The 57,671-nt window shown below is 60.7% G+C and carries 40 protein-coding genes (2 of these 40 cut by a window edge); 26 read left to right on the top strand and 14 right to left on the bottom strand.

Annotated features, from left to right (window positions below):
• Positions 1–297 carry the final stretch of an MATE family efflux transporter gene (locus tag CLU80_RS16825; protein WP_099757893.1) on the top strand. 1,053 nt of this gene lie to the left of the window's left edge, so the window shows 297 of its 1,350 coding nt (coding positions 1,054–1,350); the start codon falls outside the window, past its left edge; it ends in the stop codon at positions 295–297.
• On the opposite strand, the gene CLU80_RS16820 is transcribed toward CLU80_RS16825, so the two are convergent.
• From CLU80_RS16820 to CLU80_RS16790, 7 genes are all read right to left on the bottom strand, one after another.
• The gene (locus CLU80_RS16820) at positions 291–1,154 is read right to left on the bottom strand and encodes an alpha/beta hydrolase (protein ID WP_099757892.1); all 864 of its coding nucleotides are present in this window, start codon (positions 1,152–1,154) and stop codon (positions 291–293) included. The two genes, CLU80_RS16825 and CLU80_RS16820, sit on opposite strands and share 7 nt — an antisense overlap.
• Before the next feature lie 17 nt (positions 1,155–1,171).
• Complete coding sequence (locus tag CLU80_RS16815) at positions 1,172–1,966, bottom strand: DUF4123 domain-containing protein (protein WP_093430255.1); 795 nt, start codon at positions 1,964–1,966, stop codon at positions 1,172–1,174.
• Positions 1,963–3,306 carry a type VI secretion system Vgr family protein gene (locus tag CLU80_RS16810; protein WP_099757891.1) on the bottom strand — a complete coding sequence of 448 codons (1,344 nt, stop codon included), beginning with the start codon at positions 3,304–3,306 and terminating at the stop codon, positions 1,963–1,965. Before CLU80_RS16810 ends, CLU80_RS16815 begins: the two co-directional genes overlap by 4 nt.
• Before the next feature lie 233 nt (positions 3,307–3,539).
• Positions 3,540–5,453 carry an arginine decarboxylase gene (speA, locus tag CLU80_RS16805; RefSeq protein ID WP_093430253.1) on the bottom strand — a complete coding sequence of 638 codons (1,914 nt, stop codon included), beginning with the start codon at positions 5,451–5,453 and terminating at the stop codon, positions 3,540–3,542.
• A gap of 219 nt (positions 5,454–5,672) precedes the next feature.
• Positions 5,673–6,044, bottom strand: coding sequence for a translation initiation factor Sui1 (locus CLU80_RS16800; RefSeq protein ID WP_007914613.1), 372 nt, complete (start codon positions 6,042–6,044; stop codon positions 5,673–5,675).
• A 284-nt stretch (positions 6,045–6,328) separates the two neighbouring features.
• Positions 6,329–6,886 carry an NUDIX hydrolase gene (locus tag CLU80_RS16795; protein WP_093430252.1) on the bottom strand — a complete coding sequence of 186 codons (558 nt, stop codon included), beginning with the start codon at positions 6,884–6,886 and terminating at the stop codon, positions 6,329–6,331.
• A gap of 3 nt (positions 6,887–6,889) precedes the next feature.
• Positions 6,890–7,957 (bottom strand): DUF2333 family protein, encoded by a 1,068-nt coding sequence (locus tag CLU80_RS16790; RefSeq protein WP_016984927.1) that lies wholly within the window; start codon positions 7,955–7,957, stop codon positions 6,890–6,892.
• Positions 7,958–8,382: 425 nt separating this feature from the next.
• On the opposite strand from CLU80_RS16790, the gene gcbA reads away from it, so the two are divergent.
• The 5 genes from gcbA (at position 8,383) to accC (ending at position 14,631) form a co-directional block, all read left to right on the top strand.
• On the top strand, positions 8,383–10,053 hold the full coding sequence (gcbA, locus tag CLU80_RS16785) for a diguanylate cyclase GcbA (RefSeq protein ID WP_093430251.1): 1,671 nt from the start codon (positions 8,383–8,385) through the stop codon (positions 10,051–10,053).
• A gap of 51 nt (positions 10,054–10,104) precedes the next feature.
• Positions 10,105–12,051 (top strand): methyl-accepting chemotaxis protein, encoded by a 1,947-nt coding sequence (locus CLU80_RS16780; RefSeq protein ID WP_099757890.1) that lies wholly within the window; start codon positions 10,105–10,107, stop codon positions 12,049–12,051.
• A 241-nt stretch (positions 12,052–12,292) separates the two neighbouring features.
• Entirely contained in the window at positions 12,293–12,745 is a 453-nt protein-coding gene (aroQ, locus tag CLU80_RS16775) for a type II 3-dehydroquinate dehydratase (protein WP_093430249.1), read from the top strand.
• A 48-nt stretch (positions 12,746–12,793) separates the two neighbouring features.
• Positions 12,794–13,258: an acetyl-CoA carboxylase biotin carboxyl carrier protein gene (gene accB / locus CLU80_RS16770; RefSeq protein WP_093430248.1), complete on the top strand. Its 465-nt coding sequence runs from the start codon at positions 12,794–12,796 to the stop codon at positions 13,256–13,258.
• A 17-nt stretch (positions 13,259–13,275) separates the two neighbouring features.
• The gene (accC, locus tag CLU80_RS16765) at positions 13,276–14,631 is read left to right on the top strand and encodes an acetyl-CoA carboxylase biotin carboxylase subunit (RefSeq protein WP_093430247.1); all 1,356 of its coding nucleotides are present in this window, start codon (positions 13,276–13,278) and stop codon (positions 14,629–14,631) included.
• 66 nt (positions 14,632–14,697) lie between these two features.
• Here the strand turns inward: accC and CLU80_RS16760 are convergent, their stop codons facing one another.
• Positions 14,698–18,657, bottom strand: a complete 3,960-nt coding sequence (locus CLU80_RS16760; RefSeq protein ID WP_099757889.1) for a type III effector 1 — start codon at positions 18,655–18,657, stop codon at positions 14,698–14,700.
• Between the two features lie 192 nt (positions 18,658–18,849).
• Here CLU80_RS16760 and prmA point away from each other — a divergent pair, with 192 nt between their 5' ends.
• From prmA to tspR, 8 genes are all read left to right on the top strand, one after another.
• A complete protein-coding gene (gene prmA / locus CLU80_RS16755; protein WP_093430245.1) occupies positions 18,850–19,728 on the top strand; it encodes a 50S ribosomal protein L11 methyltransferase in 879 nt (292 codons plus the stop codon).
• A gap of 30 nt (positions 19,729–19,758) precedes the next feature.
• Complete coding sequence (locus tag CLU80_RS16750) at positions 19,759–21,054, top strand: DUF3426 domain-containing protein (RefSeq protein ID WP_099757888.1); 1,296 nt, start codon at positions 19,759–19,761, stop codon at positions 21,052–21,054.
• 185 nt (positions 21,055–21,239) lie between these two features.
• A complete protein-coding gene (gene dusB, locus CLU80_RS16745; protein ID WP_093430243.1) occupies positions 21,240–22,250 on the top strand; it encodes a tRNA dihydrouridine synthase DusB in 1,011 nt (336 codons plus the stop codon).
• Complete coding sequence (gene fis, locus CLU80_RS16740; protein WP_003221275.1) at positions 22,247–22,567, top strand: DNA-binding transcriptional regulator Fis; 321 nt, start codon at positions 22,247–22,249, stop codon at positions 22,565–22,567. Before dusB ends, fis begins: the two co-directional genes overlap by 4 nt.
• An 83-nt stretch (positions 22,568–22,650) precedes the next feature.
• Positions 22,651–24,258 carry a bifunctional phosphoribosylaminoimidazolecarboxamide formyltransferase/IMP cyclohydrolase gene (gene purH, locus CLU80_RS16735; RefSeq protein WP_099757887.1) on the top strand — a complete coding sequence of 536 codons (1,608 nt, stop codon included), beginning with the start codon at positions 22,651–22,653 and terminating at the stop codon, positions 24,256–24,258.
• A gap of 147 nt (positions 24,259–24,405) precedes the next feature.
• Positions 24,406–25,701, top strand: a complete 1,296-nt coding sequence (gene purD, locus CLU80_RS16730) for a phosphoribosylamine--glycine ligase (RefSeq protein ID WP_099757886.1) — start codon at positions 24,406–24,408, stop codon at positions 25,699–25,701.
• A gap of 99 nt (positions 25,702–25,800) precedes the next feature.
• Positions 25,801–28,578, top strand: a complete 2,778-nt coding sequence (locus CLU80_RS16725; RefSeq protein ID WP_099757885.1) for a hybrid sensor histidine kinase/response regulator — start codon at positions 25,801–25,803, stop codon at positions 28,576–28,578.
• Positions 28,579–28,642: 64 nt separating this feature from the next.
• Positions 28,643–29,239: a type III secretion system genes modulator TspR gene (gene tspR, locus CLU80_RS16720; RefSeq protein WP_025111770.1), complete on the top strand. Its 597-nt coding sequence runs from the start codon at positions 28,643–28,645 to the stop codon at positions 29,237–29,239.
• A gap of 90 nt (positions 29,240–29,329) precedes the next feature.
• Here tspR and CLU80_RS16715 read toward each other — a convergent pair whose 3' ends face one another.
• From CLU80_RS16715 to cobG, 5 genes are all read right to left on the bottom strand, one after another.
• Positions 29,330–36,388 carry a TcdA/TcdB catalytic glycosyltransferase domain-containing protein gene (locus CLU80_RS16715; protein WP_099757884.1) on the bottom strand — a complete coding sequence of 2,353 codons (7,059 nt, stop codon included), beginning with the start codon at positions 36,386–36,388 and terminating at the stop codon, positions 29,330–29,332.
• Positions 36,389–36,688: 300 nt separating this feature from the next.
• Positions 36,689–38,389: a precorrin-3B C(17)-methyltransferase gene (gene cobJ / locus CLU80_RS16710; protein ID WP_099757883.1), complete on the bottom strand. Its 1,701-nt coding sequence runs from the start codon at positions 38,387–38,389 to the stop codon at positions 36,689–36,691.
• Positions 38,389–39,123, bottom strand: a complete 735-nt coding sequence (locus CLU80_RS16705; protein WP_371857758.1) for a precorrin-2 C(20)-methyltransferase — start codon at positions 39,121–39,123, stop codon at positions 38,389–38,391. The genes cobJ and CLU80_RS16705 overlap by 1 nt, the downstream gene beginning before the upstream one ends.
• Positions 39,120–39,746 (bottom strand): precorrin-8X methylmutase, encoded by a 627-nt coding sequence (locus CLU80_RS16700; RefSeq protein ID WP_093430238.1) that lies wholly within the window; start codon positions 39,744–39,746, stop codon positions 39,120–39,122. The genes CLU80_RS16705 and CLU80_RS16700 overlap by 4 nt, the downstream gene beginning before the upstream one ends.
• The gene (gene cobG / locus CLU80_RS16695; RefSeq protein ID WP_286079746.1) at positions 39,739–41,034 is read right to left on the bottom strand and encodes a precorrin-3B synthase; all 1,296 of its coding nucleotides are present in this window, start codon (positions 41,032–41,034) and stop codon (positions 39,739–39,741) included. The genes CLU80_RS16700 and cobG overlap by 8 nt, the downstream gene beginning before the upstream one ends.
• 132 nt (positions 41,035–41,166) lie before the next feature.
• Between cobG and cbiE the strand changes: the two genes are divergently transcribed.
• The 10 genes from cbiE (at position 41,167) to CLU80_RS16645 (ending at position 50,130) form a co-directional block, all read left to right on the top strand.
• Positions 41,167–42,378, top strand: a complete 1,212-nt coding sequence (cbiE, locus tag CLU80_RS16690) for a precorrin-6y C5,15-methyltransferase (decarboxylating) subunit CbiE (RefSeq protein WP_099757881.1) — start codon at positions 41,167–41,169, stop codon at positions 42,376–42,378.
• A complete protein-coding gene (locus tag CLU80_RS16685; RefSeq protein ID WP_099757880.1) occupies positions 42,371–43,468 on the top strand; it encodes a cobalt-precorrin-5B (C(1))-methyltransferase in 1,098 nt (365 codons plus the stop codon). The genes cbiE and CLU80_RS16685 overlap by 8 nt, the downstream gene beginning before the upstream one ends.
• Complete coding sequence (locus CLU80_RS16680) at positions 43,465–44,181, top strand: cobalt-precorrin-6A reductase (RefSeq protein WP_099757879.1); 717 nt, start codon at positions 43,465–43,467, stop codon at positions 44,179–44,181. The genes CLU80_RS16685 and CLU80_RS16680 overlap by 4 nt, the downstream gene beginning before the upstream one ends.
• Positions 44,182–44,352: 171 nt before the next feature.
• Positions 44,353–44,655, top strand: coding sequence for a type II toxin-antitoxin system RelE/ParE family toxin (locus CLU80_RS16675; protein ID WP_099757878.1), 303 nt, complete (start codon positions 44,353–44,355; stop codon positions 44,653–44,655).
• A gap of 3 nt (positions 44,656–44,658) precedes the next feature.
• The gene (locus tag CLU80_RS16670; protein WP_093430232.1) at positions 44,659–44,949 is read left to right on the top strand and encodes an addiction module antidote protein; all 291 of its coding nucleotides are present in this window, start codon (positions 44,659–44,661) and stop codon (positions 44,947–44,949) included.
• Positions 44,950–45,046: 97 nt separating this feature from the next.
• On the top strand, positions 45,047–45,445 hold the full coding sequence (locus CLU80_RS16665) for a DUF2946 domain-containing protein (RefSeq protein WP_099757877.1): 399 nt from the start codon (positions 45,047–45,049) through the stop codon (positions 45,443–45,445).
• A 48-nt stretch (positions 45,446–45,493) separates the two neighbouring features.
• Positions 45,494–45,973, top strand: a complete 480-nt coding sequence (locus CLU80_RS16660; protein ID WP_099757876.1) for a copper chaperone PCu(A)C — start codon at positions 45,494–45,496, stop codon at positions 45,971–45,973.
• A gap of 21 nt (positions 45,974–45,994) precedes the next feature.
• Complete coding sequence (locus CLU80_RS16655; RefSeq protein WP_093430229.1) at positions 45,995–46,441, top strand: DUF2946 domain-containing protein; 447 nt, start codon at positions 45,995–45,997, stop codon at positions 46,439–46,441.
• An 84-nt stretch (positions 46,442–46,525) separates the two neighbouring features.
• On the top strand, positions 46,526–48,646 hold the full coding sequence (locus CLU80_RS16650) for a TonB-dependent copper receptor (protein ID WP_093430228.1): 2,121 nt from the start codon (positions 46,526–46,528) through the stop codon (positions 48,644–48,646).
• Between the two features lie 110 nt (positions 48,647–48,756).
• The gene (locus CLU80_RS16645) at positions 48,757–50,130 is read left to right on the top strand and encodes a PepSY-associated TM helix domain-containing protein (protein ID WP_099757875.1); all 1,374 of its coding nucleotides are present in this window, start codon (positions 48,757–48,759) and stop codon (positions 50,128–50,130) included.
• Between the two features lie 67 nt (positions 50,131–50,197).
• On the opposite strand, the gene CLU80_RS16640 is transcribed toward CLU80_RS16645, so the two are convergent.
• Complete coding sequence (locus CLU80_RS16640) at positions 50,198–54,871, bottom strand: DUF4329 domain-containing protein (RefSeq protein WP_353616988.1); 4,674 nt, start codon at positions 54,869–54,871, stop codon at positions 50,198–50,200.
• 447 nt (positions 54,872–55,318) lie between these two features.
• Here CLU80_RS16640 and urtA point away from each other — a divergent pair, with 447 nt between their 5' ends.
• Complete coding sequence (gene urtA / locus CLU80_RS16635) at positions 55,319–56,584, top strand: urea ABC transporter substrate-binding protein (protein WP_093430225.1); 1,266 nt, start codon at positions 55,319–55,321, stop codon at positions 56,582–56,584.
• 255 nt (positions 56,585–56,839) lie between these two features.
• Positions 56,840–57,671, top strand: the 5' portion of a protein-coding gene (gene urtB / locus CLU80_RS16630) for an urea ABC transporter permease subunit UrtB (RefSeq protein WP_099757873.1). It continues 671 nt past the right edge of the window; only the first 832 of its 1,503 coding nucleotides appear in the window; its start codon is at positions 56,840–56,842; its stop codon lies beyond the right edge, outside the window.

Raw genomic sequence — 57,671 nt, 5'->3', positions numbered from 1 at the left:
GTGCGCGACACTGCGTTCGTCTACCTGCCCTACCTCGCCGTGCTGCCGCTGATTGCAGTCTGGAGCTACCTGCTCGACGGTTTGTTCATCGGCGCCACCCGCGCGCGGGAAATGCGCAACGGCATGCTGATCACCGTGGTGCTGTTATTGCCGTTCGCTTGGGCGCTGCAAGGTCTGGGCAATCACGGGCTGTGGATATCTTTTCTGCTGTTCATGGTGTTGCGCAGCCTGACCCTCGGTGCGCAAGCCTGGTGGCTCAAGCGCAACGATGGCTGGTTCAGTGGCGGCGTTCACTGACTCGGCGTGTGGGCGATAAACCCGACCACCTGATCGAGCACCGGCGCCAGACGCCGCAACGGCCGCGACAGGGTCGCCACCAAGGTTATGTGGCTGGGCCGCGAGTAATACAAATCCTGCGCCGGCACACCGGCCTCGCGCAGCTTGCTCGCAAGGCCACCGGTGTTGCGCGTCGGGTTGACCAGATCATCCCGGCTTGCCGCAATCAACAGCGCAGGCGGTGCGCCGCGACTGACATGGTTGATCGGCTGCGACTGCGGCGGTGAATCCGGCCAGAAGAACACCGGGCGCACCTCGGGATTCTTGATCGGCAGAAAATCATACGGCCCGGCCAGACCGATCCAGCCTCGTACATCCTTGGGCGACATGCCCACCGCCGCGAGCCATTCGCTGTCCAGCGCGAGCATCGCCGCGTTGTACCCGCCCGAGCTGTGGCCCATCAGATACAAGCGCTGCGGGTTGCCGGAAAACTCGTGGATATGCGCTTTGGTCCATGCCACCGCACGCGCCCCGTCTTGCAGGAACAGCGGATAGCGCACCTGTGGATACAAACGGTAATCCGCCACCACGGCAACAATCCCTCGGGACGCCAGCGCTTCGCCGACAAAGCGGTAGTCGACGCGCGAACCGCTGTTCCAGCTGCCGCCATAGAAAAACACCACCACCGGCGCGCCGGGCATCGGCTGATGCGGCACATACACGTCGAGCTTCTGCCGCGGATCGTCGCCATAGGCGATGCCCACGGTTTTGGCGTACGTGCTGTCCGGAGTCAACGCATTGAGCAACTGCACCGGCGAACAACCGCCCAGCACCAGCAGCAACACGACCCCCAACCCTTGCCGGAATAAACCTGCCATACGCGCCGAACCTCGCCTCAGGACTGATCGCTGCGCCACTGGCGCCGCACATGGTCAAGCCGCTGCTGTTGGGTCAGACCCACCGGCGGTGGCACCAGCACGGCTCGCGGATGCAGCAAGCGTAGCCATAACCAGCCATCGAGCACGGTGCGGTCACTGAATCCCAGCGTCAGGCCTTGATGCACATGGGAGGCCATCGTCGCGTAATCGGTTCCCAGCGATTGGCACCAGCGCCAGATATGCTGCTCCAGCAAGCAGGTTTGCAGGCGTTCGCGCTGTCGCCGGGTCAGGCTTTCTTCGATACTCAGCGGCTCGACGGCTAGCCCCGGGTTGCGCAACTGCTGCCAGCCCAGACTGCCAATGGCCCGGTCGGCCCAAGTGCCACCGAACCAGCGCAGCTGACGAATCGGCCCGAGCCAGCGGCTCAGCTCAGCGGCATCGCAGGCATCGAAAAAATAGCTCGCGGTCTGCCGGTTGTAATAGCTGAGCAAAGCCCGGTGGTTCAATCCAAACGACACCGTGAGCATGCGCTGCAAGTGACTCAGCAGTTGTTGCGCCGCAACCTCACTGCTCAGCAACAGCCCGCGCCAGGTGTTCGGGTCGCTGTGACACAACGCGGCCAATGCCGGGCAGTCGCGCAGCTCGATCAACACCGGGCCGTGCTCGCTGACCGGTTCGAACTCAGTGCCTTCGAACAGGCTGAAACACTGCACACCGGCAAAAGCCCGGTGCAGGGTCAGCAAGGCCTGCGGTGCATCCGGGCCATCGAGCAACAGCCACTGCGCCATGGGCTCAAGCGCCGCGCCATTCATGTTGCGCCGCTCTGTTCAAGCGCGGTGACCAGTCGGCAACTGCACACCGATTGAGCGCAATGGTTGAAACTGCCGCCGCCGGGGATCAGGCACAACAGCAGCAACGGTTCACCGCAAGTCAGCAGTTGCTGCAAGCCGTCACTCACCAGGCTGTCGGGCAGAGGCAACGGCAGGTCATCATCGGTGTCGGCAACGGCGGATGGCGGCTGCAGCACGCCGCTGATCATCGGCTGATCCGGATCCCCCTCGAAGAAACTCACCACCACCTCGACACCCTCGCTCAGCGCCGCCATGGACACCTGCGTCAGGGACGGCGCAAGCGGTAGCCAACAATGACTCGGGGCGGCCCCTTCGCCCTGATAGAGCCAGTCGAATTGCACCGCCACCGGACGCATCCGGTCAGGCTGCGGCTCATCGACCGCCACCACCCAGGCCCGTTGCAGGCTGTGCATGCGCAGGCGCGATGACGCTGTAGCCGATGTGTACGGCACTTGCACCGTGCCGAACAGGCGGTTGACGTAGGGAGGTTCACGGGATGGATCGGCGCGATGTTCAATGCGTGTGAGCAACCACGGCCGATTGCATTCAGCGAAGGGATGACCGGCCAACCGCAGCCAGTGACCGCTGCGCAACGCTGGCAGTTCACTCTGGCCTTCAGCCCGTTGCACACCCGATAAACTGCTCCCAATTGCACTTTGCAATTGCCATTGCCGCAACGCGGGTGACCTATCTTGCCCGTCGTCCCCGCGCGGATACTGCGCGGCACCGGCCACGGGTAACTGCGCCGGATCATCGGCGAACACCAGGCAATGCCGGTCGCGATCGTGTTCAAAGTAATAGTGAATCCGCGCCTGCGCACACAAGCGCTGGAGCAGTTGCAAATCGGACTCGCGGTACTGCGTGCAGAACGTCCGGGCCGGGTAGCCGCCGGACAGATCGAAGCGGCGCTGGGCACCAACAATCCCGTGCTCCCTGAGCACTTGTTCGATGATCTGCGGCACCGAACGGCCACTGAAGATGCGCTGGCTGAAGCGCAGCGCGAGGCAACCGAGTTTCGGCCCCAGACGGATCCGGCTCAATCTCGAACCCTCTGCGTGTTCATGCTGGACAAGGCTCTGCAATTGCCCGTGCACGCCCTCCCCCGACGGCCCGAAACAGAGGAACGCCGAACGGTATAGCAGGCCGGCGAGATCCAGGTGCGGATCGTCGATCAACACATCGATCTCGAACGCAAAGGATTCGCTGAGGGCTTCGCTACCGGTAAAGGCCAGGACTTCGAAAGGGTCGGACAGGCCCGCTACATCGAGACGAAAGGACGACTCGTTGACTGGTTCGAACATGGGCGGATCTCTACAGGAGGGGCGGTCGGGGATTCTCGCCGAGAGCCATGGCCGAGTAGAGAGCTGAAGTACAACTTAGGAAATGACCTACGCGAAAAGCAGACCGGATGACTTTGCTGGCCGGGAATGCCATGGATTTCGCGAAGATTTTGGGAGATATCCCACCGGATCATCCGAATTTTCCGCCACGCTCAGGAAAAATTCAGACAACCCGGCAAGATCGCCACCTGGCCTCAGGAAGACAGGTAGGAGGAGCGGGTCAGGCCCAGACGCAAGGCATCGAGAAATTGCGTGCGCTCGCTGGCACTGATGCGGGCACTGGCGCACTTGTCGCGGTAGTGAGTCATCAGTTCTTCCGGCGACAAGTGCACGTAACGCAGCATGTCTTCGATGGTGTCGTGGGTCTCGATACCGGCGTGGTACACGCTGCCATCGGCGTTCTGGTAGATGTTCACCGAGTCGGTGTCACCGAACAGGTTGTGCATGTCGCCGAGGATTTCCTGATAGGCGCCAACCAGGAACACGCCCAGCAGGTAGTCTTCGCCTTCATTCAAACCGTGTACCGGCAGGCTGGTCTCGATGCTCTGCTCGTCGACGTACTGGTTGATCTTGCCGTCGGAGTCGCAGGTCAGATCCTGCAGCACCGCACGGCGCAGCGGCTCTTCGTCGAGACGGTGCAACGGGATGATCGGCAGGACCTGATCGATTGCCCAGGTGTCCGGCAGGCTCTGGAATACCGAGAAGTTGCAGATGTACTTGTCGGCCAGCTTGTCGTTGAGTTCGTCGAGCACTTGGCGGTGCGAACGCTGACGGGCTTTCAGCGAGTTGTGCAGGCGACGGCACACGGCGAAGTAGCACTGCTCGGCCAGGGCTTTTTCCGCCAGGGTCAGTTTGCCGTCGGCGTACTGCGCGGCTACATCGCTCATGTAGTGGGTGGCGCGCCAGTAGGTTTCGGTGACCATTTCGATGTCGGTCGGGCCGAGCAGGTCAACCAGCCACTGCACGGTTTCCGGCAGGTTTTCCTTGTTTTCGATCAGCGGGATTTCGTCGTTGTGCTTCTCGACGTCGGTTACCTGCACCACCAGCATGGCGTGGTGCGCGGTCAGCGAGCGGCCGCTTTCGGAGAAAATGTGCGGATGCGGCAGGCTCTGCGCGTCGCAGAATTCCTTGAGCATGCCAACCACGACACCGGCGTAATCGTCCATGTCGTAGTTGATCGAGCTGGCGTTGCGCGAGTGCGTGCCGTCGTAGTCGACGCCCAGACCGCCGCCGACGTCGATGTGATCGACCGGCAGACCGAGATTGCGCAGCTCGCCGTAGTAACGGATCGCTTCCTTGAAGCCGTGCTGGTAATCAGCGAGGTTGGCGATCTGCGAGCCCATGTGGAAGTGCAGCAGGCGAATGCCCTGATCCAGGCCTGCCGCGCGGAAACGCTCGACCACCGACAGCAGTTGTGCTGCCGACAGACCGAATTTGGATTTCTCGCCACCGGTGTCCGCCCACTTCGACGACGCCAGCGACGACAGACGCACGCGCAGGCCGACCTGTGGCTTGACCTTGAGCGAGGCGGCTTCTTCGATCACCAGACCGACTTCGGATTCTTTCTCGATGACGATGAAGACGTTGTGGCCGAGCTTCTGGCCCATCAGCGCCAGACGGATGAACTCGCGGTCCTTGTAACCGTTGCAGACGATGGTGCCGCCCTTCGGCGCCAGCGCCAGCACGGCCAGCAGCTCAGGCTTGGAGCCGGCTTCCAGACCGATGGAGACGTCCTGGGTGGCGATGATGTTCTCGATCACCGCTTCTTGCTGGTTGACCTTGATCGGGTACAGCGCGGTGTATTTGCTCTGGTACTCCAGGCGCTCGATGTTCGAATCGAAGGCACCGGTCAGTTGGCGAACACGGTCTTGCAGAATGTCGGGGAAGCGAACCAGCAACGGCAAGGACAAACCGCTTTTGCGCAGTTGGTCGACTTGTTCGAACAGGTCGATAGGCGAGCTGCTCGGACCGTTCGGACGAACTTCGACGCGACCGGCGTCATTGATCGCGAAATACCCGGCCCCCCAATGGCGAATCCCGTAAACACTGCGGCTGTCCGCAACTGTCCATTGGCTGCCATCGTCTTTGCGTGTGCGTCGTACGGACATCGAAGTCCCCTATAAAGAAGTCATAGTGCGTCGCCTGATCTCAGGCCGGCGCATTCTAAAGAATGAAAATGACGGTTTGTCAGCGCGGCGGTAGACCGCACTGACTGCGTGGAGTTTAGAAACCGGTCATGAACAGGCTCTGTGAAAACCATGGAGACGACGCCGGATCTGAAGTGTTTCAGCGCCGGATCAAGCCGCAGGTGGTTTTCACAGAGGCTGCTAGCCGCCGGACTTCTTCGCTTTGAAACCGTGCTTGATCAGCTCAGCCAAGAGTAGCTCGACATGATCGCCCTGGATTTCGATGATTCCGTCTTTCAACGCGCCGCCGGTGCCGCAACGTTTCTTCAACGTTGTCGCCAGCTCCTTGAGCGCGTCTTCGGCCAGTGGCACGCCGGTGATGGTAGTCACCGTTTTGCCGCCACGGCCCTTGCTCTCGCGTCGCACGCGGGCAATGCCGTCGCCAGCCGGGATCACGGTTTGTTTGCAGATACAGGCGTCCACCGGCTTACTGCATTCCGGGCAATGACGACCTGCGTCGGTGGAAAATACCAGGCCGCCCAAGGCGGCGAAGGATGCGGCTTTTTTGGCCACCGGCAATCCTCTCGGGAGGACAAAGACTGATCGCGACCTTGGGCAAGGTCATCGACCGCGAAGCCCCACTCAGGCAGGGGCAGCGCTACTGCACCGATAAAGCGCCAAATGCAGGAGCTGTCGAGTGAAACGAGGCTGCGATCTTTTGATTTCGACGCCAAAACAAAAAATCAAAAGATCGCAGCCTGCGGCAGCTTCTACAAAAAGCACTCGCGGTGCAGCTTGAAAAGGTCGCGCAGTGTAACGGCAAAAATCCCGATTGCTAAGTGCCAATCGGCGCCAATTTATGTGTTCTTTGCGACGTCGCTTTGCTGCGCCTTCAGATAGCGCTTCAATGCGGCCAGAGAGTCCGGGCAATAAGGCTTCTGCTGGATTTCCTGCAGCACCTGCTCGACCGGAATAAAGCGCGCTTCCAGCACCTCTTCCGGTTGCAGTTTCAATGGGCCGTCCCACACAGCAGAAAACGCCGAACACCACAAGCGATTGCCGGTGTCCTCAAAATAGAAATGGTCATGAGCCGTCAGCTCGACGCCGCTGACGCCCAATTCCTCTTCCAGTTCACGGGCCGCCGACTCGGCGTAGGTCTCGTCTGCCTGGACCATGCCGCCCGCCGCGACGTCCCAGTAGCCGGGATAAATCGCCTTGCTCAAGGTGCGCCGGTGCACGCACAGCTCACCGGCGGAATTGAACAACATGATGTAGGTGCCACGGCCAATCAGCCCGCGCTCGCGCAAATCGGCGCGCACGAGCGCGCCGAGCAGGTTGTCCTGCTCGTCGACCCAAGCGATCTGTTCGGCATCCGAGGCGGCGCGATGGGCCGCCTCTTTGGCGTTCTGGCTCATGAATCAGCCCTGATTGAGCAGTTGACGCAAATCGATCACCGCGGCGTTGGCCCGGGAAATATAGTTGGCCATGACCAGCGAGTGGTTGGCCAGCACGCCGAAGCCGCTGCCGTTAAGAATCATAGGACTCCAGACCGGCTCCTGCGAGGCTTCCAGTTCACGGATGATCTGACGCACGCTGACCGTGGCGTTCTTCTTCGCCAGCACATCGGCGAAATCGACTTCAATGGCGCGCAGCAGGTGCGACAGCGCCCAGGCCTGACCGCGCGCTTCGTAGAACACGTTGTCGATCTGCATCCACGGGGTCTCGACGACTTCTTCGTCAACCTGCGGTACTTCGCCGATCGCCGGCACTTCGGTTTTCAGCGCGGTATTGAGTTTGACCCGGCCTACGCTGGCCGACAGGCGTTGCGACAGCGAACCGAGACGGGTGCCGACATCGCCCAGCCAGTTGTTCAGGTTGTCGGCGCGAGCATAGAACAGCGCGTTTTTCTGGGTTGGATCGGACAGGCGCGCCTGATAACGACTCAGCGAGTTGATGCCCTCCTGATATTCCGACTCACTCGACGGCAGGATCCAGCTTTTGTTGTCGAAGTTGAAACGCGGCTCGGCCTTGGCCAGATCGGCATCCTCCGCCGACTGCGACTGCGAACGGGCAAAGTCTTTACGCAGGGCACGGGTCAGGTCACGCACCTGCACCAGCACGCCGTATTCCCAGCTTGGCGTGTTGTCCATCCACAGGCCTGGCGGGAAGCGGTCGTTGGAAATGTAGCCGCCCGGCTTGTTGAGCAAGGTGCCGGCAACGGTCTTCAGGGTTTCGACGGTGGTGTAGCCGATCACCATCTGCTTGCCTTCTTTCTCGGCCGCCACTTGCGCGTTTTGTGCGACCGGAAACAGCGCCGGCTCTTGGCTCCAGTACCAGCCAAGGCCAATGGTCACCAGCAGGTAGATGCCGATCAGCGTGGCCAATGCACGGCTGAACAGCAATCCGCCAACATAGCTGCGGGTGGCCGACTTGGGTTCGGCGGCACGTTCAGGCGCGCTGCCCGCGCGGTTTTTCCAGTCCAGCATGGCGATATCCTTTCAATCACTTGGGTTCAACGGTTCGACCACAACCATACAACAACGTGCCGGGGCCGGGCACCCGCGCGTAAAGATAAGCCGCAATTCGTGTGGGCGAATGACGCTTCGACGATGACTAAGGGAATCCCCGATGCCCATGCTTCAGCCCATCGGATTGAAAACCATCGCAAAGGTCATTCACTGCACGGATAAAAGCACGACTGCCCCGTCATCCTGATCACCCAGCTTAGTCAGGGAGTGCCCGGCCTACGGGGACTTGTCAGACACTCAGGTCAAAAACAAAACCGCCCGGTCAGAAACTGAATGGTGACGCACTGCAGATTATTGACGTACGACACTCGTGTAAGGGAAAAGAGGTGCTAGCATAGAGCCACCAGTCGATCTCAGCATGCAGCCTAACTAGTAGTCAGGATATGACCGAGCCAGAAGACCCCAGCCGTGAGCGTCTCAAGCACCACTTTGCCCAGCGGGTAATTCATCAGGCACGTCAGATTCTTGAGATATGGCAGCGCCTGCAACGCACTGAGTGGTCCAATGTCGATCTCGCCGAACTGAGCGAGGCCAACCTGCGCCTGCTGCGTTTTGCCGAGCGCTTCGAACAGCCCGAACACACGCAGCTTGCGCGCCATATCAGCCAATCGCTGGAAGCGGTGGACGCCAATCGCGGTCGCCTGAGCAGTGGCTTGATCACCGACCTCAATCGCTTGATGCAGCGCTTGTCACGCACCGGCCTGCGCCATGGCGATCAACTCGACCAGACTTTCCTGCCACCGCTGCGCAAACCGATCTATGTGATGCTGCAAGATCACGACCGCGCCGAACGCCTGGCCAAACAACTGGAATTCTTCGGTCTGAGCGCGCAGGCGCTGGACAGTGTGTCGGCGTTTCGCTCCTCGATGGTCGAGCGCCTGCCCGCGGCGATCGTCATGGACGTCGATTTCAGCGGCGCCGGCATCGGCCTGAAACTCGCCGCGGAGGCCCAGGTCGGTTTGGAAGAACCGCTGCCGCTGCTGTTCTTCAGCCTGCACGAAACCGACACGCCAACCCGTCTCGCCGCCGTGCGCGCCGGCGGCCAGGAGTTCCTCACCGGCACCCTCGAAGCGTCGAGCCTGCTGGAAAAGATAGAAGTCCTCACCTGCGTCGCCCAGTACGAACCTTATAAAGTGCTGATCATCGACGATTCGCGTGCGCAGGCCCTGCACACCGAGCGCCTGCTCAACAGCGCCGGCATCGTCACGCGTACCTTGATCGAACCGATTCAGGCGATGGCGGAACTGGCCGATTTCCAGCCCGACCTGATCATCCTCGACATGTACATGCCAGCCTGCACTGGCACCGAACTGGCCAAAGTGATTCGCCACAACGATCGCTATGTCAGCGTGCCGATCATTTACCTGTCTGCCGAGGACGATCTGGACAAGCAGCTCGACGCCATGAGCGAGGGCGGCGATGACTTCCTGACCAAACCGATCAAGCCGCGCCACCTGATCACCACCGTGCGCAACCGCGCCGCCCGCGCACGCAACCTCAAAGCACGGATGGTCCGCGACAGCCTCACCGGTCTGTACAACCACACGCACATTCTGCAATTGCTCGAAGACTGCTCGTTCCGCGCCCGCCGCGAGAACAAGCCATTGAGCTTTGCGATGCTCGACATCGACCATTTCAAACGGGTCAACGACAGCCACGGCCACCCGATGGGCGACCGGGTGATCAAGAGCCTCGCGCTGTTTCTCAAGCAGCGTTTGCGCAAGACCGATTTCATCGGCCGATACGGCGGCGAAGAATTCGCCATCGTCATGCCCGACACCGATATAGAGGCCGCGCACAAAGTGCTCGACGAGATCCGCCAGCGCTTCGCTGAAATCCACTACCCGGCGCAGCCGCAGGATTTGTGGTGCACCTTCAGCGCCGGCGTGGTGGAAATGCACGACGACTGCGACAGCCTGATGATGGCCAGTCAGGCCGATGAGGCGCTGTACCGCGCCAAGGGCGCCGGACGCAATCGCGTGCAGACCGCGCGCGACTCAAAGCAAAGTGCCACTTTTTCATCGGATTCCACTGATTCGGTCATAACCCTGTAACAGAACCGCAATAAATTCAGGCGCTTACCATTTCTGCCGTTGGTAGCCGTCATGCGCCTGAAGTTGCTCACCAATCTCAATACCCTGCTGTTGGTCGCCGTGTGTCTCGCACTCGGCGCGACGCTGTGGTGGTCGCAAAAAGCCCTTGAGCGCCCGTATCTGTTGATGGAGCGTTATCTGGGGCTGTCGCAGCAATTTCAGAACGAGGTGGCACGCAACGTCGAGGATTACCTCGCCAGCGGCGACGCCTTGCGCCTGAGCAGTGCCAGTCAGGCCATCGACAATTTGCAGAAAGAACTCGGCGAATTGCCGCCAGCGCTGGCCGACACCCTGCGCCCGAGCCTGTCGGGCCTTGATGAATTCAGCAAGACCGACCTGCTCGCTGCCGGCAAACTGGCGGGCGACCCGCAGGCCTTGCTGTTGCAGGCAGAGCGCGAACTGAGCGCCAGCCTCGATCAGCTCAGCACTTACGCCAACGGCAATGCGGCTTATCTGACGCCGTTGCTCGTCGCTTCGCAGCACTTGGGCAAGCTGTCACTGGCGCGGGACAAACTGGTCAGCAGCGGGCGCAGTGAACTGGCCGCCGATGTTGAGCGCGAAGTCACCAATATCCGCTCGCAAGCTCAAGTGATTGATGCCCTGCCCTTGCTCGGCGTCGTCGCCAACAATGAATCGGGCAGCGACGATTTCGCCGCGCTGATGGGCATCGAGAGCAGCGAAAAAGCCGTTGCCGAAGACGCCGGTGTCGGGCTCAAACGTGAGCTCAACAGCTTGCTCGGACGCTATCCGGCGGAGCTTGCACGCACACGGGATCAGATCCAGAAACGCACCGACCTCAGCACCGCCACCCACCAGAAAATCGCCGCCGTGCAGCAGGCCATCGCCGGACTTGAGCCGGTCGTGCGCGCGCAGCACGGGCAAATTCAAGGCGAAGTGCGGCTGATGCAAGGCGTGATGATCGGCTTGATTCTGCTGATTGCGTTGCTCATCGACACCTTGCAGCGGCGGCTGGCCCGCACGCTGACCAATCTCGCTCCGGCGCTGTCGAACTGGGCCGAAGGCGATTTCAGCCGCGACATTCATTTGGGCAAAACCAACCGTGAACTGCACGACATCGAGGCCTCGCTCAATCGCTTGCGTGCCTACCTGGTGGACTTGGTCGGGACAATTCGCGGCAATGCCGAACAAGTCGCAGGCAGCAGTCGCACACTCGCCGAACTAAGCAACGACTTGCACAGCGGCGCCGAACATCAGGCCGGTGACACCGCGCTGATCCGCGATTCACTCGGCGAGTTGGAGGCGACGATTCAGCAGGTCGCTGGCGATGCGCAGCAGGCGGCGGATGCCAGCCGTCATGCCGGACTGGCGGTCGAGCATGGCCAGACCGTGATTGGCCAAAGCCTGACCGGCCTGCACGCGCTGGTCGGTGAGGTTCAGGGCAACGCGCAAATGATCGAGCATCTGGCCGAGGAGTCAGCGACCATTGGTGGCGTATTGACGGTGATTCGCTCGATTGCCGATCAAACCAACCTGCTGGCGCTTAACGCGGCGATCGAAGCGGCGCGTGCCGGGGAAATGGGTCGAGGATTTGCCGTGGTGGCTGAAGAAGTGCGCTCGCTGGCACAACGTACAGCCGGCGCAACTGCCGAGATTCAAACCCTGATCGCCGGCCTGCAAACCGCTGCTCGTCAATCGGTTGAAGGCATGCGCGCGCAGGTCGAGCACGCCGAAGCCACGGCCAATCAGGCGCAAGCGGCGGATGGTGCGCTGGATAAAATCGTCGGCGCGATCCAGACCATTTCCGACACGGCGATCCGCATTGCCGACGTCACGGCGCAGCAGAGCGGCGCGGTCAGCGAGATTCGCGATCACAGTGAGCGGATTCATCAGTTGGGTGGGGATAATCTGGTGCGGATCGGCCGCGGGCGTGAGCAGGGTGAGAATCTGCTGGTATTGGGCGGGCAACTGCATACGGCCGTTCAGGCATTTCGCGTCTGATGAACCGCCTTCGCGAGCAGGCTCGCTCCCACATTGGAATATGTACCCCTGTGGGAGCGAGCCTGCTCGCGAAGGCGTCAGCACAATCACTACAAGTGACCGGATCAAACCACTTGGTCACATATTTCGCGCAAACATCGGCCATCGTGCTGGCTATTGCATAGAACTGGACAGTCACAAAGTCTTTGCGGCATAGTCGCCGGGTTCTGACGATTGCTCATTCATAACAAGGACTACGCAGATGGCGACCCTCCTGGTGCTGCACGGCCCCAACCTGAACCTGCTCGGCACCCGCGAACCCGGCACTTACGGTTCAACGACCCTGGCGCAGATCAATCAGGATCTGGAGCGCCGCGCCCGTGAAGCCGGCCATCATCTGCTGTATCTGCAAAGCAATGCCGAGTACGAATTGATCGACCGTATCCACGCCGCGCGTGGCGAAGGGGTCGATTTCATTCTGATCAATCCAGCAGCTTTTACGCACACAAGTGTCGCATTACGTGACGCGTTGCTGGGAGTGAGCATCCCATTCATCGAAGTGCATTTGTCCAACGTGCACAAACGCGAACCTTTCCGCCATCACTCTTACTTCTCCGACGTAGCGGTGGGAGTGATCTGCGGCCTTGGCGCCAGCGGTTACCGACTGGCCCTGGAGGCTGCGCTAGAACAGCTTGAAACACAGGCAACGGCTTGAACTACAAGCGTTAAACGCCCCTGACCGACCCTTGGGAGTTGATGATTCATGGATATCCGTAAAGTTAAGAAACTGATCGAATTGCTGGAAGAGTCCGGCATCGACGAGCTCGAGATCAAGGAAGGCGAAGAGTCCGTACGCATCAGCCGTCACAGCAAGACCCCGGCTCAGCAGTACTACGCGCCGGCTCCGATGCACGCTCCGGCTGCCGCACCTGCCGCCGCCGCTGCTCCGGTTGCTGCCGCAGCCCCGGCTGCCGCTGCTGCACCAGCGCTGAACGGCACTGTGGCCCGTTCGCCGATGGTCGGCACCTTCTATCGCAAATCTTCGCCAACCTCGCCGTCCTTCGTTGAAGTCGGCCAGACCGTGAAGAAAGGCGACACTCTGTGCATCGTCGAAGCCATGAAGATGATGAACCACATCGAAGCTGAAACCAGCGGTGTGATCGAGTCCATCCTCGTCGAAGACGGCCAGCCGGTTGAGTACGACCAACCGCTGTTCACCATCGTTTGAACTGCGGAGAGCCTTTGATGACTGCGAAGTTGGAAAAAGTTCTGATCGCTAACCGCGGTGAGATCGCCCTGCGGATTCTGCGTGCCTGCAAAGAGATGGGCATCAAGACCGTCGCCGTTTACTCCAAGGCCGACAAAGAGCTGATGCACTTGGGTCTGGCAGACGAATCCGTCTGCATCGGCCCGGCTTCTGCCGCTCAGTCCTACCTGCACATCCCGGCCATCATCGCTGCCGCTGAAGTGACTGGCGCTACCGCCATTCACCCAGGCTACGGTTTCCTCGCGGAAAACGCCGATTTTGCCGAGCAGGTCGAGAACTCCGGCTTCGCGTTCATCGGCCCGAAAGCCGACACCATTCGCCTGATGGGTGACAAGGTCTCGGCCAAGCACGCGATGATCGAAGCAGGCGTGCCAACCGTTCCAGGTTCCGACGGCCCGCTGCCGGAAGACGAAGAAACGGCATTGCGCATCGGTCGTGAAGTCGGCTACCCGGTGATCATCAAAGCCGCTGGCGGCGGTGGTGGTCGCGGCATGCGCGTGGTGCACAAGGAAGAAGACCTGATCGCCTCGGCGAAACTGACCCGCTCCGAAGCAGGCGCGGCGTTCGGCAACCCGATGGTCTATCTGGAAAAATTCCTGACCAATCCGCGTCACGTCGAAGTGCAGGTTCTGTCCGACGGCCAGGGCCACGCCATCCATCTGGGCGACCGCGATTGCTCGCTGCAACGCCGCCACCAGAAGGTTCTCGAAGAAGCGCCGGCACCGGGCATCGACGAGAAGGCTCGCGAAGAAGTGTTGGCTCGTTGCGTCAAGGCGTGCATCGACATCGGTTACCGTGGCGCCGGCACCTTCGAGTTCCTCTACGAAAACGGTCGCTTCTACTTCATCGAAATGAACACCCGTGTTCAGGTGGAGCACCCGGTTTCGGAAATGGTTACCGGTATCGACATCGTCAAGGAGATGCTCAGCATCGCCGCTGGCAACAAGCTGTCGTTCACTCAGGATGACGTGGTTATTCGTGGCCACTCGCTGGAATGCCGGATCAACGCTGAAGACCCGAAAACCTTCATGCCGAGCCCGGGCACGGTCAAGCATTTCCACGCACCAGGCGGCAACGGCGTTCGCGTCGATTCGCACCTGTACAGCGGTTATGCGGTTCCACCGAACTACGACTCGCTGATCGGCAAGCTGATCACTTACGGCGCGACCCGCGACGAAGCCATGGCCCGCATGCGCAATGCCCTGGACGAAATCGTGGTTGACGGGATCAAGACCAACATCCCGCTGCACCGTGACCTGGTTCGTGACGAAGGCTTCTGCAAAGGTGGTGTGAACATTCACTACCTCGAGCACAAGCTGGCCAAGCAGTCGTAAGACTGACCTGGCGTGGAAAAACCCGATCCCTGTGGATCGGGTTTTTTTATGCCTGCAACCAGCGCATCAGTACATCGACACCAAGGTAAAAGCCTGCCCCTGAATCATTTCAGGGGTTGCCCGGCGCCCGTTCTGGTCGACTACAGCGCCAGAGGCATCTTGGTGCAATGGCTTTCGACGAAACCGCTCCATGAATACCTGTGCACGTTTCGACACCGGATCGCTGGCATATCTGGCCCGCTGCAAAACCGGTGAATACAAGCGTTCAACCTGGCTGGCAGAAGTCTTGAACACCGTCGAAACACCGTTGTTCAGATTCAACGAAACAGCATAGGTATTACCCAGACAGGAAGAATACGACCAGTAATCCCATGTCGGCCTCAGCCCCTGTTGACGCAATACACTCCTGACCGGTCCACCGATGTCGGTGCCGGTCAGCCAGTCACCGCCCACCAGCGTGACCCGAACATCTTTGGGCAAGCCTCCCAGACGCGTCATCGCATCCTTGACGGTGTGGTTGATCAGCGAGCGAATGTTGTGATCGAAATGAATGACTGCGCCGACCTTTGTCGCCGGGTTGTACATCGAGGCAATCACGCAGGTCTGCGCATTCAGCGAAAACAGATAATTGTCCATAGACCCGGCGACAAACTTCGCCACCACAGCCTCGCCCTGCAACGCACCACGGTTCAGCACTGGCTCGACCCGGCCGGGAAACGCATTGCGCAGATTGTTCACTCGACCAAGATTACGTACCTGATCATTGCCGCCGCGCAGCCCGACCCGGTCATGCGTCCATTTGCCACTCGCGGTCAGACGTACGGGGCGCTGATAAATGGCTTCGGGGCGCCGGGCATCGATCAGGCTGAGCCCGCCGAAATGCGGGTTTTCCCTGACCTGGAAGTACTTGCCTCTGTTGCGGATGTAATAGGTCGGCTGGGGCTGTGCAGCACTGGGCGGACTGCGCCATGTGCCAAAAAAGACACCTTCTTCAGTGACCTGCTGCAAATTATCCGGCTTGTTGCTGACGGCCTGTCTGGCGTGAAAACGCACCTTGCGAACCGCCGGCAGCGCTTCCTTGCGAATCGGAGCCACGGTGCTCAAGCGTTCGGTGAGCAATGAGACCGGCCGCGTCGTGTGCTTCAGATTTCTGACCGTGCGCCCGAGTAGCTTGACCGTACTGCCGGCGCCAACCATGGCAAACAACGCGCCCCACGACGCCTCAAGCCAATGGCCGAGCGCGCCATCGACATCGCCCTCCAGATGCGCCGCGACGGCATCACCGGCACTGACGGCGATGAACACCACGTCCAGCAGCAAGGCGAAGGGCGGAAACACCATGCAGAACGGCGCGGCGGCGAACATCAGTCCCTTGACTACCTGTCTTTCGATCATTTCCGCGCGGCTGGTCGTGATGTCGTGCACATCCGTAACCGTGCGCTCGATGTAAGCGTTGAACTCAACCCGCGCGTCGCTCACTCGCTGCGCTTCGTACAACGTATCGACGCGCTGATTTTTTACCGCTATCGCATGCAAGGAGAGCGAAACGGTTTTGCGTGCAGCAACCGCCGTGCGCGCCATCAAGTAGTCATGCAGCTCGCCGGCGATGTCGCCAAACAGTGAATGGTACGGGCGCACCGCAAGGCCGTCAGGAGCATCCGGGGTATACAACCACCAAGACGGCTCGGGATCGAAAGCAGTAAAAACATAAACCCCGAGTACGACATGACCACGCACAGTAAACCTGAATACGCCGTCAGTCGTGACCCTGCTGGCGCCCGGCAAATGGCCCCCTGACGTTGGCAATTGACTCAACAGCGAGACCTGGCGGACGAGCGCTGTATACACCGTGTCGCTTAGCCGTGCCTGACTTCGCGCAACCCGCAAGTCACGATCCATTGTCGACAGCAGCACATTGCGCCAGGCAAACCGGCGCGGCTCGTAGTCCGCATGGCGAGCGTCGAGATATTTGCCTCGGATCTCGCCGGCGTACTTCTCACCCAGCCAGGCCCCGCGCAGATACAACGCCAGATCGGCGCTGCGCACCTCGCTCAGATCCTGGCCAACGGATGAGCGCACGCTCTTTTTCGGATTGTCGATACCAGCGTTGTCGTCGTAGCCGTAGATCGCCAGATCGAGCAGGCTGGCTACCGACTGTTTCCTGCGATCGGCGATGCCGGCGTTGTAATCGATCAACACGGTGGCCGGATCAACCGGTTCCAGCACCTGTTTGCTGCGCATATAAGGTGCGATCTCTGCGGCCACCGTGCGTCTGGCAAAGTCGACAAAGACTTCGAAACCGCCCAGCAACTCATTGAAGACCTGCTGATGAACAACCAGCTCCTGATTCAGGCTGCTGAGGCGTCGACGCGCATCCAGGGTCAGCGTTGAGTTCCAGCGCAGTAAATTGTCCTCTTCGACCTGCTGCAGGTTTTTGGCCAGGCCCATTTTTACAGCCGCTTCGACGCACTGAGCGAACGGCAGGGGCGCACGCCGAATATCACTGCTCATACCCCAACGGCCAGGGTCGGCAGCCACGGCGACAAGATACTCCCGCGCTCGGCGATGGGCAGTGGGAGAAAGCTGCTGCAAAAGATATTCGCGACCGGACTCGCTCTGCGTCCAGCCCCAGACCTCTCCGGTCAATGCCGCCAGCGAAGGCAGGCGCACCCACTCCTGGCCGTCTGGTTTGTTTGGCGCGTACAGCAGCAGATCGCTCACCGCTGGTGCAGGCTCTTGCCGGTAAAACACCAGAAAGTCGGCACACTGCATGCCGTTGGGTAAAGCCAGTGCGGCGACGCGCAAAGATTCGCCCATGGCTTCCCCTGCCCACATCGATTCGAGACGATCATGATCGTCCACCGCCAGATGCCCCGCACAACGCGCAACGAACGCGCTTTGCTTGAGTCGCGCGACAAACCAGTCGATCAAGGCCTTTTGTACGTCCTCGCGCTCATACTGCCCGGCGAGGGCTCGCAGGTACCCGACCGGATAATCCTGGTCGGCCAGCATGTCGGCGATGAATGCCGGCTCCAGCGGCTGATTGCGTCGCGAAGGACCACTGGTGACTTCCAGAACGGCAGCGAAATCCGTACCGATCGGCCCCGCCGCGAGCAACTGGCTCAAACTGCGGTTCTGCGTCGGCTCGCCGACCGCTGAAAGCCACCTCAGGCGGACATCGATCCGGTCCGGTTCCACCTCCATGTCGAGTTTGAGCTGGATATAGTCAATCGCCTGTTGCCGGGCATAGGCGCGCAACGAGCCGTAGCCTTCCAGCAGATCATCGAGCGCTGCCTGGGCCTGCGACGTCTGTTCTTGATAACGGCGCAGCCTGGCACGCTCCGGTTCGTTCAGCACCCGCAGCCAATGCGGCAATTGCGCGTATGACTGCGCTTCGAGCCTCTTCTTTTCCGCACCCGTTGCCAGTGCGGTCAACCGATAGCGGCGAGCGCCTCGTTCCTGAACCTTTTCGATTTGCCTGCGCAATCGATCCGGCGTCAGTCGCACGAGCCGGTCAGTCTGGAACAGCGCGTCGATGTCATCGATATAACGCTGCAATTTGCGCAAAACCAACTGATCGAACGCAGGCTCCTGCCCTTTGGTTTCCCAATGTGTTCGCAGGTAGTTTTTGTATTGATCAAGGAAATGCTCAGAAACGCTCTCCACAGTCTGGATGACCGCTTGACGATGGCCGAGCGGAAATCCCCGGTCAGCAGCACCCGGCCAGCGGTACGGAGCGTCCTGAATCGCCAGGTACATCATCGGCTTGCCGTCGATGATTTTCTGCAGAATCGAATCGAGCAAAGCCAGCACAAAACCCGGATCGATATTGCCGTGCGGGTAATGATTGCGCAGCTCGGTCAACGCGAAAGCTTCCATGGCCTCCAATAAGGTCAGCTGACTGCTCAGGCGCTTGTCGATGAGTACCTGCCAACGCGTGATCCGCAGCAGAATCTCCTGGGCCGTCCCTGTGGGCGCAGCGGCTTCCGGTGGTTTTTCTTCTACAATCCCTTGTTCACTCGCCATATCGTCCAGCCCGCTTGCGTAGAAATGAGCTTTCACTCTATTTGCCGGCAACCGCGCTCCGGGGATACATATGTATATCGCGCCGGCGAATGTGTAACAGCCAAGAGGCGTGTCCACTTTGCCGGCGACCTGGCGTAAACTGCGCGCTTTTGCAGCTTCGGGCTGCCCCACAGATTTTCAAAGGTGCCCGCCATGCCTTGGCTGCAAGTCCGTCTCGCCATCACCCCCGAACAAGCCGAAACCTACGAGGACGCATTCCTCGAAGTCGGCGCCGTGTCGGTGACCTTCATGGACGCCGAAGACCAGCCGATCTTCGAACCGGAACTCAACACCACCCCATTGTGGTCGCACACCCACTTGCTGGCGCTGTTCGAAGGCGGCACCGAACCAGCCCCGGTACTGGCCCATCTGGAACTGCTGACCGGCAGCCCGCTGCCCGAACACCACAGCGAAGTCATCGAAGATCAGGACTGGGAACGCAGCTGGATGGACGGTTTCCAGCCGATGCGTTTCGGCCAGCGCCTGTGGATCGTGCCGAGCTGGCACGCCGCGCCGGAACCTGATGCGGTCAACCTGCTGCTGGATCCGGGCCTGGCGTTCGGCACCGGCACTCACCCGACCACCGCTTTGTGCCTGGAATGGCTCGACGGCCAGGACCTGAAAGACTGCGACGTGCTCGACTTCGGTTGCGGTTCGGGAATTCTGGCGATCGCCGCCCTGTTGCTCGGTGCGAAAGAAGCCGTTGGTACCGACATCGACGTGCAGGCGCTGGAAGCCTCGCGCGACAACGCCGGTCGCAACAATATTGCCGACGAACTGTTCCCGCTGTACCTGCCGCAAGACTTGCCGCAGGTTCAAGCTGACGTGCTGGTCGCCAACATTCTTGCCGGTCCGCTGGTTTCGCTGGCGCCGCAACTGTCTGGCCTGGTCAAATCCGGCGGTCGTCTGGCCCTGTCGGGCATCCTCGCTGAACAAGGTGATGAAGTCGCTGCCGCTTATGCACAGGACTTCGATCTCGACCCGATCGCCAATCGCGATGGCTGGGTGCGCATCACCGGCCGTCGGCGCTAATATGTCCGCCTGCATAATCCGGATCGCCGCATGACTGACAGTTTCGTCACCCAGTGCCCGCATTGCCAAACCAGTTTCCGTGTCAGCCATGCTCAATTGAGCGTGGCCCGCGGGGTGGTTCGCTGCGGCTCCTGCCTGCAAGTGTTCAATGCCGCCAAACAGCTGCTGGAACAACACGCTGGCAAGGACGCGGTGACGCCGCTCGCGCCGTCGCTTGCCGAGCCACTGCCGATTGCGGAGCCACCGCCGATTGTCGAGTCGACGCCAGCCGTCGAACCCGTAGCCATCGTCGAGCCGCCGGCACCGCGCGCCATCAGCCAAAAGCAGTGGAGCGCCTCGGAGCTGGATCTCGACAGCCTCGATCTGGACCAGGAACTTGCCCGCCTCGAGCAACGGGAAATCCAGCCGACCACCGAATTCGGTCGTCCCCGCGAAGATTCCCTGAGCGCCCGGCGCGACATGCCTGAGCCGGACGAAACCGTCTGGCGCGACAGCCTGTTCAGCGAACATGCCGATGAGCACACGATCGAGCCCGACGACGAGGCGGAAGTCTCGGAGATCGAACCGGCCAAAGCCGCACGCACCGAGCCTTCGCTGACTTTGGAACCGGTAGATCTCGACGACGAGCCGGCGATCCCGCAACTGCGCCTTCACGACCCGATCGATCCGAATGCCCGTCGTGAACGATTTTCTGCCAGCGACGATAACGATGACGGCGACGAGTTGCCATCGATCGAGCCGCTGCGCAAAAAGCGCGAGCGCGCAGAACCCGGTGTACGTGCTGAAGTCCTGCAGGACCTGACTGACGACCCGCTGCAACTGGACTGGCAGAAACGCCGCTCGCCGTGGGGACGCCGTTTGCTCTGGTTGCTGTTGGTGCTGCTGGCGGCGGGCGGACTGGCTGCCCAATACATCGCCTATCATTTCGACGAACTCGCCCGCCAGGATCAATACCGTCCGTGGTTCCAGCAAATCTGCCCGCAGATCGGCTGCACGGTGCCGTCCAAGGTCGACATCGCCCGGATCAAGAGCAGCAACCTGGTGGTGCGCAGTCATCCAGAGTTCAACGGCGCATTGGTGGTCGACGCGATCATTTATAACCGCGCGACATTTTCTCAGCCCTTTCCATTACTGGAACTGCGTTTCGCCGACCTCAATGGCCACTTGATCGCCAGTCGTCGCTTCAAACCCGGCGAGTACCTCAGAGGGGACCTCGAAGGTCTGGCGGAAATGCCGCCGCAAACGCCGATCCACATTGCGCTGGATATCCTCGACCCAGGCCCGAAAGCAGTGAATTACAGCCTGAGTTTCCACTCGCCCGAGTGAATCCCTGCGGCGGTTTGCAATTGACGGCGGTTTTCTGACTTTGCCACCCACAACCAAACCTGTGGCGATAACGGAATAACTGTTCAGATTTTGTTCAATTCAGCCTTTATCCAGTCATCGAGAGCGGGTATCATGCCAACCCTTTTTCGAACTCTCATGATCCGGCCCCACCTCAGGGAAGTCCTATGTCGGCGGTACGCATCGGCCCATACACATTGCAGAACGGCTTGATTCTCGCCCCGATGGCGGGCGTCACCGACCAGCCCTTTCGTCAGCTGTGCAAGCGTTTGGGCGCAGGGCTTGTAGTCTCGGAAATGGTCACCAGTGACATGAGCCTGTGGAACACCCGCAAGTCGCGCATGCGCATGATCCACGAAGGCGATCCCGAGCCCCGCTCGGTGCAGATTGCCGGTGGCGACGCGCAGATGCTGGCGGATGCGGCCCGGGCCAACGTCGAATTGGGCGCGCAGATTATTGATATCAACATGGGTTGCCCGGCAAAGAAGGTCTGCAACAAGGCCGCCGGTTCCGCGTTGTTGAAGGACGAAGCACTGGTGACCGAGATCCTGCAGGCCGTTGTGGCTGCGGTTGATGTGCCGGTCACCTTGAAGATCCGCACCGGATGGGATCGTGACAACAAGAACGGCCTGACCGTGGCGAAGATCGCCGAGCAGGCCGGGATCACCGCGCTGGCAGTGCATGGCCGCACTCGCGCCGATCTGTACACCGGTGAAGCCGAGTACGACACGATTGCCGCGATCAAGCAGGCGGTGTCGATGCCGGTGTTTGCCAATGGCGATATCGATTCGCCGGAAAAGGCCCGTTACGTGCTCGACGCGACCGGTGCCGATGGCCTGTTGGTAGGCCGCGCCGCCCAAGGGCGGCCATGGATTTTTCGCGAGATCGAACACTTCCTGCGTACCGGCGAGAAATTGCCGGCACCGGAACTGATCGAAGTGGAACACATTCTGCTGGAGCATCTGGCCGCCCTTCACGCTTTCTATGGGGATGTGATGGGCGTGCGCATTGCGCGCAAGCATGTGGGCTGGTATCTCGCAACCTTGCCGGGCGCCAGGGAGTTTCGCGCCCACTTCAATCGTTTGGATGGTACGGAAACACAATGCGCCAACGTTCGGGAGTTTTTCGCCGAGCGTTACAAGAGCCTGACAGGGGACGAAGAAGGGGTGGCCGCATGACGATGATGACCGAGACTTTAGTGAGTGGAACAGCACCCGTGAGCGACAACGTGAATTTGAAACAGCACCTCAATACCCCGAGCGAAGAAGGCCAGACCCTTCGCGGGAGTGTCGAGAAGGCGCTGCACAATTATTTCGCCCACCTTGAGGGCGCGTCCGTCACGGATGTGTACAACCTGGTGCTCTCCGAAGTCGAGGCTCCCCTGCTCGAAAGCGTGATGAACTACGTCAAGGGCAACCAGACCAAGGCCAGTGAGCTGCTCGGACTTAACCGCGGCACGCTGCGCAAGAAACTCAAGCAGTACGATCTGCTGTAAGCATTCAATCAAACCAGAAAGGCGCCCGCGTAAAAAACGGTCGCCTTTTTTGCTGACTTCCTTTGCTTTTGATGGAAATTGAGATGACCGACCAGACTACCCGCCTGCCGATCCGCCGCGCCTTGATCAGCGTTTCCGACAAGACCGGGATCCTCGAATTCGCCAAGGAGCTTGAAGCTCTGGGCGTCGAGATCCTCTCCACCGGCGGAACGTTCAAGCTGCTGCGCGACAACGGTGTTGCCGCAGTGGAAGTCGCGGATTACACCGGTTTCGCCGAAATGATGGACGGTCGGGTGAAAACCCTGCACCCGAAAATCCACGGCGGCATCCTCGGTCGTCGCGGTATCGACGACGCAATCATGAGCGAGCACGGCATCAAGCCGATCGATCTGGTGGCGGTCAACCTGTACCCGTTCGAAGCCACCATCAACAAGCCAGGCTGCGACCTGCCGACCGCCATCGAGAACATCGACATTGGCGGCCCGACCATGGTCCGTTCGGCAGCGAAAAACCATAAAGACGTAGCGATCGTGGTGAATGCCAGCGACTACGCCAGCGTCCTGGAAGGCCTGAAAGCCGGTGGCCTGACCTACGCGCAGCGTTTCGACCTGATGCTCAAGGCCTTCGAACACACGGCTGCCTACGACGGCATGATCGCCAACTATATGGGCACTGTGAATCAGGTCGCTGAAACCTTGAGCACCGAAGGTCGCAGCGAATTCCCGCGCACCTTCAACAGCCAATTCATCAAGGCCCAGGAAATGCGCTACGGCGAGAACCCGCACCAGAGCGCGGCGTTCTACGTGGAAGCCAAGCCTGCCGAAGTCGGCATCGCTACCGCGACCCAACTGCAAGGCAAAGAACTGTCGTACAACAACGTGGCCGACACCGACGCCGCGCTGGAGTGTGTGAAGAGCTTCGTCAAGCCAGCCTGCGTGATCGTCAAGCACGCCAACCCGTGCGGCGTGGCCGTCAGCCCGGACGCTGAAGGCGGCATCCGTCAGGCTTACGAACTGGCTTACGCGACTGACACCGAATCGGCATTCGGCGGCATCATCGCCTTCAACCGTGAACTGGATGCCGAGACCGCCAAAGCGATCGTCGAGCGTCAGTTCGTTGAAGTGATCATCGCCCCGAGCGTCAGCGAAGAGGCTCGCGCCATTGTTGCAGCCAAAGCCAACGTGCGCCTGCTGGCCTGCGGCGAGTGGTCGGCAGACCGCGCAGCCGCGTGGGACTACAAACGCGTCAACGGCGGTCTGCTGGTACAGAGCCGCGACATCGGCATGATCAGCGCCGATGACCTGAAAGTCGTGACCAAACGCGCGCCGACCGAACAGGAAATCCATGACCTGATCTTCGCCTGGAAAGTGGCCAAGTACGTCAAGTCCAATGCCATCGTCTACGCCAAGAACCGTCAGACCATCGGTGTCGGCGCGGGCCAGATGAGCCGCGTAAACTCGGCGCGTATCGCCGCGATCAAGGCTGAGCACGCTGGCCTGCAAGTTGCCGGTTCGGTGATGGCCTCGGACGCGTTCTTCCCGTTCCGCGACGGCCTCGACAACGCGGCCAAGGTCGGCATCACTGCGGTGATCCAGCCGGGCGGCTCGATGCGTGATGCTGAAGTGATTGCTGCTGCCGACGAAGCTGGCATCGCGATGGTATTCACCGGCATGCGCCACTTCCGTCACTGATATACCGGTTCAAATGTGGGAGCGAGCCTGCTCGCGAATGCAATCTGTCTGTCATAGCTGTTTTGACTGACACACCGCTTTCGCGAGCAGGCTCGCTGCCACATAAAGCGCTCCAGCAGCGCCTGACAGATTTTTGAGGTTTTTGAAATGAATGTTTTGATCATTGGCAGCGGTGGCCGTGAACACGCCCTGGCCTGGAAAGTGGCTCAGGATCCGCGCGTGCAGAAAGTTTTCGTCGCACCGGGCAACGCTGGCACCGCCATTGAAGCCAAGTGCGAGAACGTCGCCATCGACGTATTGGCCCTTGAGCAACTGGCCGACTTTGCCGAGAAAAACGTTTCCCTGACCATCGTCGGCCCGGAAGTGCCGCTGGTCGCTGGCGTTGTTGATCTGTTCCGCTCCCGTGGCCTGGACTGCTTCGGTCCGACCGCCGGCGCTGCGCAGCTGGAAGGTTCGAAGGCCTTCACCAAGGATTTCCTGGCTCGCCACAAGATCCCGACCGCTGACTACCAGAACTTCACCGAGATCGAGCCGGCCCTGGCGTATCTGCGTGAAAAAGGCGCACCGATCGTGATCAAGGCCGATGGCCTGGCCGCCGGTAAAGGCGTGATCGTCGCCATGACCCTGGCCGAAGCCGAAGACGCCGTGCGCGACATGCTCGCTGGCAATGCCTTCGGTGACGCCGGTTCGCGCGTGGTGATCGAAGAATTCCTCGACGGCGAAGAAGCCTCGTTCATCGTCATGGTCGATGGCAAAAACGTCCTGCCGATGGCCACCAGCCAGGACCACAAACGTGTTGGCGACGGCGACAGCGGCCCGAACACTGGCGGCATGGGTGCCTACTCCCCTGCCCCGGTGGTCACTGCCGACGTGCACCAGCGCGTGATGGATCTGGTGATCTGGCCGACCGTGCGTGGCATGGCTGAAGAAGGCAATGTCTACACCGGTTTCCTCTACGCCGGTCTGATGATCGACAAGGCTGGTAATCCAAAGGTTATCGAGTTCAACTGCCGCTTCGGCGACCCGGAAACCCAACCGGTGATGCTGCGTCTGCAATCGAGCCTGGTGCTGTTGGTTGAAGCCGCTCTGGCGCAAGCGCTGAACAAGGTTGAAGCACAGTGGGATCCACGCCCGAGCGTCGGCATCGTGCTGGCCGCTGGCGGCTACCCGGGCGACTACGCCAAGGGCGCGGCGATCAACGGTCTGGACGCAGCGGCCAGCCTGGAAGGCAAAGTCTTCCACGCCGGTACCGCGCTGAAGGATGGTCAGGTCGTCACTGCCGGTGGTCGCGTACTCTGCGCCACCGCAATGGGCGCTAGCGTCGGTGAAGCCCAGCAGCAAGCCTACAAGCTGGCCGAGGCTATCGACTGGGAAGGCTGCTTCTACCGCAAGGACATTGGCTACCGCGCCATTGCCCGTGAACGTGGCGAAACCCAGGAATAAGCTGTTCATCAAGTCCGGCGAGGGATACCGTTCCTCGCCGGACTGTTCCGCCGCGGCGCATCGTTATATTCTGGCATCAACCTACGAAGGGATTTCGCCGTGCGCTGGCTCAGGATTGCCATAAGTTTCACCGTCACGTTGCTGACCTTGCTCTGCATGCTCCCGGCCCAGGCCGCGCAAGGCAGTGGCTGGTCGGTATTGCTTGACGATCAGGGCAATCTGCAACTGAGCGATATCCGCTCCGCTCGCTACACCAATCAATTCAGCCCCATCGACCTCGACCGCCTCACTGCGGCCGAGCCCGATGGCGCCCTGTGGTTGCGCTTCAAACTGGCGCCGGGCAAGCACGAACAAGTGCTGCGCATCTTTGCCCCCGACCTGTCACAGCTCAATCTCTACGTACTCGACGGTGACAAGCTGATCGAGCAACGCAACACCGGCACCGACCAGCCACAGGCCGAAAGGCCGTTGCCGAGCAGCGACTTCATGCTGCCGTTGCCCCAGACCGACAAACCGCTCGATGTTTATCTGCGCCTGGTCTCCGATCACCAGTTGCGCCCGCACGTCACCCTGCAATCGGCGGTGATGAGCGCGGCCAACCACAATCAGACGCTGATCTTCGGCTTGCTGTTCGGCTGTCTCGCCATGCTGCTGTTGCACAACCTTGTGCGCTACGCCTACTCCCGCTCGCGCAGCAGCCTGTGGCTGGCGGTCTGCGAGGGCCTGCTGGGCCTCAGTCTGTTGCTGCTGCTCAACCTCGCCGGCCCCTGGCTGCCGAACTGGCACGCGGTGCAGACCCCGGGCGCCTATCTGGCATTGCTGCTGACCGCTCCCGCAGGGTTGATGTTCGCCTATCGCTTCTTCGCGCCGCTCGGCCCGCACCCGCTGAACAAACTGTTGATTGGCGATATCCTGTTTATCGTCACCTGCAGCCTGTTGCTGCTGTTCGTCAATACCCTGCCGCTGAACATCATCACCTATGCCCTGGTGGCCCTGGCCGGCCTGAGCATGTTGTTTGTCGCCTTCTATCACTGGCAGAAGGGTTACCGCCCGGCGCGTCTGTTCGTCGCCGCAATGGTGGTGTTCAACATCGGCACCTTGATCATTCTTCCCGCGTTGCTGGGGCTGACACTGGTGTCGCCGCAAGGTCTGATCATGACCCTGATGGCATTCATCTGTATCAGCGGGCTGCTGATGAGCATCGCCCTCGGCGAGCGTCAGCGCAGCATCACCGAAAGTCGTTTCAGCGTCAGCCGCGACCTCGCCGCGAGCAATGCCGAGATCAACGCCAAAGCCGAGTTCCTTGCCAAGATCAGCCACGAAATCCGCACGCCGATGAACGGCGTGCTGGGCATGACCGAACTGCTGCTGGGCACGCCTCTGTCGGTCAAGCAACGCGACTACGTGCAGACCATCCACAGCGCCGGCAACGAATTGCTGACGTTGATCAACGAGATTCTCGACATCTCCAAGCTCGAGTCCGGGCAGATCGAACTGGACGATGTGCAGTTCGACCTCAATGCCTTGATCGACGACTGCCTGAGCATCTACCGGGCCAAGGCCGAACAGCAGAACGTCGAACTGATCAGCTTTATCCAGCCGCAAGTACCGCGGGTGATCAGCGGCGACCCGACCCGCCTGCGCCAGACTCTGCTGAGCCTGCTGGAAAACGCCCTGAAGAAAACCGATGAAGGTGAAGTGCTGATCGTCGTCGCCCTCGACGAGCGCAGCAACAAACCGCGTCTGCGCATCGCCGTGCAGGACAGCGGTGAACCGATGGAGCAGGAAGAACGCGACGCACTGATGCACGCCGAACTGCACAGCAAGCACTTCCTTTCGGCCAATCGTCTGGGTGGCAACCTGGGGCTGGTGATCGCGCGACAACTGATCCGCTTGATGCATGGCGAGTTCGGCATCAAGAGCGGCGCCAATCAGGGCAGCACGTTATGGCTGACTTTGCCGCTGGACCCCGACCGCCTCGAACACCCGACCTCCGATCTCGACAGTCCGCTGCAGGGCGCGCGGGTCCTGGTGGTCGACGACAACGACACCTGCCGCAAAGTGCTGGTCCAGCAATGCAGTGCGTGGGGGCTGAATGTCAGCGCCGTACCTTCAGGCAAGGAAGCGTTGGCTCTCCTGCGGACCAAGGCGCACCTGCGTGATTACTTTGATGTGGTGTTGCTCGATCAGAACATGCCCGGCATGACCGGCATGCAGCTCGCGGCCAAGATCAAGGAAGACCCGAGTCTGAACCACGACATCCTGCTGATCATGCTCACCGGCATCAGCAATGCGCCGAGCAAGATCATCGCGCGCAACTCGGGGATCAAACGCATCCTCGCCAAACCGGTGGCCGGCTACACCCTCAAGACCACCCTGGCCGACGAGCTCAACCAGCGCAACAAAGGTCAGGTGGTGTTCCAGCCGCAAGTGGTCACCCCGGCCACGGCGGCGAAAGTGCCGAGCGATTTCCGCATCCTCGTCGCCGAAGACAACACGATTTCGACCAAAGTGATTCGCGGCATGCTCGGCAAGCTCAACCTGCAACCGGATACCGCCGCCAACGGCGAAGAAGCCCTGCAAGCGATGAAAGCCCAGCGTTACGATCTGGTGCTGATGGACTGCGAAATGCCGATCCTCGATGGCTTCTCGGCGACCCAGCAATTGCGCGCCTGGGAAGTCAGCAATCAACGCATTCGCACGCCGATCGTGGCGTTGACGGCGCATATTCTCGCCGAACACAAGGAGCGCGCGCGTCAGGCCGGGATGGATGGGCACATGTCCAAGCCGGTCGAGTTGTCACAATTGCGCGAGCTGATCGAGCACTGGGTAGCCGAGCGTGATCAGCAGAACCGTGCCACGACGCCCACCTCCTGAGCCGACAGACCCCGTAGCGCCTGATAGACTCCCCCACGAATTCCCTCGCCAGTGAGCTTGCACCATGCTCCATGTGTTGTTCAGCGTTTACCTGAAGATGCTGGTGCTCTACAGCCCGTTCTTCGTGCTGTCGTGCTTTATCAGCCTGACCCGCGGTTATTCGCGCAAGGAACAACGGCGGCTGGCCTGGAAAGTCGCCGTGGCCACGCTGGTCTCCAGCGTTTTACTGTATTTGTTCGGGCGGGTGATTTTCGATGTGTTCGGCATCACCGTGGATGCGTTTCGCATCGGCGCCGGCAGTGTGCTGTTCATTTCGGCACTGGGGATGGCGCAGGGCAAACCGGCGGTACAGGCCGACAATGTGCAGCAGGACGTCACCATCGTGCCGCTGACCATCCCGCTGACGGTCGGCCCGGGCACCATCGGTGCCTTGCTGGTAATGGGCGTCAGCCAGCCGCACTGGGACGACAAACTCACCGCGATCATGAGTATTGCCCTGGCCAGTTTCACCGTCGGCGTGGTGCTGTATCTGTCGAATCGTATCGAGCGGATTCTGGGCGATCAGGGCTTGCAGATCGTCAGTCGTTTGATGGGATTGTTTGTTTGCGCCTTGGCGGCGCAGATCATTTTTACAGGGGTCAAAGGCTATTTGGTGCCCTGAACAAGCGCATCGAATACGTCCGTACACTTCTTGCAAAGGGCCGTGAATTTACTCTTCACGGCCCTTTTACTTTCTACATCGGTCGTTGACTCAAAGCGCTGCCTCGATCAGCTCGTTCAGACTGACCACGGCATTAGCGCCCTGTACCTGCGCAAAACGCTGCAACCAATCAGCGAGAGTAAACGTGCAGTGGACCCGCTCATCGAGCCGGACTGTTATTTCCATTGGCGTGTTTTCCTCGCCGCCCTGCGGCTCGACATCCCGCACAATCAGCGTGCTTGCACTGTCCGGGTCGGCAATCACCAGATGCCCTTCAACCCGCGACATCAAAAGGCGCGCGCAGTCAGCCATGTCGAGGAACAGCAGGTTCGTGCCCGGACCATCGTCGTCCGCTGCCAGCCGCGTATCGACCACGATGCAATCCAGACGCTGCCAGGTTTCGTCGGTGATGCGATACCCGGTTTCCCGGGAACCGAAGGCCAGAATCAGTGTGTCGATGCCATCGGGCAACAATGCGCAGACATCGGTCACGTCATCGCTCAAGGACAGGGACAACACCTCGCCTTCGCGGTGCGCGTGGCAGCCCGGAATCCAGACAGGATCAGGATCGACCGGGCCTGTGCTGAAGACAAGTCCGTCAACTGCGTCGAATAGCAGCGCAGCGGTGTTTTGGCGCGTGCCAAGAAACGTCGGCCACTGTCGCGCATGGCGGGCGGTGACCTCAAACAAGCGATCCGTTGCAGGCAGGTAATACGTGTAGCGCGTGCCGGTATGTTCGACCGGCACGACCTGCGCGTGGACCTGCCCCGCGAGCAGTGCTTTCAAGCGCGTACGCCACTGCTCGGCCGTCTGCCCCTGCACGTGCGACCAGCGATTTTCCACGCTGATGATCCGCGCTGGCTGCTGATCGTGCAGTTCGACATTGACCCCGTCGCGGGTTTGCCCGAGCAGACCTTGTCCATGCCTCAGCACGTGAACAAATGACCACTGCGGCCAGATCTTTTCTGCCATGGGCAACTGCCCGGGGCTCACGCGCTGCGGCCCAGCAGCAAACGCGACGCGCAATGCCTCGATGGCAATCGTCGGCTGGCGATAAAGCCGCCCGGTCGAACCCTCCAGCAACCATGCGGCCTGTTTGTCCGGCGTCAGTCCCAACGGCGTCAACTGCACTTCAGGTCCGATGTTCGACACGACGAATTGCTCCTCGATGCACCACGCCGGCAGAAATGCATGACCCGCCCCATTGCCCAATCCGATGAGCGGAAAAGGTTCGGCTTTGTAGACTTTTGCCAGCGCCGGCAAGGCGTCCAGCCAGTCGGAGTTGAGCTGTAGCCAGCGCTGGCCGAGGCCGGCAAATTTCAGAATGTTCGGCGTGGGAATGCCGTCCGTCCACTGCTCATCTTTGATGCTGGTGTCGACCTCGAAGAGGCGGCCGTCGGCCTTGGTGGCAATGTAGCTTCCGTACGTTTGGGTGACGTCGACAATATCGCGCTCGATGACCCGATTGATAAATTGCCCCACCCTCGGCTCCACCCCTTGACTGATGGTCTGCGCTTGCTTGCTGTAGAACAGCAGCGCACCGCTCTGCGGATCGGCCGGCATCAACATGACCATGTCCGCCTCACTGCCCAACCCCGCCGAAAAATAGTGGCCGGTGCGTTTGTTGACCCAGGCACGCCGGCGCAATCCTTCGAAGTAGTAGGTGCGCGCGTAAACGAACGCTGCATATACCCAGGTGCTGATGGCATTGGCCATGCCCGGGGTTTCATCGTTATACGCGCCGAAGGTCGTGAAGTGATGCAAGTCGCCCTGCCCGGGACGCGCGGTGGGTTCCTCGATAAACGATGACTTGATGCCCGTCAGGACCACGGCCGCATCGCTGAGGCGATACTCCAGCGTGGTTTCGGTTTCAGTTATCCGGGCGTCGATCAGCAAGCGTTGCAACACTCGCAAACTGCCATCGGCGTCCTGGACACAACCCATGATGTGCGACCCGCTCGCGGGGTTCATCAAGCGGTAGCGATGCACAACCGTGCCGGTGATCGTGTCGACACGCCAGACCGTCGCCCGTTGCGGATGGTAGAACCAGGCATGGCGGGCACCGGCGCCGCCCAACAGCAGCCCCTCGTTCACCGCGCTCGGCAGATTGCGTGCGTACAACAAACGATCACTGGTCGCGTCATACCAAGCGGTGGTCACCACCATGGCGGCGGGCACCCGGAATTTGTACAGCGCCACAGCATTTGCGACCAATCGGCCTTCGCGGGCGTGCTGGCGCAGCATCGCCAGTATTTGCGGCAGGCGGCTTTGCTCATCAAGGGTGACCGACTGCAAGCGAAGGCAGCGCTCCCACCCATCGACCCGGAACAGGCCCTCGGCCAGTTCGATCAAGCCATCGAAAACCGACAGCACCGTGCCATCAACCATCAGTTGGACTTCATCATCATTTTCCCGATTCGGGACGGCAAATCTGACCTGTTCCAGGCAAGCCCAGGTCGCCTGCACGATCCACTTGGCAGGGCCATTAAATCTGACCGAGACGATGCCGGGTGCAAGCCTGATCCGGTATTGCCCCTCGGGTGCGCTGATTGCGTAGGAAATCCTCTTGTGCACCAGCGCTTCCAGGGTCGGCACCACCAACTGGCGTACCTGACTGTCCAGCACCACGCTGATGTCTGTCGGTTGATAGACCGGATGCAGCTTGTACAGAATGTGCGGCAGCGACGGGTTGCTGGTGAGATAAAAGCGCCGGTTTCCGTGTTGGTCATACTCCAGCGTGTCCGCCATGCGATCCGTCACTTGCGGGTAGCGGGTTTCAGCAGGGATGTCGCCAGCGTCCCCGACCTCGCCGGGAAGGGGTTCGTAGGTGTACCCGCCCAGCCCCTTCAACTGATACTCGTAACCGTAATGGCAGATCGGCGTGCACGGCAGCACCAGCGTCTCGAGCCTGTCGGTTTCGTCGCGGTAAAGATGAACGACCTCGGGCAGCCCCAGTGCCTGGCGGATATCGAGGGACAGGTGAATAGCCTGCGGGTCATCGTTGTACTGCGGCAGCTCCAGTGGCCCGCCCGTCCAGGGGTAAAACTTCTGGCTGTCGAAGCGCACGTCATTGGTTTGCAGGTTCAGACTGACGATGACCGCCTCTACGGGAAATTGCAGCACGCCATCCTTCAAGGTGTAGGCACCGCGCCGGTAAGCATGACCGATCGCCCGCAGATGATTGCCCACCGCCGTCGCCTTGTCCCTGATCTGTCCCAGGTTGCTGGCAATCGCCGTCACCCCAATGCCGACACCCAGCAGCGGCACCGAGAGAACGGCCGCTGCCGTGCCCACCGCCCCGCCAGCCGCCAAAGCAACAACATCCAGCCCCAATGCCGCAACGTTGAATACCAGTGAGGTGGAGAACCGCGAGCGTTGCTCGTGGTTCTCGGCCACCGACAGGTTGTGGAGATCGAAGCCGATGTTGGCGAGCGAAAATACCAATCCGCCTGCCGTGGTGGCACGCCCCAGCAGACGCCCGGACAACGACGACTGACCAAGCGCCAATGCCCGTTCGCTGGCCGCCACCTGACGCACCAGATTGATCGTCTGGGCCGTGTCGCTCAATACGCCGAAACCCAACTGCGCATAGTTGAAATAGACCTGCACTTGCAGGGCTATCGACAGAACCGGCGCCCGCTCGCCATCAACCTGATAGTCACGATGGCGCATTTCAGTGACCAACGCCTGGATCGCGAAGGCGAAACTCAGACGACTGCCGCCGTCGGCTTCGACCACGGTACTCGGCTTGCCCGTCAATGCGATAACCAAACGTTGAAGGTGTTTCTTAAGCCTGTCGAACCGCGCATCGGCGGTGCCGACCGTCAATGATCTGGCCGGGTTTTGCACATCCACCAGCGTCAGCGAATAACCCGCGTCCGGGTTTGCCTTGAGCGTTTCCAGCAGCGGCAGATAGTCGCGACCCAATGTGTGTTCAGCGCGCAATTGCCGGGTCGCCTGATCAAATTCCTGCGCCCAGTAACGCGCGTCCAACTGCGCGAGGCTAGCCCCCAGCCGCGCGTTTTCACTGAGTGAGCGCGTGCGTGCGACAGCTTGCCTGGCCCAGACCGAAGCCGCCTGAGGGTCGGCGATAGCTGCGGTTTGCAAAAAACTCTCGACGCGCAACCCGGACGACAATGTCCGCTCGGCGAGCGCTACGGTGTCCAGTTCGATTACATCGAACTGCGCAGTGCCGATGTCAGTCAGGCCGTACAACTTCGCCAAAGTGTTGCCGTCGTCACTTAAATAGCGTGCCAAGCCCTGCTTCATTTCTGCGCTTGCGGCAAATCCATAAATCGCAAAATTGGGATCATAAAAGCGATAGAACGTTTGCTCATCCACTTGCACTTTAGCCACCAGCAAAGCGTGATTGCCTGTGTCGAGCAGCAGGGCGCCGGGGGCGGTTTTCGCTTCCAGTGTCTGCATCACGCTGTCGAGGTTTTGCCGGCCACGAGCCTGTCCGATCGCACGCCCGGAGACCTCGCCCAGCTCATCCAGCGCACTGAGCAACGCCCGCGAATCAACGTCTTCCGGCCTCAGGCTGGCATTGGCCACACGTCCGATCAGTGCACGCTCGGCCAACCCGCCAGCCGCCACGGCGGCGGCCATCAACAATGCCAGCGGATAGCAACGGCGTCCCGGGTCGCCCGTGCTGCGCCTCAACAAATCCTGCGGCAGTTGCCTGACGGATACGGCACCGGACTGGAACAACGCCTCCCGCACCTGGCCACCCCGCTTGAAAATGTGCCTGTGATATTCACGCTGTGCCGTGCGATTGATCTGTCCGATGCGCTCGCCCCACTGTTTCAGCGTCAGCGGTTCGCTCATCGCCAACGCCTTGAGTTCGCGCGCCGTCTGCGTGCCGTGGATGCTCGCGCCGGCAAGCCCCGCCTCGAATGTCGGCGATGCCTGCTGAATCAGGGCCTTTTCGATCGCGTGGTAACGGGCGAACAAACCGCCCTCAGCGGTTTCCCGAGCGATGTCCATAACGCTCTGCCAGACCGGGGCAAACCCGGCGGCATCCAGGCTGTTTGCCCCCAACATCCCGCCGAGGATGACGCGTTGCAACGGGCTGAGTTGCTCAACCGCCAGCGAGCCATGGGCAACGAGGGTGAACAACTCATTGAGATTGCGGGTAGGCTCCGCGCCATGGGAAAGCGGAATCTCACGGACTGTTTGCGCGCGAATCTGCTCACGGCTGTCGAAACCGATGGAGATCGCTGAATTGAACGTCATGTCGCCGCTCAACTTCTCCTGCATCGCGCGCAGGAAGGGCTCGCCCAGATCGTCCATCAGTGGCTGCAATACCGAGGTCAACATCACCGGTTGGCCTTCGATGACCGGCCAGCCCTGCTTGAAGGTTAGCGTGTGCGCTTTCAGCAGATCCGCCAGTTGGCCGACGTAGCGCGATTTCAGTTTGCCGTTCTGCCACTTTTCCCGCTCATCAAGCAACCATTGCTCGGCCTTACCATCGACGGTCCAGCCGGAGATCATCTCCTCCTCGGTGTGGGTGTTGTAGCCTTCGAGCAACTTCAGGCGCTCACGGATCTGTACATGTCGATCGGGTTGCAGGTGCTGCTCTATGTATTTGAGCAGCGCGGCCGCGGCGGCCCCCGGGCCGGTCAGGGTGATGGTGCCGCGGGCTTCAAGGCGAATGCCATCGCGGTAATAGGTAAAAATCGCGTCGATCAGTCTGGAGCGGAACACCTCGCCTTGCGCTTCAGGCAGTTTGCCCTGCGCCTGAGCTTCGTTGACCACATTCTCGACCACATCAAACATCCGTGCCTGATCCGTCGCGTCGATGCCGGCGAGCGCCGCACGCCGCTCCACTTCCAGCAGACAGTCATAATTGAGGCGGATCATCTGCATGTACGCCAGGGTCATGGCACTGCCGGGATGGGCCAGCATGTGCGCATTCATTTCCGCCCAGTCCGGCAAGCCATAGGCCGTGCCCAAACGCATCGAGTCCTGCGGCACCGCGTGATCTTGCGGTGCGACAAAGATCTCGCTTAGCGGGTGTTGCTCACGGGCAAACGCCGTCAATGCCTCGAGGTGTTCGGGCGGGATTTTGTCAGTGCGGTCGAGATACCGCTGGCGGTCGCGTCCCGGCATCAACGCTTCATTGTGGTTGAACAGCAACTGCAAAACGCCGATTCGGCCTTCTTCGCCGACGCTGAGAATATCGACGCCGGCCAGCGTGTCCGCCAGTGGCGGCAAGTAATCCATGTCACTGTAACGGCCACCTTCGAGGTATTCGGCCTGCAGGCGCACGACATCGCTCGCTGCGGCAAAATTGCCGCGCATGGCCACCTCGCGCTGATAGACATCCTGCAAAAAGTGCCCGGCAAATTCGTCGCCGACATCGCGCAATTGCAGGTCCGCTCCGAGCATCGCCTGATGCGTCTGCAGGCAGCGCTGGCGAAAGGCTTCGAGCGTCGCCCGATCCTTGCCGTAGGCACGCACCATCAAGTCGATACGCGCTTCGTCGGCTCGCCCCCGCCACTGGGCTTGCTGAAGGTGGGCGAACATCTGCTGCTTCAACACCCGCGCACGGTCTTCGATCATCTGCGACAACTGAAAAGCCTTGCTGACCTTGTCACCGCCCGACTCCAGCGCATCCACTCTGGCGCTGTCGAGGATCACCCGGTTCATTTCAAAGGCCAGCAACGCATCACTGTCGTACCAGAGGTTGAAGCGGTAACCCTGCGGCTCCAGCACCTGGCGCCAGATGTTCATGTAGTCGCGCTGATTGGCCCCGACTTCACTGCCGCCCACCCAGACAAAGTGCATGATTTTCGCCACGGGCCTGGCCACGCCATGGAGCATGGCGTGTGTGTCCTCCAGCCTGGCGACAGACTTGACCAGATCCGATCTGATCTGGCTGATGGCTTCGGAAACGGGCTGAGTCCTGCGTTGGAGCAACGACTCCAGCGCCTCCTGAAACAGCTTGATCAACAGCAGTCGCTGCGGGTCATCAGCGGTTTGTCTGGCCAGTTCATAGTGCGACAGCAACACCTTGTATTCAGCGCTGCCGGCAAACTCGCTCAGCGCCCGCTGCAGTTGCGAGAAGTCTTTGACGGAAAGGATTTCGTACGGCTTGTTGGTTTTCATCGTGGCACTTCTTCCATAACGGCTTCGTTCGCCACGAAACTATTGAACTGGAGTACCACGCTCAAACCCGAACAAACTCAAACGATGTCCAGTGAAACAGCCAATAACACTCGGGGTTTGCGCTTGAACCATGTGGCAATGAATTGCCTGGTTTCTTACCGGCGCACAAACGCACAAGGCCGCCAATCCAGAAGATTGGCGGCCTTGTGTTCGAGCGGGATGATTCAATCCGAAGCGTTAACCGGATATCACGTCTCACGCAGTTACTTACAACTGCGCTGGACGCTCAACACGACATTCTCACGCCCCGGGTTTTTCACCGTACCAGCGCGGGGTGTAAACCCAGACGCCGCCGTCGCCGCGCGGGAAGGTGCAGGTGGTCGAAGAACCAATCAACACCATGGTGCGCATATCCACTTGCTCGGGGGTTAAGGCGCCGAGTGTCGTGGTGCGCAGGGTCTGGCCCGGACGGCCGATGTCGCGGCCCAACACCACGGGTGTTTGCGGCGTGCGATGCTGCGCGACAATCTCCAGCGCCCGGCCCAGTTGCCACGGACGCGCCCGGGAGATCGGGTTGTAGAACGCCAACGCCAGATCCGCTTCAGCGGCCAGATCCAGACGTTTTTCGATGATCGACCAAGGCTTGAGATTGTCCGACAGCGACATCACGCAGAAGTCATGGCCCAGTGGCGCACCGGCCTGTGCGGCGGTGGCCAGCGAAGCGGAAACACCTGGGAGCATTTCCAGATCGACGCTGTGCCACGCCGGGTCCGTAGACTCGTGCAAGGCTTCGAGCACCGCCGCCGCCATGGCGAACACGCCGGGATCACCCGATGACACAACAATCACCGAGCGCCCCTCGGCGGCCAGCCTGAAGGCGTGACGGGCGCGCTGCATCTCTTCGCGGTTATCGGTGCAGTGCTGCACTTGATCGTCGCGAAACGGCCCGGCCATGCGTACGTAGGTTTCGTAGCCGAGCACATCGGTGGCGCGGGCCAGTTCGGCTTTGACTGCCGGCACCATCAGTTCGGCAGCGCCGGGGCCGAGGCCGATCACGGCGAGACGGCCGCGTGGCCGGCCAATGCTGGAAACCTCCAAAGGCTGTTCGGCGACCGCGATCGCCATGCCGTGGCTGACCACAACTTTAGCCTCAGGCACTGCGGCACGTGCCAGAGTTTCGATGTCGCTTTGCGCCGCAACGAAGCGCAGCGGCACACCCAGCTCAAGCGCCGCTTCACGCAAAACTGGCGCAGCCATTTGCGTCTCGCTGGCCAACAGACAGGCCAGCGACTGCACGGCGATTTGCGCCTGCTGCAACGCCCGGCGAACGGCATTCGCCAGATCAGCTGTTTCGGCACTCACCGCCAGCGCCACGCTGCGTGGATAGATCAGTAACTCATTGGCACTCGCTTCACGCGCGACACTGCCGACATGAATCGAACGCTGCGCCTGCGGATCTTCCGGCAATTGCGCCTGATCCAGCCACGGCGCCGCGCCTTCGATGCGCACGCTGTGACCGGCCAACAGGTCGGAGACAAAACGCTTGCCCAGTTCCAGATCGCCCAGGGCGTAACCGCTCGGAGGGTTGAGCAGGCACGTGCCAAAACGCAACTCGCCGCTGGTGGTGATCGCGGCTGCGACTTGCAGCCCGGCAGCGATGTCGCGCGCCATGACATTCACTCCGCCGAGGCCACCCAACAGCGGCACCACGGCGCTGCCGTCTTCGGCCACGGCGAGTACCGCAGGCTCGGCGCCCTTTTCCAGCAACAGCGGCGCCAGCGTACGGATGACGATGCCGGCCGCGCACAGGGCAATGATCGGCGTGTCCTGCTGATACAGCGCGCGCAGGGTCGAGCCGAACTCCTGATAGGTGCAATCGGCGCCTTCGACGCGCCCGGCGAGGCCGTGGATCTGCGCTGCCGGATAGACCTGCTGAATGCGCCGCGCGGTGGCCAGGCTACCCTGACCGAGAATGACGATGGCTGGCGTGGATTGAGTCATCAGCCTTGCCACCGTTCGCCCGGCACGATGATCAGCGAGAAGTACGGCGACGACATCGGCTCGACCTGATCCATCGGCACGATTTTCTGATTGGCCATGGTCGCGCGCTCGACATAAAGCGCGCGTTCGGCCAGACCGAGTTCTTCGAGGACCTGACGCACTTTGGGGAAATTGCGCCCCAGCTTCATGATCACCGCCGCGTCGGCATCGGCCAGACGCCGCTTCAACTCTTCATGGGGCAACACGCCCGAGAGCACCGACAGGCTCTGATTGCGATACACCAGCGGCGCGCCGAGCACCGAAGCGCCGCCCAGCATCGAGCACACGCCCGGCACCACTTGGGCTTCATAACGAGTGGCGAGGCGATCGTGCAGGTACATGTAGGAGCCGTAGAAGAACGGATCACCTTCACAAATCACCGCCACATCGCGACCGGCATCCAGGTGTGCGGCGAGCGTCTCGGCGGCTTCGTCGTAGAAATCGCTGATGACCTGCTCATAGGACAGCGGCGCCGGCAGCGCTTCGGTGGTCACCGGGTAGACCAACGGCAACAGGTTCTGCGCCTGTTGCAGATGCGCTTCGATGATGCCGAACGCGTTGCCCTTTTTGCCTTTGGCAACGAAGTACGCCACCACCGGCGATTCGCGCAGCAGGCGCAGGGCTTTGACGGTAATCAGCTCCGGATCCCCCGGGCCGACGCCCAGGCCAAGCAAACGTCCTTTGGCCTGCATCATTCGATCTCCGTGGCGAGGGCATTGACGGCGGCGGCGGCCATGGCGCTGCCACCGAGGCGGCCTTGCATGATCACGAACGGCACGCCACGGCTGTCGGCGGCCAGGGCGGCTTTCGACTCGGCGGCACCGACGAAGCCGACCGGGAAGCCGAGGATCAGCGCCGGTTTCGGTGCGCCGGCGTCAAGCATTTCCAGCAGATAAAACAGTGCGGTCGGCGCGTTGCCGATTACCACTACGCTGCCTTCCAGATGCGGACGCCACAGCTCCAGTGCGGCGGCGGAACGGGTGTTGCCCAGCTCGCGCGCCAACTCCGGCACGCTCTCGTCACGCAAGGTGCAGATCACTTCGTTGTTGGCCGGCAGGCGCGCACGGGTCACACCTTCGGAGACCATCCGCGCATCGCAGAGGATCGGCGCACCGGCGGCGAGCGCATCGCGCCCGGCCTTGCCCGCACCTTCGGAGAACTGCAGACCGTCAATGGCCTCGACCATGCCGCAGGCGTGAATCACCCGCACCGCGAGTTTTTCCAGATCGGCCGGGATGCGCGCCAGATTGGCCTCGCGGCGAATGATCGCGAAGGAGTTGCGATAAATCTCCTGACCATCGCGGATGTAATCAAGCATCAAAGGGGCTCCGAGAGCGGGCGGCGAGCAGGGTCGCGGCCGCTTCAATAGTAAGGTTGCGTGCGTGCAGCGCGCCGAAACCCGGCTGCGTTGCATCGCGAAAATAGAGGTCGTAATGACCGGCACTGACGGCCAGCAACGTCGCCGGGGCACAGTGGGCGGCAGCGCAAGAACGCGTGCAGCCACTGAGATGCACGTTGACGGCCGTGGGCAGCAACGTCGCCAGATGGCGGGCGTCCTGCTTGGTGTCGGCCAGGCCTTTGCCGCAGCCACTGGCACCGGTGCAAGCGATCAGGCGTGAGAGGGGCTCGGTAGCGCGGGTCAACAGGTTCAGGTGCTCAAGGCCTTCCAGCACCTGAGCCGCATCACTTGCTTTGACGTCCGGCACCAGCAGGCTTTGCCAAGGCGTAAAACGCAGGCTGCCATTGCCGAACTGGCGGGCCAGTTGCGCAGCCCCGCGCAGCATCGCCGGATCGAGACGGCCCAGCGCCGGCACCGCACCGATATACACCTGACCCGCAGTGTTTTGCGGATGAACACCGATGTGCAGATCGTCCGCCTCGGCGGTGCGCTGCCAATCGCTGATCGGCTTGATCGGCAAACGTGCGCTCAGTTGTTGCAGAAACGCCGGCATCGGCAATTCATCGAGCAAATGACGCATGCGCGTCTGCTCGGGACGCGCCAACGCCAGGAACAACTCCAGCACCGCCACCACCAACGCATGGCCGTGCTCCAGCGCCACCGCGCCGACCGCGCGATCCGTCGGGCATCCGGCCAGGCCGAACGCCAGCCAGGTTTTGCCGTCACGCGCGAACGCCGACAACCACAGGTCGTGGGGATGTTCGAGCATCGCCAGCGCTTCACCGCCATCCAGTTGCACGGCGAATTTGGCGCTCAGCTCGTGGAACCGTGGATGGTTTTGCAAAGTATCGAGGATCTGCCCGGCGAGTCTGCGCGTGTCGATCTGCATCTGCCGATCAATGCCGGCAGCGGGGCTGAGCATCAGGTTGCGCACATCGTCACCGGCCGCAGTGCGCGGGCCGAGACCGGCGGCGAGCAAGCGTTCGATCAGTGCCGCAGATTGCTCACCGATCCCGCGAATCTGCAGATTGGCACGGTTGGTCGCCTCGATCGCCGCGCCGAACTGTTCGGCAGCATCGGCCACCGCGTCGGCCTGATCGGCACTGATCGAACCGCCATTGAGCTTGATCCGGCAGATGCCGCCGTCCAGTGCCTGGACGATACGCAGCAACCCCGGGCAGGCCGAGGGGCGTAAGGCGGTGGACATCGGGCGTTCGTTCAAGGGGCTGACCGGCTGCGTGGGAAAGGCGCTTCGCGGGCGAAGGCGCGGTATTATGCCTGCTTTGTCCGCTGGCATGAAAAGACTGCCCGTCGGAACGGCGTGTTTAGAGGAATATAGATGTCACCCTGGCTGACGGTAGTGGGAATCGGTGAAGACGGCTTCAAGGGCTTGGGCAAAAACGCCCGGCGTGCCCTGCTGGGCGCCTCGCGGATCGTCGGAGGCCAGCGTCAACTGGATTTGCTGCCGGTGTGTATTCGCGGCGAACGCCAGTTGTGGCCGCGCCCGTTCTCCCTCGCACCGGTGCTGGAACAGCGTGGCGAAGCAGTTTGCGTATTGGCCAGCGGTGACCCGATGTTCTACGGCGTCGGTGCCAGCCTCGCCCGCCAGGTGCCAAGTGAAGAGATGCTGATCCTGCCCGCCCCGTCGTCCTGCGCGCTGGCCGCCGCCCGTCTCGGCTGGCCATTGCAGGAGGTGGTGACGCTGTCGCTGGTGGCCCGACCGCTGGCGGCGCTCAATGCGCAATTGTTCAGCGGCGTGCGCCTGTTGTTGCTGAGCAACGATGGCCAGAGCCCGGCGGCGGTCGCGCAATTGCTCGGCGAGCGCGGCTTCGGTTCGAGTCGCATGAGCGTGCTTGAGCATCTTGGCGGTGACGCCGAACGGCGCATCGACAGCACCGCCAATGCCTGGAATGCCGCGTCCGTGGCCGACCTCAATGTCATCGCCATCGAATGTCTGGCCGACGCACAGGCCCCGCGCCTTTCGCGTCTCGCCGGACTGCCGGATTCGGCCTTCCAGCATGACGGCCAGTTGACCAAACGCGACGTGCGCGCCATCACCCTCGCCCGCCTCGCCCCGACCCCCGGCGAATTGCTTTGGGATGTCGGCGCCGGCAGCGGTTCGATCGGTATCGAGTGGATGCGTACGCATCCGAGCTGCCGCGCCTTGGCCATCGAAGCCGATGATGGTCGCCAGCAATTGATCGAGCACAACCGCGATGCACTGGGCGTGCCGGGCCTGCAACTGATTCGTGGCAAGGCACCGCAGGCACTCGCGGGACTGGAACGCCCGGACGCCATCTTCATCGGCGGCGGCGTCACCCGTGAGGGCGTGTTCGAAACCTGCTGGGAACAGCTCAAACCCGGTGGCCGTCTGGTCGCCAACGCGGTGACGCTGCAAAGCGAAATGGCCCTGATGAACTGGCGCGAACGCTTCGGCGGCGAGCTGACGCGTATCCATGTCGCCCAAGCGCAGCCGCTCGGCGAGTTCGACACCTGGCGCCAGGCGCTGCCGATCACCCTGCTCGATCTGGTCAAACCCCTCGATGCGTGACGAAACCGCCGAACAACCCGCGCCCCTGCGCAGCGGCCTGACCACCGGTAGCTGTGCCACCGCGACCAGCCTGGCCGCCGCGCGCCTGTTGCTCAGCGGACTGGCGGCCGATGCGGTGCAGATCGTCTTGCCCAAAGGCAAACAAGTGCAGATGCGTCTGGAGTTCTGCCGGTTGACCGATGATGGCGCCGAGGCCGGCACGATCAAGGATGCTGGCGACGATCCCGACGTGACTCACGGCGCGTTGCTCTATTCGCGCGTGCGGCTGCTGAGTGAACCGGGGATTCGTTTCAATGCCGGCGCCGGCGTGGGCACCGTAACGCGGCCGGGACTGGTGCTGGGTGTCGGCGAGCCGGCAATCAACCCGGTGCCACGCAAGATGATCAGTGATCACCTGACACTGCTTGCCACCGAAACCGGTTATGCCGGCGGCTTCGACGTCACGGTCAACGTCGAGGGCGGCGAAGCGCTGGCGCTGAAAACCATGAATCCGCGACTGGGCATTCTTGGCGGTTTGTCGATCCTCGGCACCAGCGGCATTGTCCGGCCATTTTCCTGCGCGGCTTACATCGCCTCGATCCATCAAGGCATCGATGTGGCGAAAACCAATGGTTATCTGCACATCGCCGCGTGCACCGGCAATGCCAGCGAGGACACCATGCGCCGGGTCTACAACCTGCCGGAAATCGCCCTGATCGAAATGGGCGACTTCGTCGGCGCGGTGCTCAAGCATTTGCGCAAAGTGCCTGTGGATAAACTCAGCCTGTGCGGCGGCTTCGGCAAGATCAGCAAACTGGCGGCCGGACACATGGATCTGCACTCGCGGCATTCAAGTATCGACTTGCCGCAACTGGCTGAGTGGGCCGCGGCGATTGGTGCCGAAGAGGCGTTGCAGCAAAGCATTCGTGAGGCCAATACCAGCCAGCAGGCATTGGCCATGGCCAGTGCAGCGGGGATCGCCCTCGGTGATGAGGTCTGCCGCCATGCGTTGAATTTCGCCCGCAGCGTGGTGCCGCCGCAGGTGCAGGTCGAGGTGTTTGCGATTGATCGTCAGGGCGGCATTGTCGGGCATGCCGGAGGTTTTGCATGAAGCGCATATTGCTGCTCGGCGGCGTGACCGAAGCATTGGCGATTGCCCGTACGCTCGGGCCAGAACATATCTACAGCCTCGCCGGTGTTGGCCGGGTGCCGACGGATCTGACCTGTCAGGTCCGCGTCGGTGGTTACGGTGGCGCTGAGGGTCTGGCGCAATTCATTCGTGACGAAGGCATCGAGCTGTTGCTCGACGCCACGCATCCCTATGCCGCACAGATCAGCCAGAACGCCGCGACCGCCGCGCGACTGACCGACATCCCCTGCTGGGCGCTGCGCCGTCCGGCCTGGCAGCCGCAGCCCGGTGATGACTGGCGCGAAGTCAGCGACTGGGCCGAGTTGATCACCGCCCTCAAACCGTTTCGCCGACCGCTGTTCACCCTCGGCCGCGAACCGCTGCAGCACCTCGAAGAAATCCCTGCTGAGCAGTTCTGGACCCTGCGCGCCCTCGACGTCTACCCGGGCAATGAACGCTGCGAAGTGATCGGTGCGCGGGGGCCGTTTCTGCTGGAGGATGAGCGAGCGCTGTTCGAGCGGCAGCAGATCGATGTGTTGATCAGCAAGAACAGCGGCAGCACCGCCACCGAGCCGAAGCTGGAAGTGGCGCGCGAGCGTGGGGTGCCGGTGGTTGTGTTGAAGCGACCGGGGTTGCCGGGGGTTGATCGGGAGTTTCGATCAGCGTCTGAAGTCCTTGAAGCCCTGACGTCGTAAGACTTTTCATCATTCCGTATTTATCTGTGAATTTACCTGCAAATTTTGAGGACGCAGCCGACTGTTCTTCACTACACCCTCACTCCAATACTTCGGTTCCTTTAATCCCCACAAGCAGCCAGCCGAGAAAAGCGGCTTGCCAGCTTGTATCCCAAGGAATACGATCCCGACATGATCGCTTTTGAACGATCCCGCATATTTTCCGAATGGCTCGACTCCTTAAAAGACATCAAAGGGAAAGGCCGAATCATCTCCAGGATTAAAACAGCCGAACATGGCAACTTCGGCGATTGCGGCTTCGTCGGTGACACCGTTTATGAAATGCGTGTTCATTACGACCCTGGTTACAGAATGTACTTCACACGTAAAGGCGAAGTGATTTATCTGCTGTTGATCGGGGGCGACAAATCGACACAAAAGAGAGATATCAAACGCGCCGTGCAAATGGCTCATAACATCGGAAATGAGGAGTAAATCATGACCGAAGAATTCGCCCGTTTTGACGCCGTCGAGTACCTCAAGACTCCCGAGGATATGGCGGCATATCTGGATGCCTGTTTTGACGACGATGAAGGCGATGGCGTTCTGATTCGTGCAGCACTCAATGACATCGCCCGAGCTCAAGGCATGACACAAGTGGCGCGGGATGCAGGTTTGGGTCGCGAAAGTCTTTATAAAGCGCTCAGTAGCACTGGCAATCCCGAATTCGCAACTATCATGAAAGTCATGAAGGCTCTGGGTTTGCGATTGCATGCCGTAACACTGTGAAGGCGCTGCGACACCAAACCGCACGACGCTTTTTTACTTATCGGCCCTGATCAGGCTAAATAGCCGCGCCTGATCGCCCACCCAATGGATCTGTCCCATGAACCGACACCGGCCAGCAATTGCCTGGATCGCCTGCTTTGCAGTGCTGTTCAACATGCTCGCCATGCCGATGACGGGAGCGATGGCGCAGGCGGCCAATTCACCGGCCGAACAGTTGCTCTGGAGCAGTTTCTGCACCGGCAGCGGGACGAAGATGGTGGCGATCAACATCGGCACCACCGATCAAAAGGCCCCGAGCAACGACAATCATTCGAACATGCAGCATTGCTGGTGTTGCTCAGGCTCGGCGCCACTGGTGGCGTTGCCGGGGCATTCGCCGCAGCTGTATTTCGCCCGCTACGAAAGCAATCGCAGTGTGGCGCCCGCCTTGCTGCAAACACCCACGCCGCGCCAGCAATGGCCGAGTCTCAATCCCCGCGCTTCCCCTCTGGTTTGATTTGTTCGCGCAATTGACCTGCGTTTCAAATCGTTCTGGAGAACTGCCATGTTGAACAAACTCATCATCGTCGCTGCGCTGCTGTTGCCGGCGTGCTTTGCCCATGCTCACGAATACAAAGTTGGGGAACTTGAGATCGCCCATCCGTGGTCGCAAGAGTTGCCGCCGAACGCACCGACGGTCGCCGCCTATTTCATCATTCACAACGCCGGCAAGACGGACGACCGCCTGGTCAGCGTCGACTCGCCTATCGCTCCCGAAGCGCAACTGCACGAACACGTGATGCAGGGCGATCTGATGAAGATGCAACAAGTGCCGAGCGTGGCCATTCCGGCCGGCGGCAACGTGACGTTTGCGCCAATGGCCTATCACGTGATGCTGCTCAACCCGAAAGACCGCAGCCTGCTCAGCGACGGCAAGCGCTTCCCGCTGACGCTGCATTTCGACAAGGCCGGTGACGTCACCGTCGAAGTCTCGGTGCAGAAGAAACCGCCGGAAACCACGCAGGCCCACGCGCACGCCCAGTAAGCCTTCCGGCAGACTCCGCCCATGCGCCCGCTGAGCGCCAGGCCCTCCCGGCAACGCCGTCAGACTCAACACCTGACTCGCGGCAGCTGGATCGCCCTGTTCGCCATGTTGATGATTTTCATCGGCCCACTGATTTCTCAGTCGATGCCGATGGATCAACACGCCTCGACATCGATGCCGTTGAGCATGGACATGTCGATGGACATGCCGGGCATGGATCACGCGGGCCATGATGCAAAACCGAGCGCCGAACACTGCCCACCGCAATCCTCGCACCACGTGCTGTGGGAAAAGTGCGGCTACTGCAGCCTGCTGTTCAACTGCCCGGCGCTGACTGGGGGCGGTGATTTCGTCGCCTTCAACATCCCGCCGCTGAACACCTTCACCCCGCCCTCCCCGCGCCTGGGCCACGCCCGGCAGACCTTCTTCCCCGGCGCCCGCACCCGCGCCCCGCCCATCGCAGCGTAAACACGCACCTTTGATTGCACACGGTTGAGAAGACAGCTTCAGGCTGCCGGCCGTGTCGTTTACGACTGTTTGATGGAAATTGTCATGTCCAGGTTTTCTGCTGTTCCACGCTCGGGCGTTGCCCCGGCGTCCTTCGCTCTGAACGAATCGCGGGTTCGTTTCAGGCACGCTACCGCCGTCCTTTGCGGCGTCCTGCTGTCACCGCTGGTACTGGCCGATGATCACGCCGGCCACCAGGAAGAACTGAGCCCTACGGTGATTACCGCGATCGCCCCGAGCTCACCGCTGACCATCGTCACCAACCCCAAAGACCCGCGCCAACCGGTGCCGGCCAGTGATGGCGGCGATTATCTGAAGACCATTCCGGGCTTTGCGCTGGTGCGCAATGGCGGCACCAACGGCGATCCGGTGCTGCGCGGCATGTTCGGTTCGCGCCTGAACATCCTCACCAACGGCAGCATGATGCTCGGCGCCTGCCCCGGCCGAATGGACGCGCCGACTTCGTATATCTCGCCGGAAACCTACGACAAACTCACCGTGATCAAAGGCCCGCAAACGGTGCTTTACGGCCCCGGCGCGTCGGCGGGTACGGTGCTGTTCGATCGTGAGCCAGAGAGCTTCGGCGAACTCGGCACCCGCGTGAACGCAAGCATTCTGGCCGGCTCCCACGGACGTTTTGACAAGGTTGTCGACGCCGCTGCCGGCGGCCCGTTGGGCTACGTGCGCGTGATCGGCAACACCGCGCATTCCGACGATTACCGCGATGGCAACAACGACATCGTCGCCTCACGCTACGACAAGTGGAACGGCGACATCGCAGTGGGCTGGACCCCGGACGCCGACACCCTGATCGAGCTCACCGCCGGCAAGGGCGATGGCGAAGCGCGCTACGCCGGACGCGGCATGGACGGCTCGCAATTCCTACGCGAAAGCCTCGGCCTGCGTTTCGAAAAATCCAACATCACTGACGTGCTGGAGAAACTCGAAGCGCAGGTCTACTACAACTACGCCGACCACGTGATGGACAACTACACCCTGCGCACGCCGTCCGGCACCGGGATGATGGCGGGCCCAATGGCGTCCAATGTCGACCGCCGCACCCTCGGCGCACGGATCAAGGCCACCTGGCGCTGGGCTGATATCCAACTGATCACCGGCCTCGACGCGCAGACCAACGAACACCGCCAGCGCAGCGGCATGGGCATCGATACCTACAAGGATCAGCCGTACAGCAAGGACGCCGATTTCCATAACTATGGCGTGTTCAGCGAAATGACCTGGTACGCCGCCGACCGTGATCGGCTGATCAGCGGCGCCCGCGTCGACCGCGCTTCAGCCAAGGATTACCGGCAAACCACCGGCTCGGGAATGATGTCCCGCCCCAACCCGACCGCCGACGATACCCGCGCCGACACCCTGCCCAGCGGGTTCATCCGCTACGAGCATGACCTCGCCGACAGTCCGACCACGCTCTATGCGGGCCTCGGTCACGCGCAACGCTTCCCGGATTACTGGGAGCTGTTTTCGCCCAAGTCTGGCCCGGCAGGATCGGTCAACGCGTTCGATTCGATCAAACCGGAAAAGACCACTCAGTTCGACTTTGGCGTGAACTACAAGAGCGCCGAACTTGAAGCTTGGGCCTCGGGTTATATCGGCGTGGTGCGCGATTACATCCTCTTTGATTACACCCCGGGAATGATGGGCATGAGCACCTCGCGCGCCGAGAACATTGACGCGCGAATCATGGGCGGTGAACTCGGTGCCGCGTACAGACTCACCGACCACTGGAAAGCCGATGCGACCCTGGCCTACGCCTGGGGCAAGAACAGCAGCGATGGCAAAGCACTGCCGCAGATGCCGCCGCTGGATGCACGCTTCGGTCTGACCTATAGCGAAGACAACTGGAGCGCTGGCGCACTGTGGAGGGTGGTTGCCGCGCAAAATCGTATCGATCAGAACAAGGGCAACGTGGTCGGCAAGGATTACGACAAGAGTTCGGGCTTCGGCGTGTTCTCACTCAACGGTGCCTACCGGATCAACAAGAACTGGAAGGTCAGCAGCGGCGTCGACAACCTGTTCGGCAAGGCTTACGCCGAACACCTGAACCTGGCGGGCAACGCCGGATTCGGCTACCCGGCCAATGACCCGCAAGCGATCAATGAGCCGGGGCGCACGCTCTGGACCAAGGTCGACATGAGTTTCTAACAGCATCGCCAGCAGGCTGGCTCCCACTGTAGGAGTGAGCCTGCTCGCGATCGGTTGCGCAGCAACCGCCAATGACAACTAGAAGATCCAAGCCAAGCGGAGCACACGTGATGAAACAGCCCAAACCGAATTTCTACAACCTGGCCTGGCGTTGGCATTTTTACGCCGGTCTCTTCGTCGCCCCGTTCATGGTGATGCTGGCCCTGACCGGCATCATTTATCTGTTCAAACCGCAGCTCGATTCGTTGATGTACAGCAGCCTGCTCAATGTCCCCGCCGGCCATCACACTGTCCCGGCCGATGACCTGCTGCAGCGGGTGAAAAGCGCTTATCCACAAGGCCAGGTCACCCAATACCTGCCACCGGTCAACGCCGAGCGCAGCGCACAGTTTGTGGTGAAGAACGCCGGCCACGAACTCAACGTATTCGTCGATCCATACCACGGTGACATCCTTGGCGAGCAGGATGCCAAGCAGAATCTGCAAGCCATCGCCCGCGCCATCCACGGTGAGTTGATGATCGGCACCGTCGGTGACCGCCTCATCGAAATGGCCGCCGGCTGGGGCGTGGTGCTAGTGGTGTCGGGACTTTTCCTGTGGTGGCCACGTGGTCAGGCCGCGGGCATTCTGTGGCCACGGCTGAACAGTCGCGGCCGCGTGCTGTGGCGTGATCTGCACGCGGTCACCGGGTTCTGGGGCGCCACACTGTTGCTGGTAATGTTGCTCAGTGGCATGACCTGGACCGGTTTCTGGGGCAAGCAATACGCCCAGGTGTGGAACGTGTTCCCGGCGGCGATGTGGGACAACGTGCCGACCTCCGACATCGAGGCCCGAACCCTTAACACCGCCACCCGCCAGACTGTGCCATGGGCGATGGAAAACACGCCGATGCCAATGTCCGGCGACCACGCCGAACACATGAACCACGGCGCCAGCAACGCCGGCCCCGCAGCACCCGCCATCCGCCTGCAAGACGTGCAAAACATTGCAACCCAACGCAAGGTCGAGCCGGGCTACAGCATCACCCTGCCGACCACCGCCACCGGTGTGTTCACCATCGCTGTGTTCGCCGATGACCCGCGCAACGATGCGACCTTGCATGTCGATCAGTACACCGGCAAGGTCCTCGCCGATGTGCGTTTCGAACATTACGGCACTGTGGCGCGGGCCACGGAAATCGGCGTGATGCTCCACGAAGGCAAGATGTTCGGCACCTTCAACCAGATCGTCGTGCTGCTGATCTGTCTGATGATTCTGCTCAGTGCCGTCAGTGGTGTGGTGATCTGGTGGAAGCGTAGGCCACAGGGCAAATTCGGCGTACCGCCGCTGCGTCATGACTTGCCGAAATGGAAAACCGGCGTGGTAATCATGTTGGCGCTGGCGGTGGTGTTCCCGTTGGTGGGGGCTTCGCTGGTGGTCGTCTGGTTGCTGGATCGATTGCTGCTATCGCGCATTGACCGGCAACCTGAGTCTGCCTCGACGTAAATCTGACTCAATGTGGAGTGGCCGCCGACGGCGGCACACTCCTGCCGTGTAGCCACTGGATCGAACGTTACAACTCGTCCCTGACTCGCGCACCACCCTCCGTTACAGGCTGCTGGCGACGCACTCTCCAGCCGGCGCCCATTCGTCCGGTCTGACGCCAGTAATGCCCGGCGACCAGCACCCTGAATTCACCCAGCTCCATGAGTTGTGAAACAAACTCGCCCGGACTCAGCCGGCTGACCCAGCGCCCCGCTTCGAAATCCACAGGCCGGGCCAGCAGCAAATCCCTCTCGGCCTGCGAGTAAACGGGTGTGTACCTGATCAACACGTGGTTCGGCGTTGAGTAGTAATAATCCTCAATGTCGAAACCCTGGTTCTTCAGTTCATGCGTATGCGCATGCACCCGGGCAGGCGAAGCGAAATTTGCTCTGACATCATCAGTGTCCGGTGCGAGCGTGGTATTGCCCGACAGATGGAACTGGTGGCTGGCCACGAGTGTGTAGCCATTGGGGTAACGCGCCGCCGGATTGCGCCAACTGATCGTCGGATCACTCGACGAGCGAAATATCCGCAGGACAGGATCCTCGGCATGGGCAGACCAGACTATTGGCTCGAGCGGGACAAATCGACTGCTGGTCGACCGCGCCAGGATCGCGCCTTCGTAGCCGGTTTCACTGTGACCGGAATCGTCCGTGCGTTGTTGCGCATAGCGGGCGGCATCGTCAGGGTGATGAAAAATCGGTCCCAGCGCCGGCACCGGGTTATCTCGCCATCGCTGCTCGCTGGAAGTATCGGCCATACGCGGTTGCCAATGCTCATCCACTTGACCCTGCCGCGACCAGTAGTCGCTGGTTTCTATCACGTCGAGCCGGCCGGCCTTGGCCATCCGGTGCACGTAGTCTGTAAATCTGAATCGGCCACTGGCAATGTCACGTTCATCGATCGCTGCCTGTTCACGCGACACAAACGCATTGGGGCGCAACTCAACCTGCCCGAAAGCGTCGTAGAACACGCCGGGTTCAAACGCATGCAATTTCAGCTTCAACAACGCGTCATCGGCACAGGAGATATAGATCGGTCTGTACCCCCGCGGCGTACTGGCCTGTCGGCAGGCTTGCTGAACATCGTTGGGAAGTACAAAGACATTTCGCATATCGTCAGGCCGTGCGCCGAGCGGAGGCAGCGCTGCGCGCAGATAAATCGAATCCTGCTCAAACCCTGAAGGCAGTCTTGCCTGTTCGAATACTCGATCCACAGCCAGGCCAGAGCGTTGCACATCAACGGGCAGGCTGGCGAGGAACAAGCCATCCCGAGAACGCAGCATGAATCCGAACGTCTGGGTGTCCCTGCTCACTGAGGCTTCATGAACATACCGGGCAACAGCATCTGCTTGAACGAACACTGGGCTGCAAAGTGGTGCGCTCGCGGCTCTGGTGTAATCCATTAGAGGCTGCAGATCAGCAAAGAAAGGAACCCAGCGACTGATCTGGCGGGGCAAACCCCAGATTTCACTGCCGATGACAATTTGCAAGTAACCGGCCTTTGCCAAGGCGTCGACCCATTCACTCGGTTTCAGCTTGGCGCTACGTATGTTCTGTTTTATCGCATCGCCATCAAGGGACGCAGGAAGCGTTTTGTAATCCGTCAGAGCTGCCAAGAGATCTGCGCGCAGACGATCCCATATTCCTGGCTGATAGCGGATCAACGAACCGTCGGGGCCGAACAGGTATTCATCCCATGCCACTCTTGGTAGCCGCTTGAAGGATGAGTACACGGTGTCGACGGACAGCATGTTCAGATAGATCTGCTTCTCAATACGAGAAAAAATGACCGACAGCTCCCTGGCCACTCTGGATCGATAACGCGCCGTGATAATACAGCCATCAGGAAATACCCCGGCGCCCTTGCTTTCATCCGGAAAAATCTCGGTGATGTCGAAATCCTCCCGCGACACCTTGATGGGCGCAGAGGCTACGTAAAGGCCGTCGGGGCGTTTCAGAATGACGCCGCCAAAAGGTTTGTCCGTGACCAGCGGCAAGCTCGATCTGGCAAACGCTGCGGCATCGTCAGCACTCTGAAAAACCGGGCCGAGCCAGCGCCGCTGCAGATTCGCGTAGGGCTGCCACGTTGGCCTGACCATTCCTGACCGATCCCAGCACGCGCTTGTTCGCAACACCGAGAGTTCGCCACTTTCAGCGACCGTATGGACGAAATCCGTCGGCAGCCACTCGCCGGACGCGAGCCCTCGCTTGATCGAGTCGAGTGTTGTCTGAGACGTGTCGTCATGGAACAACTTGCTTGCCTGACTCCTCGCATACTTGAGCAGAGCACCGTCCCGAGTGGCAAGATAAAACGCGGCGGGGCTTGAAGCGATTACAGGCCGACGGCGACCGTAGTGCATGGCTGTTGTCAGGATGTCTGGCGAAACAAAATACTGCGCCAGCCAGTCTTCAGGGCTGCTCGAAGATGCTTCTACTTTCTGATGCGCATAAAAGCTCCCATACATGTCGAAGCCTTCCGGGTATTGATGCCACGGCGCCGACCGTCGAGAGGCGAACACCAACGCCTGCCGAAAAAGATTGCTGTCTTGACCGCTGACTGGAAACAGTTCCGTGCCGATGTATTCCTCCCGATCCTTGTGCTTGAGGATGAATCCGAACCAGGCACGGTTCTCATCGTGCAAACGCCTGTCGCCAGCAAAGAGATACTGTGCCGCGTCGTCCGCCGAAGAACAGACAGGACCGTACAGGACGAACTCAGGCCGCTTCCATGGCAAAGGCCGAGGAGAAGATGGCCGGGGCGAAGACGACGAAGGATACGGGGGCAGCGACGGCTGAGGCAGGGACGGCGTAGGGAGTGCAGGTATGGGTGACGTCGGTTCTGCAGAGGTTGATCCGGCGGATTCTGACATGCTCCAGCCCGGTAATATTTGGCCGCGATGGCCCCACAACTCGTTGTCCGTCAGGTTGAACAGCCAGCCGGCGGCGGCCTGCTCCCTGATGAAGTCTTGCGGTCGCTTGCTGCCCTTGTCCAGACCTAGAGCCAATGGACCGGGATGCACGCGTGTTCCCAGGTGTCGCGCCAGATCCTTCGAAGCCGGGGTTGCGTAAGGTGCAAACCTGACCAGACTGTTCATGGCAGCAGAGCAATACAGAACGGTGTTATCGAGCAATACCTGCCGCACCTCTTCTACACTCAACATTTGCAGGCTTAGTAACGCCTCCTGGAGCGTCCACTTCCGGGAACTGATATTGACCGGCTCAAGCTGCGTGAGCGCGACGTGGGAGACATATCGGGCATGCACCACGTGGTCGTCAGGGAAAACCGGACGCCCTCGATTATCCCGAGGATAAAGTCGCCCCTGGTCCAGCACATCGATATCCCCTTCCAACGGCTCGGTGACCACAAAGCGTGTGTCGCTGCGCTGAAATACATAGCCTGCGTACTGGCGGTCACGGCGAATGCCGACTTGTTCGTGGGCATACCGAACGGCGTCATCGGCGGATAAAAACGCCTGACTCAATGGCGGCCAAGGGAAGTTCGCGAAGGGTATCCATTCCAGGCCCACCCTCCCCAAACGTGCCCAGAGCGCGCTGCCCCGCAACACCTCAAGCCGGCCCGCCAGTATCAGCATCGAGACAAATTCCCGTGGCGACAATGCTCCAGTCAGCAACCTGGATTGCACCCCGGCGTCGGTGATCGACCCGTCGGAATGCTCGACGCTCAGTGCCGCTTCTATCTCGCTGCCGCTGAAGCTGTACTTCAACATGGACGCATCGTTGGCCTGCATGTACAGCGACAAAGGTCGACCGGCCACAGCCAATTGCTGACTCCTCTTGTGACACGAAATGGCCAGAGCAATGTCCTGTGGCGTGAAGAAGTTCTCGTAGAGCCACGGCTGAGCAGGAGTGAGCCGCGAAGGGTCAGGACGGGAGGCGTAGTAAAAACCTTCCAGCCTATAGCCTTCAGGCAACCGTAATTGACCGTCATCACCCGCCGCAAAGATCTTCGCTGGATCCCATGACGCGAGCCCGAACGGACGTGCATGGGTCGCGACATACTCATTGCCAGCAGTCTTCTTCAGCAGTAACCCCGAGTCCTGTGCACCTCTTGATTTCAGTGCAGCGAGTACCGCCCGCTCGACAGTGGAGCAAATGCGGGTCAGCAAAGGTAATTCGGTCACCCTGCCCGTTGAAAAACCCTGGCCTGGTTGCCAGTCCGGCGGTACGACACCCACCGAATGCCCCCAGTCTGCACTTGAAACGAGGACTTTCAGTTCACCGACAGATGCAAGCTTATTGATGATGCTCATCACGTCACGAGTCCACGGCTCACGCCCTGGTCGTGCACCTGCCTCGTGCCAACGGTAGTAATCGAGTTCCGCTTTCGAACCACTGGGCGAATACTTGAGCAATGTTCCATCGGGGCCGGAGAGGTATGAACTACGAAAATAGGCGCGCCCATCCACATCCCCCATGAAATCGCTACTGGAGAAGAAGTTGATGAAGAGTCGCAGGTTCATTTCATCCAGTTCTGGATAGGCCTCACCTACGACATCGTGAAGAGCGGCATGGCTGTGAATGTTTGCAGCAAACCGATACCCCTTGGGCGGCTCCAGCTCTCCCAGCACATCGAAGTCGATGATGGTGCTCAAATCAAAGGTGGTGGCCTCTCCGGGTATCGGTGAAGTGGCCACGAATTTCCCATCCGGCCGCAGCAAAATCACGCTGCCATATTCCATTTCCGGCTTGGGCGGTATGCGCGTATGAACCCAATACGCAGCATCCTCCTCTGACAGAAACGGCGGACTCAGGGGAGGTAGCCTGGATTTTCGGGACTCGGTTGCGGCACGTCTGGATCGGACTGAACTATTACTCATGATAGAAACCTGCGAAGAACAATCGGGATAACGATCAAATGAGTGTGTTGCTGCACGCGCCGTGAGCCGAGGTACATGTTTATCGTTTATGTATCTTCATCTTCCCGCTCAGTAGTGCGCCCCAATCTGGCGCGCCCGGACGCACCAGCGCCCGTCAGATGTCCTCTACTGGTGCGCGCCCCCACCTTACAACCGCTCTGACACGACATTTTCCTGCCCGATCCCGACCGGGCACAGCCCTTGCAAAACACACCTTCAGTCGTCCGCATCTGCCAACCAGAAAAATTAAATGTTCATGGAGATCGCACAATGAAGCGTCGCAGTTTGATCAAGGCTTTCACACTCACGGCATCCATTGCCGCGATGGGCATGACCTGGACTGTCCAGGCTGCCGAGACCATCAAGGTCGGGATTCTGCATTCGTTGTCCGGCACCATGGCGATCTCCGAAACGTCGCTCAAAGACATGGCGCTGATGACCATCGACGAAATCAACGCCAAGGGCGGTGTGAACGGCAAGATGCTTGAGCCAGTGGTGGTTGACCCTGCATCCAACTGGCCGCTGTTCGCCGAAAAGGGCCGACAGTTGCTGACCCAGGACAAGGTCGCCGTGGTGTTCGGCTGCTGGACTTCGGTGTCGCGTAAATCGGTGTTGCCGGTGTTCGAAGAGCTCAACGGCCTGCTGTTCTACCCGGTGCAATACGAAGGCGAAGAGATGTCGCCGAACGTCTTCTACACCGGCGCCGCGCCGAACCAGCAAGCGATCCCGGCGGTTGAATATTTGATGAGTGAAGAAGGCGGCAGCGCCAAGCGCTACTTCCTGCTCGGCACCGACTACGTCTACCCGCGCACCACCAACAAGATCCTGCGTTCGTTCCTGCACTCCAAAGGCGTCGCCGACAAGGACATCGAAGAGGTCTACACGCCGTTCGGTCACAGCGACTATCAAACCATCGTCGCCAACATCAAAAAATTCTCCGCCGGTGGCAAGACTGCGGTCATCTCGACGGTCAACGGCGACTCCAACGTGCCGTTCTATAAAGAACTGGCCAACCAGGGTCTGAAAGCTACTGACGTGCCGGTGGTAGCGTTCTCGGTCGGTGAAGAAGAACTGCGCGGCATCGACACCAAACCACTGGTGGGCAACCTCGCGGCGTGGAACTACTTCGAGTCCGTAGAGAATCCGGTGAACAAGAAGTTCGTCGATGACTGGAAGGCTTACGCGAAGAAACACAACCTGCCGGGTGCCGACAAAGCCGTGACCAACGACCCGATGGAAGCCACCTACGTCGGCATCCACATGTGGGCGCAGGCGGTCGAGAAAGCCAAATCCACTGACGTCGACAAAGTCCGCGAAGCCCTCGCCGGCCAGACTTTCGCCGCGCCGTCCGGCTACACGCTGACCATGGACAAGACCAACCACCACCTGCACAAACCGGTGATGATCGGCGAGATCCAGAGCAACGGTCAGTTCAACGTCGTGTGGCAGACCGAAGGGCCGATCCGCGCGCAACCGTGGAGCCCGTTCATTCAGGGTAACGACAAGAAGCCGGATTATGCGGTGAAGAGCAACTGAATCTGACTTGGGTTTTGTTGTGGGGCGGAGATCTTTCCCCCTCACCCCAACCCTCTCCCCCAAGGGGGGCGTGGGGGAAGGGAGCTGATCTCTGTAGCTATCAGAACCTGAGTTCGACGCAGGAACGTCAGGTCGGTGTTGGATGATCTGACAACTCGGTCAGTCCCCTCTCCCTCTGGGAGAGGGTTAGGGTGAGGGGCGGATTCACAGCCGGACACCGCTCCATCGGCCACCGCAAGAAAGGAAACACCACTCATGCCCACTGCCATATTCCGCTTGTTTCTGGCCATCGCACTGCTGTTGCCGATGACTGCCTTTGCTGGCGATGCCGAAGACTTCGTCGCGGCCAATCCCGTGCAACAAGCCAAACTGTTGGAAACCTGGGCCGCGCAGCCCGATCCGGCCCGTATCGAATTGATCAACGCCCTGCAACAAGGCGAACTGACCATCGATGGCCAGCCAAAAACCCTGCGCCTGAACAATCGCCTGCGAGGTCTGATCGACACCGCCATGGCCAGCCACCAATTGCTCGCCACCGACGCCAAAATCCGTCTGACTGCCGCGCAGCAATTGCAGAAAAGCGCGAAACCCGCGCAGCTGAAATTCCTCGACCAGCAACTCGCTGGCGAAAAAGACGAAAGCGTCCATGCCGCTCTGAGCCTGGCACTGGCCAATCTGCAACTGGTCGATAGCGACCCGGCGGTGCGCCTCGCCGCCGTACGCCTGCTCGGCGAAACCGGCGACCCACTGGCGCGAACACGCCTTGAAGGTTTGCTTGAACCCGGCGTCGAGAGCGATGCCGGCGTACGCACCGCCGCCGAAACCAGCCTCGCGCAAGTCAAACGCAAACTGCTGATCGGCGAGATCCTCGGCCAGGCGTTCAGCGGCATGTCGCTCGGCTCGATCCTGCTGTTGGCCGCACTCGGTCTGGCGATCACGTTCGGCCTGCTCGGCGTGATCAACATGGCCCACGGCGAAATGCTGATGCTCGGCGCCTACTCGACGTACGTGGTGCAGTTGATGTTCCAGCGCTACGCACCGCAAGCCATCGAGTTCTACCCGCTGATCGCCCTGCCGGTGGCGTTTT

The organism is Pseudomonas sp. 29, assembly GCF_002754355.1.
Lineage (GTDB): Bacteria > Pseudomonadota > Gammaproteobacteria > Pseudomonadales > Pseudomonadaceae > Aquipseudomonas > Aquipseudomonas neuropathica.
Note: the sequence above shows the minus strand (reverse complement) of the source record. Positions and strands in the feature narration are given on the sequence as shown.

What these genes read in the sequence shown, in the direction of transcription:
- CLU80_RS16820 (WP_099757892.1), bottom strand. Translation starts at nt 1,154, where the DNA reads ATGGCAGGTTTATTCCGGCAAGGGTTGGGGGTCGTGTTGCTGCTGGTG.
- CLU80_RS16815 (WP_093430255.1), bottom strand. Translation starts at nt 1,966, where the DNA reads ATGAATGGCGCGGCGCTTGAGCCCATGGCGCAGTGGCTGTTGCTCGAT.
- CLU80_RS16810 (WP_099757891.1), bottom strand. Translation starts at nt 3,306, where the DNA reads ATGTTCGAACCAGTCAACGAGTCGTCCTTTCGTCTCGATGTAGCGGGC.
- speA (WP_093430253.1), bottom strand. Translation starts at nt 5,453, where the DNA reads ATGTCCGTACGACGCACACGCAAAGACGATGGCAGCCAATGGACAGTT.
- CLU80_RS16795 (WP_093430252.1), bottom strand. Translation starts at nt 6,886, where the DNA reads ATGAGCCAGAACGCCAAAGAGGCGGCCCATCGCGCCGCCTCGGATGCC.
- CLU80_RS16790 (WP_016984927.1), bottom strand. Translation starts at nt 7,957, where the DNA reads ATGCTGGACTGGAAAAACCGCGCGGGCAGCGCGCCTGAACGTGCCGCC.
- gcbA (WP_093430251.1), top strand. Translation starts at nt 8,383, where the DNA reads ATGACCGAGCCAGAAGACCCCAGCCGTGAGCGTCTCAAGCACCACTTT.
- CLU80_RS16780 (WP_099757890.1), top strand. Translation starts at nt 10,105, where the DNA reads ATGCGCCTGAAGTTGCTCACCAATCTCAATACCCTGCTGTTGGTCGCC.
- aroQ (WP_093430249.1), top strand. Translation starts at nt 12,293, where the DNA reads ATGGCGACCCTCCTGGTGCTGCACGGCCCCAACCTGAACCTGCTCGGC.
- accB (WP_093430248.1), top strand. Translation starts at nt 12,794, where the DNA reads ATGGATATCCGTAAAGTTAAGAAACTGATCGAATTGCTGGAAGAGTCC.
- accC (WP_093430247.1), top strand. Translation starts at nt 13,276, where the DNA reads ATGACTGCGAAGTTGGAAAAAGTTCTGATCGCTAACCGCGGTGAGATC.
- CLU80_RS16760 (WP_099757889.1), bottom strand. Translation starts at nt 18,657, where the DNA reads ATGGCGAGTGAACAAGGGATTGTAGAAGAAAAACCACCGGAAGCCGCT.
- prmA (WP_093430245.1), top strand. Translation starts at nt 18,850, where the DNA reads ATGCCTTGGCTGCAAGTCCGTCTCGCCATCACCCCCGAACAAGCCGAA.
- CLU80_RS16750 (WP_099757888.1), top strand. Translation starts at nt 19,759, where the DNA reads ATGACTGACAGTTTCGTCACCCAGTGCCCGCATTGCCAAACCAGTTTC.
- dusB (WP_093430243.1), top strand. Translation starts at nt 21,240, where the DNA reads ATGTCGGCGGTACGCATCGGCCCATACACATTGCAGAACGGCTTGATT.
- fis (WP_003221275.1), top strand. Translation starts at nt 22,247, where the DNA reads ATGACGATGATGACCGAGACTTTAGTGAGTGGAACAGCACCCGTGAGC.
- purH (WP_099757887.1), top strand. Translation starts at nt 22,651, where the DNA reads ATGACCGACCAGACTACCCGCCTGCCGATCCGCCGCGCCTTGATCAGC.
- purD (WP_099757886.1), top strand. Translation starts at nt 24,406, where the DNA reads ATGAATGTTTTGATCATTGGCAGCGGTGGCCGTGAACACGCCCTGGCC.
- tspR (WP_025111770.1), top strand. Translation starts at nt 28,643, where the DNA reads ATGCTCCATGTGTTGTTCAGCGTTTACCTGAAGATGCTGGTGCTCTAC.
- CLU80_RS16715 (WP_099757884.1), bottom strand. Translation starts at nt 36,388, where the DNA reads ATGAAAACCAACAAGCCGTACGAAATCCTTTCCGTCAAAGACTTCTCG.
- cobJ (WP_099757883.1), bottom strand. Translation starts at nt 38,389, where the DNA reads ATGACTCAATCCACGCCAGCCATCGTCATTCTCGGTCAGGGTAGCCTG.
- CLU80_RS16705 (WP_371857758.1), bottom strand. Translation starts at nt 39,123, where the DNA reads ATGATGCAGGCCAAAGGACGTTTGCTTGGCCTGGGCGTCGGCCCGGGG.
- CLU80_RS16700 (WP_093430238.1), bottom strand. Translation starts at nt 39,746, where the DNA reads ATGCTTGATTACATCCGCGATGGTCAGGAGATTTATCGCAACTCCTTC.
- cobG (WP_286079746.1), bottom strand. Translation starts at nt 41,034, where the DNA reads ATGTCCACCGCCTTACGCCCCTCGGCCTGCCCGGGGTTGCTGCGTATC.
- cbiE (WP_099757881.1), top strand. Translation starts at nt 41,167, where the DNA reads ATGTCACCCTGGCTGACGGTAGTGGGAATCGGTGAAGACGGCTTCAAG.
- CLU80_RS16685 (WP_099757880.1), top strand. Translation starts at nt 42,371, where the DNA reads ATGCGTGACGAAACCGCCGAACAACCCGCGCCCCTGCGCAGCGGCCTG.
- CLU80_RS16680 (WP_099757879.1), top strand. Translation starts at nt 43,465, where the DNA reads ATGAAGCGCATATTGCTGCTCGGCGGCGTGACCGAAGCATTGGCGATT.
- CLU80_RS16675 (WP_099757878.1), top strand. Translation starts at nt 44,353, where the DNA reads ATGATCGCTTTTGAACGATCCCGCATATTTTCCGAATGGCTCGACTCC.
- CLU80_RS16670 (WP_093430232.1), top strand. Translation starts at nt 44,659, where the DNA reads ATGACCGAAGAATTCGCCCGTTTTGACGCCGTCGAGTACCTCAAGACT.
- CLU80_RS16665 (WP_099757877.1), top strand. Translation starts at nt 45,047, where the DNA reads ATGAACCGACACCGGCCAGCAATTGCCTGGATCGCCTGCTTTGCAGTG.
- CLU80_RS16660 (WP_099757876.1), top strand. Translation starts at nt 45,494, where the DNA reads ATGTTGAACAAACTCATCATCGTCGCTGCGCTGCTGTTGCCGGCGTGC.
- CLU80_RS16655 (WP_093430229.1), top strand. Translation starts at nt 45,995, where the DNA reads ATGCGCCCGCTGAGCGCCAGGCCCTCCCGGCAACGCCGTCAGACTCAA.
- CLU80_RS16650 (WP_093430228.1), top strand. Translation starts at nt 46,526, where the DNA reads ATGTCCAGGTTTTCTGCTGTTCCACGCTCGGGCGTTGCCCCGGCGTCC.
- CLU80_RS16645 (WP_099757875.1), top strand. Translation starts at nt 48,757, where the DNA reads ATGAAACAGCCCAAACCGAATTTCTACAACCTGGCCTGGCGTTGGCAT.
- CLU80_RS16640 (WP_353616988.1), bottom strand. Translation starts at nt 54,871, where the DNA reads ATGGAATATGGCAGCGTGATTTTGCTGCGGCCGGATGGGAAATTCGTG.
- urtA (WP_093430225.1), top strand. Translation starts at nt 55,319, where the DNA reads ATGAAGCGTCGCAGTTTGATCAAGGCTTTCACACTCACGGCATCCATT.